Origin of the sequence: Clostridium sp. AF02-29 (assembly GCF_934835585.1) — a bacterium.
In the GTDB taxonomy this organism is placed as follows: Bacteria; Bacillota; Clostridia; order Lachnospirales; family Lachnospiraceae; genus Otoolea; species Otoolea fessa.
The window spans coordinates 1-57671 of sequence record NZ_CAKVZK010000012.1; the positions used below are offsets into that span (position 1 = coordinate 1).

58 protein-coding genes and 1 riboswitch (1 of these 59 running past the window's edge) are annotated in these 57671 nt (G+C 50.4%); of the genes, 12 read left to right on the top strand and 46 right to left on the bottom strand.

The window, feature by feature from the left end; all coding sequences use genetic code 11:
• Positions 1–330: 330 nt before the first annotated feature.
• The 5 genes from PUQ60_RS04590 to PUQ60_RS04610 all read right to left on the bottom strand — a co-directional run bounded on the left by PUQ60_RS04590 (position 331) and on the right by PUQ60_RS04610 (position 5108).
• Positions 331–573 (bottom strand): hypothetical protein, encoded by a 243-nt coding sequence (locus PUQ60_RS04590; protein ID WP_273400786.1) that lies wholly within the window; start codon positions 571–573, stop codon positions 331–333.
• Between the two features lie 114 nt (positions 574–687).
• Positions 688–2190, bottom strand: coding sequence for a 23S rRNA (uracil(1939)-C(5))-methyltransferase RlmD (gene rlmD / locus PUQ60_RS04595; RefSeq protein WP_273380724.1), 1503 nt, complete (start codon positions 2188–2190; stop codon positions 688–690).
• A gap of 30 nt (positions 2191–2220) precedes the next feature.
• Complete coding sequence (locus PUQ60_RS04600) at positions 2221–2811, bottom strand: TIGR01440 family protein (protein ID WP_022358840.1); 591 nt, start codon at positions 2809–2811, stop codon at positions 2221–2223.
• A 91-nt stretch (positions 2812–2902) separates the two neighbouring features.
• Entirely contained in the window at positions 2903–4006 is a 1104-nt protein-coding gene (aroC, locus tag PUQ60_RS04605) for a chorismate synthase (RefSeq protein WP_273380722.1), read from the bottom strand.
• 25 nt (positions 4007–4031) lie between these two features.
• The gene (locus PUQ60_RS04610) at positions 4032–5108 is read right to left on the bottom strand and encodes a lactonase family protein (RefSeq protein ID WP_022358842.1); all 1077 of its coding nucleotides are present in this window, start codon (positions 5106–5108) and stop codon (positions 4032–4034) included.
• A 397-nt stretch (positions 5109–5505) separates the two neighbouring features.
• Here PUQ60_RS04610 and PUQ60_RS04615 point away from each other — a divergent pair, with 397 nt between their 5' ends.
• From PUQ60_RS04615 to PUQ60_RS04630, 4 genes are read left to right on the top strand one after another with little or no spacing between them, the layout of a single operon-like run.
• Positions 5506–6039: a helix-turn-helix domain-containing protein gene (locus tag PUQ60_RS04615; RefSeq protein WP_273380719.1), complete on the top strand. Its 534-nt coding sequence runs from the start codon at positions 5506–5508 to the stop codon at positions 6037–6039.
• A gap of 36 nt (positions 6040–6075) precedes the next feature.
• Positions 6076–7152, top strand: a complete 1077-nt coding sequence (gene potA, locus PUQ60_RS04620; RefSeq protein WP_107001835.1) for a spermidine/putrescine ABC transporter ATP-binding protein — start codon at positions 6076–6078, stop codon at positions 7150–7152.
• Positions 7153–7170: 18 nt separating this feature from the next.
• On the top strand, positions 7171–7992 hold the full coding sequence (locus PUQ60_RS04625; RefSeq protein ID WP_022358845.1) for an ABC transporter permease: 822 nt from the start codon (positions 7171–7173) through the stop codon (positions 7990–7992).
• A complete protein-coding gene (locus PUQ60_RS04630; protein WP_273380716.1) occupies positions 7992–9920 on the top strand; it encodes an extracellular solute-binding protein in 1929 nt (642 codons plus the stop codon). Before PUQ60_RS04625 ends, PUQ60_RS04630 begins: the two co-directional genes overlap by 1 nt.
• 84 nt (positions 9921–10004) lie before the next feature.
• Here the strand turns inward: PUQ60_RS04630 and PUQ60_RS04635 are convergent, their stop codons facing one another.
• Positions 10005–10145 (bottom strand): hypothetical protein, encoded by a 141-nt coding sequence (locus PUQ60_RS04635; protein WP_273380714.1) that lies wholly within the window; start codon positions 10143–10145, stop codon positions 10005–10007.
• Between the two features lie 111 nt (positions 10146–10256).
• On the opposite strand from PUQ60_RS04635, the gene PUQ60_RS04640 reads away from it, so the two are divergent.
• Positions 10257–10688: a NifB/NifX family molybdenum-iron cluster-binding protein gene (locus tag PUQ60_RS04640; RefSeq protein WP_118469322.1), complete on the top strand. Its 432-nt coding sequence runs from the start codon at positions 10257–10259 to the stop codon at positions 10686–10688.
• A gap of 51 nt (positions 10689–10739) precedes the next feature.
• Here PUQ60_RS04640 and trmL read toward each other — a convergent pair whose 3' ends face one another.
• From trmL to PUQ60_RS04715, 15 genes are all read right to left on the bottom strand, one after another.
• The gene (trmL, locus tag PUQ60_RS04645; RefSeq protein WP_022358848.1) at positions 10740–11234 is read right to left on the bottom strand and encodes a tRNA (uridine(34)/cytosine(34)/5-carboxymethylaminomethyluridine(34)-2'-O)-methyltransferase TrmL; all 495 of its coding nucleotides are present in this window, start codon (positions 11232–11234) and stop codon (positions 10740–10742) included.
• A 134-nt stretch (positions 11235–11368) separates the two neighbouring features.
• Complete coding sequence (locus PUQ60_RS04650) at positions 11369–12544, bottom strand: aminotransferase class I/II-fold pyridoxal phosphate-dependent enzyme (protein ID WP_273380711.1); 1176 nt, start codon at positions 12542–12544, stop codon at positions 11369–11371.
• Positions 12541–13023, bottom strand: coding sequence for an Lrp/AsnC family transcriptional regulator (locus tag PUQ60_RS04655; RefSeq protein ID WP_022358850.1), 483 nt, complete (start codon positions 13021–13023; stop codon positions 12541–12543). Before PUQ60_RS04655 ends, PUQ60_RS04650 begins: the two co-directional genes overlap by 4 nt.
• Before the next feature lie 14 nt (positions 13024–13037).
• A complete protein-coding gene (locus PUQ60_RS04660; protein ID WP_273380709.1) occupies positions 13038–13655 on the bottom strand; it encodes an AIR synthase-related protein in 618 nt (205 codons plus the stop codon).
• 115 nt (positions 13656–13770) lie between these two features.
• Positions 13771–15303, bottom strand: coding sequence for a VanW family protein (locus PUQ60_RS04665; RefSeq protein WP_273380707.1), 1533 nt, complete (start codon positions 15301–15303; stop codon positions 13771–13773).
• A gap of 127 nt (positions 15304–15430) precedes the next feature.
• Positions 15431–16156 (bottom strand): 3'-5' exonuclease, encoded by a 726-nt coding sequence (locus PUQ60_RS04670; RefSeq protein ID WP_273380705.1) that lies wholly within the window; start codon positions 16154–16156, stop codon positions 15431–15433.
• Between the two features lie 260 nt (positions 16157–16416).
• Entirely contained in the window at positions 16417–18222 is a 1806-nt protein-coding gene (locus PUQ60_RS04675) for a B12-binding domain-containing radical SAM protein (RefSeq protein ID WP_273379458.1), read from the bottom strand.
• Positions 18223–18226: 4 nt separating this feature from the next.
• Positions 18227–19279 carry an L-threonylcarbamoyladenylate synthase gene (locus tag PUQ60_RS04680; protein ID WP_273379516.1) on the bottom strand — a complete coding sequence of 351 codons (1053 nt, stop codon included), beginning with the start codon at positions 19277–19279 and terminating at the stop codon, positions 18227–18229.
• 204 nt (positions 19280–19483) lie between these two features.
• A complete protein-coding gene (locus PUQ60_RS04685; RefSeq protein ID WP_337505672.1) occupies positions 19484–20221 on the bottom strand; it encodes an N-acetylmuramoyl-L-alanine amidase in 738 nt (245 codons plus the stop codon).
• An 87-nt stretch (positions 20222–20308) separates the two neighbouring features.
• Positions 20309–21181, bottom strand: coding sequence for a YitT family protein (locus tag PUQ60_RS04690; protein WP_107001826.1), 873 nt, complete (start codon positions 21179–21181; stop codon positions 20309–20311).
• A 110-nt stretch (positions 21182–21291) separates the two neighbouring features.
• On the bottom strand, positions 21292–22746 hold the full coding sequence (locus PUQ60_RS04695) for a sigma 54-interacting transcriptional regulator (RefSeq protein ID WP_118293786.1): 1455 nt from the start codon (positions 22744–22746) through the stop codon (positions 21292–21294).
• 149 nt (positions 22747–22895) lie between these two features.
• Complete coding sequence (locus PUQ60_RS04700) at positions 22896–24263, bottom strand: sodium/glutamate symporter (RefSeq protein WP_273379466.1); 1368 nt, start codon at positions 24261–24263, stop codon at positions 22896–22898.
• 153 nt (positions 24264–24416) lie between these two features.
• Positions 24417–25586, bottom strand: a complete 1170-nt coding sequence (locus tag PUQ60_RS04705) for an alanine dehydrogenase (protein WP_273379468.1) — start codon at positions 25584–25586, stop codon at positions 24417–24419.
• Positions 25587–25893: 307 nt separating this feature from the next.
• Positions 25894–26619 (bottom strand): hypothetical protein, encoded by a 726-nt coding sequence (locus PUQ60_RS04710; RefSeq protein ID WP_273379469.1) that lies wholly within the window; start codon positions 26617–26619, stop codon positions 25894–25896.
• On the bottom strand, positions 26612–26761 hold the full coding sequence (locus tag PUQ60_RS04715) for a hypothetical protein (protein WP_273379470.1): 150 nt from the start codon (positions 26759–26761) through the stop codon (positions 26612–26614). Before PUQ60_RS04715 ends, PUQ60_RS04710 begins: the two co-directional genes overlap by 8 nt.
• 350 nt (positions 26762–27111) lie before the next feature.
• Here PUQ60_RS04715 and PUQ60_RS04720 point away from each other — a divergent pair, with 350 nt between their 5' ends.
• Positions 27112–27996 carry a gamma-glutamyl-gamma-aminobutyrate hydrolase family protein gene (locus PUQ60_RS04720; protein WP_273379472.1) on the top strand — a complete coding sequence of 295 codons (885 nt, stop codon included), beginning with the start codon at positions 27112–27114 and terminating at the stop codon, positions 27994–27996.
• A gap of 211 nt (positions 27997–28207) precedes the next feature.
• Here PUQ60_RS04720 and PUQ60_RS04725 read toward each other — a convergent pair whose 3' ends face one another.
• The 4 genes from PUQ60_RS04725 to PUQ60_RS04740 form a co-directional block, all read right to left on the bottom strand.
• Positions 28208–29893: a glycosyl hydrolase family 18 protein gene (locus tag PUQ60_RS04725; RefSeq protein WP_118469336.1), complete on the bottom strand. Its 1686-nt coding sequence runs from the start codon at positions 29891–29893 to the stop codon at positions 28208–28210.
• A 261-nt stretch (positions 29894–30154) separates the two neighbouring features.
• A complete protein-coding gene (locus PUQ60_RS04730; protein ID WP_022358865.1) occupies positions 30155–30409 on the bottom strand; it encodes a hypothetical protein in 255 nt (84 codons plus the stop codon).
• Positions 30410–30500: 91 nt separating this feature from the next.
• Complete coding sequence (locus PUQ60_RS04735; protein WP_273417098.1) at positions 30501–31025, bottom strand: hypothetical protein; 525 nt, start codon at positions 31023–31025, stop codon at positions 30501–30503.
• A gap of 165 nt (positions 31026–31190) precedes the next feature.
• Complete coding sequence (locus tag PUQ60_RS04740; RefSeq protein WP_273379520.1) at positions 31191–32612, bottom strand: serine/threonine-protein kinase; 1422 nt, start codon at positions 32610–32612, stop codon at positions 31191–31193.
• Between the two features lie 324 nt (positions 32613–32936).
• Between PUQ60_RS04740 and PUQ60_RS04745 the strand changes: the two genes are divergently transcribed.
• Positions 32937–33686 (top strand): adaptor protein MecA, encoded by a 750-nt coding sequence (locus tag PUQ60_RS04745; protein WP_273379477.1) that lies wholly within the window; start codon positions 32937–32939, stop codon positions 33684–33686.
• 139 nt (positions 33687–33825) lie between these two features.
• Positions 33826–33996: a 4Fe-4S binding protein gene (locus tag PUQ60_RS04750; protein ID WP_022358869.1), complete on the top strand. Its 171-nt coding sequence runs from the start codon at positions 33826–33828 to the stop codon at positions 33994–33996.
• Between the two features lie 83 nt (positions 33997–34079).
• On the opposite strand, the gene PUQ60_RS04755 is transcribed toward PUQ60_RS04750, so the two are convergent.
• The 5 genes from PUQ60_RS04755 to PUQ60_RS04775 all read right to left on the bottom strand — a co-directional run bounded on the left by PUQ60_RS04755 (position 34080) and on the right by PUQ60_RS04775 (position 39609).
• A complete protein-coding gene (locus PUQ60_RS04755) occupies positions 34080–34802 on the bottom strand; it encodes a helix-turn-helix domain-containing protein (RefSeq protein ID WP_107001810.1) in 723 nt (240 codons plus the stop codon).
• A 245-nt stretch (positions 34803–35047) separates the two neighbouring features.
• Entirely contained in the window at positions 35048–35530 is a 483-nt protein-coding gene (locus tag PUQ60_RS04760; RefSeq protein WP_273379482.1) for a GNAT family N-acetyltransferase, read from the bottom strand.
• A 233-nt stretch (positions 35531–35763) separates the two neighbouring features.
• Positions 35764–37095, bottom strand: a complete 1332-nt coding sequence (gene dnaB / locus PUQ60_RS04765; protein WP_022358873.1) for a replicative DNA helicase — start codon at positions 37093–37095, stop codon at positions 35764–35766.
• 16 nt (positions 37096–37111) lie between these two features.
• Positions 37112–37558 carry a 50S ribosomal protein L9 gene (gene rplI / locus PUQ60_RS04770; protein WP_022358874.1) on the bottom strand — a complete coding sequence of 149 codons (447 nt, stop codon included), beginning with the start codon at positions 37556–37558 and terminating at the stop codon, positions 37112–37114.
• A gap of 2 nt (positions 37559–37560) precedes the next feature.
• The gene (locus tag PUQ60_RS04775; RefSeq protein ID WP_022358875.1) at positions 37561–39609 is read right to left on the bottom strand and encodes a DHH family phosphoesterase; all 2049 of its coding nucleotides are present in this window, start codon (positions 39607–39609) and stop codon (positions 37561–37563) included.
• 177 nt (positions 39610–39786) lie between these two features.
• A riboswitch (TPP riboswitch) is annotated at positions 39787–39894 on the top strand.
• Positions 39895–40126: 232 nt separating this feature from the next.
• On the opposite strand from PUQ60_RS04775, the gene thiC reads away from it, so the two are divergent.
• From thiC to thiD, 4 genes are read left to right on the top strand one after another with little or no spacing between them, the layout of a single operon-like run.
• Positions 40127–41434: a phosphomethylpyrimidine synthase ThiC gene (gene thiC / locus PUQ60_RS04780; RefSeq protein WP_273379487.1), complete on the top strand. Its 1308-nt coding sequence runs from the start codon at positions 40127–40129 to the stop codon at positions 41432–41434.
• Between the two features lie 30 nt (positions 41435–41464).
• The gene (gene thiW, locus PUQ60_RS04785; protein ID WP_273379489.1) at positions 41465–42013 is read left to right on the top strand and encodes an energy coupling factor transporter S component ThiW; all 549 of its coding nucleotides are present in this window, start codon (positions 41465–41467) and stop codon (positions 42011–42013) included.
• Positions 42014–42028: 15 nt separating this feature from the next.
• The gene (gene thiM, locus PUQ60_RS04790) at positions 42029–42925 is read left to right on the top strand and encodes a hydroxyethylthiazole kinase (RefSeq protein WP_273379491.1); all 897 of its coding nucleotides are present in this window, start codon (positions 42029–42031) and stop codon (positions 42923–42925) included.
• On the top strand, positions 42906–44348 hold the full coding sequence (gene thiD, locus PUQ60_RS04795) for a bifunctional hydroxymethylpyrimidine kinase/phosphomethylpyrimidine kinase (protein ID WP_273379492.1): 1443 nt from the start codon (positions 42906–42908) through the stop codon (positions 44346–44348). The genes thiM and thiD overlap by 20 nt, the downstream gene beginning before the upstream one ends.
• 82 nt (positions 44349–44430) lie before the next feature.
• Here thiD and PUQ60_RS04800 read toward each other — a convergent pair whose 3' ends face one another.
• From PUQ60_RS04800 to PUQ60_RS11455, 16 genes are all read right to left on the bottom strand, one after another.
• Positions 44431–45045 (bottom strand): cytidylate kinase-like family protein, encoded by a 615-nt coding sequence (locus tag PUQ60_RS04800; RefSeq protein WP_022358881.1) that lies wholly within the window; start codon positions 45043–45045, stop codon positions 44431–44433.
• 320 nt (positions 45046–45365) lie between these two features.
• Positions 45366–45941, bottom strand: coding sequence for a biotin transporter BioY (locus PUQ60_RS04805; RefSeq protein WP_273379494.1), 576 nt, complete (start codon positions 45939–45941; stop codon positions 45366–45368).
• Positions 45942–45959: 18 nt separating this feature from the next.
• Positions 45960–46913, bottom strand: a complete 954-nt coding sequence (gene bioB / locus PUQ60_RS04810) for a biotin synthase BioB (protein WP_273379497.1) — start codon at positions 46911–46913, stop codon at positions 45960–45962.
• Between the two features lie 349 nt (positions 46914–47262).
• Positions 47263–48462, bottom strand: coding sequence for a [FeFe] hydrogenase H-cluster maturation GTPase HydF (gene hydF / locus PUQ60_RS04815; protein ID WP_273379499.1), 1200 nt, complete (start codon positions 48460–48462; stop codon positions 47263–47265).
• Positions 48463–48481: 19 nt separating this feature from the next.
• Positions 48482–49909, bottom strand: coding sequence for a [FeFe] hydrogenase H-cluster radical SAM maturase HydG (gene hydG, locus PUQ60_RS04820; protein WP_022358886.1), 1428 nt, complete (start codon positions 49907–49909; stop codon positions 48482–48484).
• Positions 49910–50074: 165 nt separating this feature from the next.
• Positions 50075–51130, bottom strand: coding sequence for a [FeFe] hydrogenase H-cluster radical SAM maturase HydE (gene hydE, locus PUQ60_RS04825; protein WP_243101499.1), 1056 nt, complete (start codon positions 51128–51130; stop codon positions 50075–50077).
• Between the two features lie 90 nt (positions 51131–51220).
• Positions 51221–51487: a TM1266 family iron-only hydrogenase system putative regulator gene (locus PUQ60_RS04830; protein ID WP_022358889.1), complete on the bottom strand. Its 267-nt coding sequence runs from the start codon at positions 51485–51487 to the stop codon at positions 51221–51223.
• Positions 51488–51993: 506 nt separating this feature from the next.
• Positions 51994–52758, bottom strand: coding sequence for an amino acid ABC transporter ATP-binding protein (locus tag PUQ60_RS04835; protein ID WP_022358890.1), 765 nt, complete (start codon positions 52756–52758; stop codon positions 51994–51996).
• 20 nt (positions 52759–52778) lie between these two features.
• Positions 52779–53429, bottom strand: coding sequence for an amino acid ABC transporter permease (locus PUQ60_RS04840; protein ID WP_333489850.1), 651 nt, complete (start codon positions 53427–53429; stop codon positions 52779–52781).
• Positions 53430–53628: 199 nt separating this feature from the next.
• Positions 53629–54486: an amino acid ABC transporter substrate-binding protein gene (locus tag PUQ60_RS04845; protein ID WP_118538604.1), complete on the bottom strand. Its 858-nt coding sequence runs from the start codon at positions 54484–54486 to the stop codon at positions 53629–53631.
• Positions 54487–54776: 290 nt separating this feature from the next.
• Positions 54777–55043 (bottom strand): 30S ribosomal protein S18, encoded by a 267-nt coding sequence (gene rpsR / locus PUQ60_RS04850; RefSeq protein ID WP_022358893.1) that lies wholly within the window; start codon positions 55041–55043, stop codon positions 54777–54779.
• A 77-nt stretch (positions 55044–55120) separates the two neighbouring features.
• Complete coding sequence (locus tag PUQ60_RS04855) at positions 55121–55582, bottom strand: single-stranded DNA-binding protein (protein ID WP_022358894.1); 462 nt, start codon at positions 55580–55582, stop codon at positions 55121–55123.
• A 25-nt stretch (positions 55583–55607) separates the two neighbouring features.
• Entirely contained in the window at positions 55608–55895 is a 288-nt protein-coding gene (gene rpsF, locus PUQ60_RS04860; RefSeq protein ID WP_107001800.1) for a 30S ribosomal protein S6, read from the bottom strand.
• Positions 55896–56135: 240 nt separating this feature from the next.
• Positions 56136–56330, bottom strand: coding sequence for a DUF951 domain-containing protein (locus tag PUQ60_RS04865; protein WP_022358896.1), 195 nt, complete (start codon positions 56328–56330; stop codon positions 56136–56138).
• A 23-nt stretch (positions 56331–56353) separates the two neighbouring features.
• Positions 56354–57076 carry an NAD-dependent protein deacylase gene (locus PUQ60_RS04870; RefSeq protein ID WP_273379508.1) on the bottom strand — a complete coding sequence of 241 codons (723 nt, stop codon included), beginning with the start codon at positions 57074–57076 and terminating at the stop codon, positions 56354–56356.
• Positions 57077–57178: 102 nt separating this feature from the next.
• On the bottom strand, positions 57179–57671 hold the 3' portion of the coding sequence (locus PUQ60_RS11455; protein WP_337955588.1) for a GNAT family N-acetyltransferase. The gene runs 1562 nt beyond the window's last position; 493 of the gene's 2055 nt are visible here — the last part of the coding sequence; the start codon falls outside the window, past its right edge; its stop codon occupies positions 57179–57181.

Consider the following 57671-nt stretch of genomic DNA (forward strand, 5'->3'; position numbering starts at 1 on the left):
CCGCTTCTTTTTCTTCCTTATTCTGTTTTTCTTCCTCCAACTCCCGGAGGACTTCTTCGCCGTACTTATCAATCATCCGTACCAGAAAATCAATGCACCGCTCAAATTCAATATTCTGTTGCATAAGCTCCTCCCGTTATTGTTTGATCTGAGCTTATTTTACAGAACCTGCCTGAAAACCACATTGAATAGAAATTGATTGTAAATTGACACAATCACTTTAAAAATATCCGCATTTTCTTAAATCAAATATATGTTCGTGTTATGATAGATATACTCAATCTTAACTAGCTATGACGGAAAAACCAGCCTTCCAAAACTTAGAAAAGATCACTTGCTATAGAATTGTAATTTGCTTCTTCTTTGACCCCTTATAAACACAAAAGCTGAACAAACAGGATTTTTCGTCCTACTTGGCAGATTATAGTTCTCTCCTACTTCGATTCCACATTTCCTTTTGATTTGAGAAATATATAAATTTGAAACCTTCAAGCCAAATTCTTTCAGCATATAATCTTTGATTTCCTGATAGGTCGCTTTCGGCTCTGCACTGGTTGCATCCAGCTCATCCAAGTCTAAATCGATCTCTATCGTGTCATCTGGTTTTTGCGCGAGCAACGAGGCAAGCCGAGATGCTTGCATCTCGATTTGCCGACTGCCGCGTTCATCGAGACAAGTACTCTTGTCTCAATGTTGGGACAAAAGAGCTACCGTCTCCACATGCCCGCTCATCCCGAACATATCACAGCATCTCACGCGCTCCACCGCGTATCCTCTTTCATCCAGATACTTCACATCGCGCGCCAATGTGGCGGAATCGCAACTGACATAGACTACCCGCTTTGGCTGCATCCGGACGATCGTGTCGAGGCAGACGCTGTCACAGCCTTTGCGCGGCGGATCGACGACGATGACATCAGCATAGACCTGATTTTTCTCATACTCCCTTGGAAGTACCTCTTCAGCTTTTCCGACGAAAAACTCGACATTTTCCATGCCATTTAATGCCGCGTTCCGGCGGGCATCCTCGATCGCCGGAGGGACGATCTCTACACCGTACACTTTCTTCGCTTTCTGCGCCAGAAACAGGGAAATGGTTCCGATTCCGCAGTACAGATCCCATACAGTCTCCCCACCGGTCAGCCCCGCGTATTCCAGCGCCGTTCCATAGAGTTTTTCCGTCTGCACCGGATTGACCTGATAGAAAGAAAGCGGCGAAATCTGGTACGATACATTTCCGATTTTATCTGTGATATAGCCAGGTCCGTATAAATTTACAAGCTCCGCACCAAGAATCACGTTTGTTTTTTCCTGATTGATGTTGTAGGAAATACTGGTCATGCCAGGGACTTCTTTTAAGCGTTCCACAAAAATATCCGCGTGCGGCAGCTTCTTTCCATTGATGACGAGACAGACCATCAGCTCGCCGTTTGAAAATCCCTTCCGAATCAATGCATGGCGAATCAGACCCTTGTGCGTCTCCTCGTCATATGGCGCAATCTGGTATTCTTCCATGATTTTCTTGATAATATCCAGAATTACCGCATTTTCTTCGACACCCAGCAGGCAATCCTCCGCTTCCACAATATGGTGGGTGCGTCCCGCGTAAAATCCAGCAATGATTCTTCCATCCTTATCGCGCCCAAACGGAAACTGTGCCTTGTTGCGGTAGCGCCACGGGTACTCCATCCCCAGGATCGGCTCCATGGTGATAGTTTTATCCACACCTTCCCCGGCACTTTTCCCCGACACGTTCTCTGCTTTCACCCCCGCATCGGTTGTCTCCATCCTTTCGGATGTATTTCTTTCAGATACATTCTCAGGCACACTCACTTCATCTGCCTGCTCCGGCAGCCGCAGATTCTCCATCCCGCCGATCCGGCGCAGGTTATTGTAGACCTTGCGCTCCTTAAAATGAAGCTGCGCCTCATAACTCATCATCTGAAGCTGGCAGCCGCCGCACTGTCTTGCGACCGGGCATTCCGGCATCACGCGGTCTTTGGATGCTTCCAGCACCTCCATCAGACGGGCAAAGCCGTAATTTTTCTTCATTTTCATCGCCCGCGCCCGGATCCGATCCCCGATCACGGCATCTTTTACAAACCAGATATAGCCGTCCTGCTTTCCGATCCCGGCTCCATCTTCGCTCATATCTTCGATTGTCAGTTCAAATTCATCATTTTTCCTGATTTCCACGTTTTTTTTTACTCCTCATTTTCTTTATTTCGCATCCAGATAATGCGCCCGCTCTCCGCCAATATATTTCAGCCTCGTTCTCGCACACGTCACATGGGCGCCGCCGATCGCACGGATCGAGGTACGCACCGGAACTGCAACCGGGCGCAGGTGCATACCGATGAAAGTGTCTCCAATATCGATGCCCGCGTGTGCCTGAATCCGCTCTACGGCTGTCGGATGTTCAAATCCCGCATAGGCTGCCGTTGCAAAGGAACCGCCTGCTTTTAGCTGCGGCACGACGTTTACCATCTCCAGACCATATTTTTCCGCCGCTTCTTCTTCCACAATCAGCGCCCGGTTCAGATGTTCACAGCACTGTGCCGCCAGATAAAGCCCCTGCGACTTGGTAACTGCATACAGCTCCTCAAACACCGCTTTTCCGATCTCGGCACTGGAATAGGAACCGATCTTATGCGATGCAATCTCGCTGGACGAGCATCCGACCACCAAAATCTGTCCCGGCTTCATATTTGCCGCACTGAGAAGTTCCTCTGCGGCAATCCGTACCTCCTGGCGTAGCTCCTCTAACTGTCCTGCCGTCTCTATTTCTTTTGAAATTCCTGTTGCACTCATCCTGCTGCCTCCTGATTTAATGCCAGAAAAAGCCGCGGACCAAACAGGCTGAGCCCGCCGCAGCTTTTCCAAAATTTTTATTTGTATTCCCTTACTTCCGGTAAAACTCCTGAATCCGATCCAGCCTCGCCGTCATGCCGCCCAGCAGCATATCCGCCGCCGCAAATGCCGCCATCGTCTCAACCACGACAACCGCTCTCGGCACAATGATCGGATCATGGCGTCCCTTGATGCTGATGCCGATCTCCTCGCCGCTCTTATTGACAGTTCTCTGCTCTGCGGCAATCGACGGGGTCGGTTTAAATGCCGCACGGAACACAACTTCGCTTCCATCCGTCATACCGCCTAAAATGCCGCCTGCATGGTTCGTCGCCTTGCCGACGCTTCCATCCGGCTCCATGACAAATGCGTCGTTGTTCTCGCTTCCTGCCATCTGCGCCGCATGGAAACCCTCTCCGATCTCGAAGCCTTTAACGGCACCGATCGAGCAGATTACCTTTGCCAGGTTCGCATTAAATTTATCAAAAACCGGTTCACCAAGCCCTGCCGGAAGACCGGCAATCACGCATTCCACGATACCGCCAGCAGAATCTTTCTCCGCCATCTTCCTTTCCAGATACTGCTCTGCCTCTGCGGCTGCGGCAGCATCCGGCATATACAGCTTATTCTTTTCACATTCTGCCAGATCAAACCGATCCGGCGCCACTTCCACCGGTCCGATCGCTTTCGTGTATGCTTTTACCCGAATGTTCAAGGATTCCAGCAGCTTTGCCGCGATAGCGCCTGCTGCCACGCGTCCGATCGTCTCGCGTCCCGAAGAACGTCCGCCGCCCCGGTAATCCCGGAAACCGTATTTTTCATCGAAGGTATAATCTGCATGTCCGGGACGGTAATAACTGGCGATCTCACTGTAATCCTTCGAATGCTGATCCTGGTTCCGCACCAGCATCGAGATCGGCGTGCCCGTCGTCCGCCCTTCAAAAACGCCTGACAGGATCTCCACCGTATCGCTCTCGCTGCGCTTCGTCGTAAAACGGCTCTGCCCCGGTTTGCGGCGGTCCAGATAACGCTGAACGTCTTCCTCACAAAGCGCAAGCCCCGCCGGACAGCCATCTACGACCACGCCCACGCCTGCACCGTGGGATTCGCCCCACGTTGTCATTGTCAGTATTTTTCCGTATGTTGATCCTGCCATTCTCGCTATTAACTCCTTCTGCCATTTAGTCTGCTTTCTTTCCTCTCGTAGGTACCTTTGTAATCACACAGCAGTTCGGCTCATTCACCGAAATACTGCGTCCGCTCATCACCAGCAGTTTCTCCTTATATTCCACCTGGAAGAAAGAAATGCTGTTACTGCCGTGGTTGATCGACGCCAGATGGTTTCCATCCGGGAAAATCGCAATATCCTTCGGGTAATCTCCACTGATCGGCAGACAGCAGAGCAGCTTCAAAAGCCCCGTCTGTGCATCGCGCTCGTAGACACTGACTGAATTATCGCCCGCATTGCTGCAGAACAGATGTGTCTCGTCCTCGGACATCCGGATCGTGCACGCTGCAGTCAGCTGGCTGGTGCGCTCCGGTGCGGTCGATGGAATCGTCTGGATCTTCTCGATCTTCGGTACACGATCGCCCGTTTCATACGTGTATACATCAATCACATTTTTGATTTCATACATCAAATACAAGAATTTTCCATCCTTGCTGAACATGAAATGTCTCGGACCAGATTCCAAATCACAGCGGATCGCGTCCACCAATGAAAGGGTTCCCTTCTCGCCATCAAACCTGTAAATCTTGACCTGGTCAATTCCCAGATCGGCTACCAGCAGGAATCTGCCATCCGGCGTGCGCTCCGCACAGCTCACATGCGGGCGGAACGTGCGCTCTGCCACGCTTCCAAGTCCCTTGTGGTAAACGCCGTCGGTCACTTCCCCGATAGAACCGTCCGGTTTCAGGCGGACCACCGTCTCCTTGCCGTCATGATAGCCGGATACAAAGATAAACTTGTCCTCCGCATCGGTCGCGATATGGCAGCCGCGCATCGCCTTGATATTTGCGCTGTTCACACGGCTGAGTGCGCCATTTTCCAGAATCCGGAACGCCACAACGCCCTCGTCCGCGATGGAATAGAGCATCCGCCCGTCATGTGAAACAGTTAAATAGGAAGAGTTGTCCACTTCCACCTCGCACCGGTAGATAAATTTTCCCTTTTTTTCATCCACATCATACACGGTAATTCCCTTTGCCTGACCGTTGTATGAGTAAGAACCCACATATGCCATATATTTATCCTGCATGAAATGTTCCTCCTTTGATCCCCCAGAACCGTTATAACGGTTTCTATCAAATTATCTGCCCCTATTTTATCATCATACCGCCATTTTTGCACCCTTTTTTCACACAATTTGAGAACCCCCGGATTTTCCCGTTTTTTTCCTTGACACCTTCCCCACATTCTGTATAATAGATACTCGGAAGCAAGTTTATTATTTCTAAACAAAAAGATTAATTTTACATTCATTTTAGAATTTCTAAACTTTCATCTTACTTTTGCATGTTTCTAAAAAACGCCGGACGGATGGTTTTCCCACCCGGTTTTTATAAAAAAGAATGTGCCCTAGCGCATCCTCGCGGAGCGTTTTTTGTTTCATAGGACGCAATTTCCTATGAAACCAGGAAAGGAGGTTCCCTCTGTTGAGTATAGGAGGAAAATTAAAGGAACTGCGAATTTTAAAGGGTCTGACGCAGGAAGAGCTGGCTGACCGCGCAGAGCTTTCGAAGGGATTTATCTCCCAGGTAGAGCGCGATCTGACCTCCCCGTCCATCGCTACTTTGATGGATATTCTCCAGTGTCTCGGCACAACCATAGGGGAGTTTTTCAACGAGGCTCCGGAAGAACAGATTGTATTTGAAAAAAACGACTATTTTATCAAGGAAGATCCGGAACTGAAAAATGAGATTCAGTGGATCATCCCGAACGCCCAGAAGAACACGATGGAACCGATCCGCCTGACACTCAGTGCCGGCGGCTCCACCTATCCGGACAGCCCGCATGAGGGTGAGGAATTTGGCTATGTTCTTTCCGGCAGCATCCTGATTCATCTGGGGAACCGGACGTACAAAGCCAAAAAGGGCGAATCTTTTTACTATACGAGCGACAAGACGCATTACCTTGAAAGCCGCTCCGGCGCGACGATCCTCTGGGTCAGCTCGCCGCCAAGTTTCTAATACTACACATTATTTTACTATTTACGGAGGAAACCCATGAGCCAGCCATTAATCGATTTACAGCATATCTCGAAACGCTTTGACGACACCCTGGTCCTGGATGACTTGAGCCTTTCAGTAAAGGAAAATTCCTTTGTAACGCTCTTAGGTCCCAGCGGCTGCGGCAAGACGACCACGCTCCGCATCATCGGCGGATTTGAATCCCCAAATACAGGAAAAGTAATTTTCGGCGGCGAAGACATCACCAAACTTCCGCCAAACAAGCGCCAGCTAAACACCGTATTCCAGAAATACGCACTGTTTCCGCATATGAGCATCGCAGATAATATCGCATTTGGACTAAAAATTAAGAATAAATCAAAAGCATATATTGATGACAAAATTAAGTACGCTTTAAAGCTTGTAAACCTAAACGGCTTTGAGCACCGCAGCATTGACTCTTTGAGCGGCGGTCAGCAGCAGCGTATCGCCATTGCACGTGCGATTGTCAACGAGCCAAAGGTCCTGCTTCTCGATGAGCCGCTCGGTGCCCTAGATTTAAAACTGCGCCAGGACATGCAGTACGAGCTGATCCGTCTGAAAAATGAGTTAGGCATCACTTTTATCTATGTTACCCACGATCAGGAAGAGGCGTTGACGATGTCCGATACCATCGTTGTCATGAACCAGGGTTATATCCAGCAGATGGGTTCCCCGGAACAGATCTACAACGAGCCGGAAAACGCATTCGTTGCCGACTTCATCGGCGAGAGCAACATCGTGGACGGTCTGATGATCCACGACGAGCTGGTTGAAATCTTCGGTGCGAAATTTGCCTGCGTCGATAAAGGATTCGGAACAAACCAACCGGTAGACGTTGTCATCCGCCCGGAGGACATCGACCTCGTAAAACCGGAGGAAGGCACGCTGCAGGGCATTGTCACCCACCTGATTTTCAAGGGCGTCCACTATGAGATGGAAGTCACCACACCGGACGGCTATGAATGGCTGGTTCACAGCACGGATATGTTCCCGGTCGGCGAGAAGGTCGGCATCCATGTAGACCCGTTTGACATCCAGATCATGAACAAGCCGGCGTCAGAGGACGAGGAAGCTGTGGGCGTCAATGAATAGAAAGGAGTCGGACTTAGCATGAAATCAAACGTGAAACGGCTCTTCGCCGGTCCTTATATTCTCTGGATGATCGGTTTTACCATCATCCCGCTCCTGCTGATCGTATACTACGGTCTGACAACCAAAAGCGGGGCATTTACACTGGCAAATGTCTGTTCCATCACGACACCGGAGCATATGAAGGCGCTGCTCTTATCCCTGGGTCTGTCTCTGGCTGCGACCGCCATCTGCCTGCTTTTGTCCTATCCGCTGGCTTTGGTGCTGCGCCGCCGCGGCATTGGGGCAGGCAGCTTCATGGTATTCGTCTTCATCCTTCCGATGTGGATGAATTTCCTGCTCCGCACCCTCGCGTGGCAGACGCTCCTGGAGAAAAATGGCGTTATCAACGGCATTCTTTCCTTTCTCCATCTGCCAAATATTGCCATCATCAATACCCCGTGGGCGATCATTCTGGGTATGGTATACAACTTCCTGCCTTTCATGATCCTCCCGATTTATAATGTGCTGGCAAAGATCGACGACAATACCATCAACGCCGCCAAAGACCTGGGTGCAAACAATTTCCAGACACTCATTCACATCTGGATTCCGCTCAGCATCCCGGGCATCATCAGCGGCATTACCATGGTATTTGTCCCGGCGCTGACAACCTTCGTTATTTCCAGTCTCTTAGGCGGCAGCAAGATCCTGCTCATCGGAAATGTCATCGAGCAGGAGTTCACCAAGGGAAGCAACTGGCACTTAGGTTCCGGTCTCTCGCTGGTTCTGATGATTTTCATTTTACTGAGTATGGCGCTCATCGCCAAATACGATAAAGAAGGGGAGGGCAATGCGTTCTGATGAAACATAACCGCTTAAAACAGTTTTTCCAGGACTTTTACCTGGCGCTCATCCTGCTCTTTTTATACATCCCGATCGTGACCATGATCGTTTTGTCCTTTAACAACACAAAATCGAGAACCGTCTGGGGCGGTTTTACCACCCACTGGTATACGCAGATGTTCCAGGATTCCGCCATCATGAATGCCTTAAACAATACGCTGCTCATCGCGTTTGCGTCGGCTCTGATCGCGACCGTCATCGGCACGATCGCCGCCATCGGCATCAACAGCATGAAACGGATTCCGCGCACCATCGTCATGGGAATCAACAACATCCCGATGCTGAACTCCGATATCGTAACCGGTATCTCCCTGATGCTGGCATTTATCGCGTTCGGCATCTCTCTCGGATTTAAAACCGTGCTGATCGCGCATATCACATTTAACATTCCATATGTGATATTAAGTGTCATGCCGAAACTCAAGCAGACGAACCGGTACACCTACGAAGCAGCTCTGGATCTCGGCGCCAGCCCGCTGTATGCTTTCTTCAAGGTCGTATTTCCGGACATCGTCCCGGGTATCCTCTCCGGCTTTTTGATGGCATTTACGATGTCCCTCGATGATTTTATCATTACGCACTTTACAAGAGGTGCCGGTATGGATACCTTATCCACCCTGATCTACAGCCAGGTGCGCCGAGGCATCCAGCCGACGATGTACGCCCTGTCCACGCTGATTTTCGTGGCAGTCCTGGTGCTCCTGGTGATCACCAACTTTGCCCCGGAGAAAAAATCCACCGGCAATGCGACTGTGATTGACACAGAGACCATCAAGCGCCGCAAACGCAACAACCAGATCAAGAACGGCGTTCTGGGACTTGCCTGCACGCTGATTCTGCTTGTCGTTGGTGTCAGCACCTACAGCCGCTACACCACGACTCATTCAAACGAACTGTACGTCTACAATGCAGGCGAATATATTGATCCGGACCTGATTGAGGAATTTGAACAGGAAACCGGAATCAAGGTTACCTACGACGTATTTGAGACACTGGAAGAAATGTATCCGGTCATAGAAGCCGGCGGCGTCAACTACGATGCAGTCTGCCCATCCGACTACATGATTCAGAAAATGAAGGAAAATGACCTGCTTGCCGAACTCAACTTTGACAACATTCCAAATGTCAAAAACATTGACCCGCAGTACATGGAAATGTCCAAGCAGTTCGACCCGGAAAACAAATATTCCGTGCCGTACACCTGGGGAACCGTCGGTATTCTCTATAATACGAAGCTCATCGAAGAAAAAGGACTTCCGGTTCCGACCAAATGGTCCGATCTCTGGAATCCGGCTTATAAAGGCGAGATCCTGATGCAGGACAGCGTCCGCGACGCCTTCATGGTAGCGCTCAAAAAAGACGGCTTCTCTGCCAACTCGACCGATGAAACCGAACTCCAGCAGGCAAAGCAGGATCTGATTGACCAGAAACCGCTCATACAGGCTTACGTCATCGATCAGGTGCGCGATAAGATGATCGGCGGCGAGGCAGCCATCGGCGTCATCTACTCCGGCGAGATCATGTACATTCAGGATGAGGTGGCCGCGCAGAACCTCCCATTCTCCCTGGAATACGTGATCCCGGAAGAGGGAACCAACGTCTGGCTCGATTCCTGGGTGGTTCCGAAAAATGCGAAAAATAAGGAAAACGCAGAAAAATGGATCAATTTCCTCTGCCGCCCGGATGTCGCAGTCAAAAACTTTGAGTACATTACCTACGCGACGCCAAACAAGGCAGCCAAGGAAATGCTGGACGAAGAAATCCAGAACAACAAAGCCGTCTTCCCAGATGCGAAGCAGCTGAAAAACTGCGAGGTTTACCGGTATCTTGGGGATGAGGCGGACGAGCTTTATAATAGTTTGTGGAAAGAAGTTAAGTCTGATTAAGCGGTGTGCCGTTTTTCAAATCATATTTGCAAAAAAGAGTCAACAGAAGTGTATTCTGCTGGCTCTCTTTTTCTATCAAAGATATTATACTTCCAATGCCGATTTTAAGTCTTCCATACTGGAATATCTCGGTGCATTTGGATCTTTTACAATCGTTCTTCCTTCTTCGATTGCTATCAGTAACGCATCCTTCTTTTCATTCTTCTCAATATTTACTCCATCCATACAAGCCACCTCCATATATGTCTATTATATATTTTTTCATAAATAGCATATACATTTATATTGATTTTTCAATTCTAAGCGCTATACTATCTCTAAAAAAGGAGGTCACTCATGAAAATTGCAGTCCCTTATGAAAACGGAGAAATCTGCTCCCACCTGGCTCAGGTGAAAGAATTTTTAATTTTTGATGTAGTTGACGATGAGATTATTTCCACCAAAACCGTGAAACAGACCTATGCAAACGATCCCGGCGCGCTGGTCGAGTTTCTGAAAAAAGAAAATACTGCCGTCCTCCTCTGCGACGCCCTTCCGATCCCGATGATGATCGCCCTGCGCGAAACCAGCATCCAGGTTCTCGGCGGCGCCAAAGGCGCTCCTAAAGACCGCGTCGAAGACTTCTTAAACGGAATGCTTCACTTTGACCGGAGCGGAAATAACGGACCATCCTGCGGCGTCCACCTGCCGGACAACAATAAAAATGGCACTGACTCCGACGCCGAATGCGACGGAAATATCAGTGCCTGTGGGACTTGGTGCCATTAATTCCTGTTTCATCTGAGACGTTGATGACGCACGTGTGGGACAGAATCCACCTTATTTCCATTGGAGGTGATGCAGATGCCCCTCCGTATTCATCTTCTCAAACCCATTCTGCCGCAGCGCCTCATACAGAATGATCGCCACCGAGTTTGACAAATTCAGAGAGCGCGTCTCACCCCACATCGGGATGCGGACGCAGCGCTCCGGGTCTTCGATCAGGAGTTCTTCCGGGATGCCGCGGCTTTCCGGTCCGAACATGATATAGCAGTCCGGATCGTAGTGAACGTCCGTATACACCTGCGTCGTCTTCGTGGTCGCCATATACGGGCGCGCGCCCGGATTCTTCTCCAGAAAATCTTTAAAATCGCTGTAAACTGTCACGTCCAGATGCGGCCAGTAATCAAGACCCGCTCTTTTTACCATTTTATCATTCAATTTAAAACCGAGAGGCTCGATCAGATGAAGCCGCGTGTTCGTTGCCACGCAGCTTCGTCCTATATTTCCTGTATTCATCGGCATCTCCGGTTCATAGAGTACAATATTTAACATCTTTCTTCTCCATTTCCGGTCTTCCTATTTCATTGCAGCAGCGCTGCATCTCTATCTCTTCATCACCGCCGGCAAAACTTCCTGCAAGTTTGCCCTATTCCAAAGCGATTTCTATCCTTATGCCAAAGCAATTTCTACGCTTCTGTCTTTCCATCCAGCCGTGCCACAAACCGCTTAATGCGCTCGATCGCCTTCTGCAGATCCTCCAGCGAATACGCATAGGAAACACGCAGATAGCCCTCGCCGCAGTCTCCAAACGCGGTGCCCGGCACAAGCGCCAGCTTCTCTTCCTGTAACAGGCGGTTTGCGAATTCATCCGAGGTCATGCCAAACCGTTTGATGCACGGGAACATATAAAATGCTCCATACGGCTCGAAACAGTCCATGCCAAGCACCCGGAACTCTCTCAAAAGATAGCGGCGGCGCTCATCGTAGGCTTTCTTCATGCGGGCAATGTCCTCATCGCCATTCCGCAGGGCGTCAACCGCTGCATACTGGCTGGTGGTCGGCGCACACATAATCGCAAACTGATGGATTTTCAGCATCTGTTTTAAGATAAGCGCTGGAGCCGCCGCATAGCCGAGACGCCACCCGGTCATCGCATATGCCTTGGAAAATCCGTTGATCAGCACCGTGCGGTCACGCATCCCGGAAATCTCCGCGATGGAAACGTGCTTGCCGCTGTAGGTCAGCTCGGAATAAATTTCATCACTCAGCACAAACAGATCCTTCTCCTCAATCACCTTCGCGATCGCCTCCAGATCGGTGCGGTTCATGATCGCGCCCGTTGGATTGTTCGGGAATGGAAGAATCAGCACCTTTGTTTTCGGTGTGATTTTCTCCAGCAGCTTCTCCGGCGTCAGACGGAACTCATCCTTCTCCTCCAGCTCGATAATGACCGGCGTACCGCCCGCCAGCACCGTACACGGCACATAGGAAACGTAACTCGGCTGCGGAATCAGAACCTCATCGCCCGGATTGAGCATCGCGCGCAGGGCGATATCAATCGCCTCGCTGCCGCCGACCGTTACCATCACTTCTGTATTCGGATCATACTCAAGGCGCTGACGACGTTTCAGATAATGGCAGATCTCCTGACGCAGTTCCTTTAAACCAGAGTTCGACGTATAGAAGGTACGTCCTTTTTCCAGCGAATAAATGCCCTCCTCGCGGATATGCCACGGTGTATCAAAATCCGGTTCGCCCACGCCCAGGGAGATCGCGCCCTTCATCTCGCTGACAACGTCAAAAAACTTCCGGATTCCGGACGGCGGAATATTTACAATCGTATCTGATAATGGGTTTCTCACGGAACAATCAACATCCTTTCATCCTGAGGACCGTCGCAGAGAACGGTACCATGGTCTTTGTATTTTTTAAGAATAAAATGGGTCGCGGTACTCAGCACAGAATCGATCGTGGAAAGCTTTTCTGCCACGAACTGTGCAACTGCACGCATGGTTTTCGCCTCGATCATAACAGTAAAATCATAGCCGCCGGACATCAGGTATACCGAAGTCACCTCGCTGTACTGATAGATTCTCTCGGCAATCTTGTCAAAGCCCATCTCGCGCTGCGGCGTTACCTTTACCTCGATCAGTGCAATGACCTTCTCCTCATCTGTATTATCCCAGTTAATCAGGGTATGGTAACCGCAGATGATATGTTCATTTTCCATTTCGGCGATCTCCGCCGCGACCGCAGCTTCATTTTCCCCGAGTAAATCCGCCAGCTCTTTGACGCTGATGCGGCTGTTTTTTTCAATGACCGCTAAAATTCTCTCTCTCACTTTACTACCTCCTGTTAATGGGATTTTTGTAAGTCTTTCATTTTATCCATCTCATCCGGTTTTGGCCGGTCAAGAAAGCTATGTACTTCGCCGCTGTAAATCTCGCGTCCGATCGCGGTGCGCGTCCGACCGATGAGCGCCGCCGGAATGCCCTCTCTCTCCAGATTCTGGAGCAGTTTCGGACCGCTAGACGCCGTCAGCAAAATGCAGCCCTGGGACTGTAAACGGTATGGATTGAGGTCAAATACCTCGCAGACCTCCACCGTCTCCTGGCGGATCGGAAGTTTCCTAAGATCCATCTCAAATCCGAGTCCGAATCCATCAAAAAAATGCCACAGCGCTGCCATGACGCCGCCCCCGCCCGCTGGATACCACGCAGATGCGCCGAGACGGGTCAGCACTTTCCGCTCTTTATGTGCAGCAAATGCCTCCAGAAGCGGAGACGGATTCCATTTCTCATAGAGATTCTGGCATTCTCTCACATACCGTGCAGAAAATCGGTTCAAAAGCGCCGCCTCGCCGCTTTTTGCCGCCATCGAGGTACCAAGAAGCGCGGTGTAACCGACCGCCAGAAGATCCTGCTCGGCTTTCATCTCCCCGTATGCCTCGAAAATTTCATCTTTTATGTTCATTCTGATTCCTTTCCCAGCTTCACATTCAAGTACAGTAATTTTCTGCGTTTACCACGCCATGTTACCACAAATCTCTGCTCCCATACCATCACTATATATGATCCGATATAAGCTATCACTCCATCGGCGGCGCTGCTTCCTGCGCCGGACCGGCTGGTCCCTGCGGCTGTGCCTGGGTCGGCTCCTGTGCTGCCGGTGCTTCCGTCGGTGCCGGAACCGGATTTTCCGGCTGTGGTGTCTCAGGCTGCGGTGCCTCAGGCTGCGGTGCCTCAGGCTGCGGTCCAGCCGGAACCGCCGGTGCCGCAGCTGCAACGGCCGGACCTACACGGTAGATTGCCTTCGATGCCATATAGGTATCCGTCTGCAGCAAGGTTTTCTCCGTCTCCACGCCATCCACGTAGACGTATTTCCAGAGCCGTGACTGCAGCCCATAGTGCGCCGACTGTTCCTTCACCCTCGCACCCGGCTTCAAAGATGCGTCCACCTTTGTGATCGGCTCGCCCGGATCCTTCTTCGACAGTGTCTCCGAAACGTATTTGATCGTCCGGTTTGCCGGCCGTGTCTCTTTTCCATATATCGTAAATGAAATAGTCCCGCCGTTCACTGCCCCTTCCATATAGATCGGGGTATCGTATGGATTTTTAAATTTCAGATCCTTATAAGTACCCGCGATCGCCGAATCCTGCGATGCCGGAACGTAAGTAACAATCATCGAATGATTCTGGCGCTGGGTGATATCCATCTCCGCCAGAAGCGCTGCATTGTAGAGCGTCGTGCAGATCTGGCAGGCGCCACCGCCGACCGTATCGACTACCTGACCGTTCGCATAGGAACCTGCCGATGCATAGCCATTTTCCACCGTAAATGGGGTCAGCCATGTATAAGCCGAAAATTCTTCTCCCGGCATCAGAACCGTGCCGTTGATCTTCGCCGCACCGTTCCGCAGATTCTTGGAACGCGACACATTTCCCGGGTTGAATCCGGTACTGAATGTTCCAAGTGCATCCTGAATCGTAGATAATGCCTCTGTCGTGCGGGTCGGCTCTGCATTTTTGACTGTTGCATCCACCGAAACCGGTTCCGAAAGACCGCCCGCGAGCGCCTCATTCAGTGCTTTTGTCGTCGCATCTATGTCCACTTCCTGTCCCGCCGAAGACTGGCTGACCTGAAAGACTCCATTTTCATGCGTGATCACGGCGTCCTGCGGCGCTGTCGTAAATTCCGCGCACCGGGTCTGCACAAACTCGGCAACCTTCGCTTCATCGACCGCTGTCTCAATCTGCAGATCCACACCGGACTGCTCTAATTCCTTCTGATTCAGATACCGGCGCAGAAGATTTCCGCCGGAAAGTTTCTCCACTTCCTCATCAATCTCGTTCTGGTTGACCCAGGAAAATCCCAGCTCCGCCGCCGTCGTCTGAACCTCATGACCTTCTACCCGGATCGAAATGGTCTGATTTTCCATCTCCCCGATCGATTTCTCAATCGTCTGATCCGCCTCTTCCCGTGTCATCCCGGAAAGATCAAACCCACCGACCTGAAAGCCCGTGGGAATCGTCCCCGCTAACGCGGTGCCCGTACCGACTATAAGCAGTCCAATCACTGCCGCGCCGCATACGCCTGCCATCCAATTTCTTTTTTTCATCATCTACCGAACCTTTACATCATAAGACCTGCCAAAATGGTTCCCGCTACCATCGCTACTACTACGATTATAATAACAACCGCTGATACGATCTGGCGTGTTTTCTGATTTGAAAATTTAAACATATCTCTCACCTCTTCTGCATTCTGCCATGCTGCGCGATAATCTGATCCGTAAGTCTCGAAATCTCATTTTTCGAAAGCGAATCAATCTGCGCAGATAAATTTATTCTATGATATTTTAGTAATTCCCGCAAGACTTCTTTTTGCTTTTTTGACGCGGACTGTTCGCGTTTTACCTTGTAAATCAAAGGCTGCGGTGCAAACACCTCCGGCACTTCCAGAAAATACCTGTTTTTAAGCTCCTGATACAGATGGTGCGCCGCCAGCGCATCCGAAAGCGCCCGATGGCTCTCGCCCGGATCCACCGAAAAATACCGGCACGCGGCTGCCAGATTCTTCTTTTCCTCCTCCGGCATAAAATGGCGGCAGATTTTCAAGGTATCAAGCCCCGCGTGCTCAAATGTATACTTCCGGTTGACCGCCGCACGCTTGAGAAAGCTGAAATCAAAGATAACATGATGCCCCAGAAGCGGCAGCTCCCCGCAGAATTCCAGAAGTTCCGGCAAAACTGTATCCAGCACCGGCGCATCCTTCAAATCATCGTCACAGATTCCCGTCAGCTCCCGGATGCGCGCATCCAGTTCCCGCTCCGGGTTGACAAACGTCGAATACGTCTGCACCACGGTTCCATCTTCCACCCGCGCCGCTCCAATCTCGATGATCCGCTCGGTTTTGGGATTTAACCCTGTTGTCTCCAGGTCAATCGCTATATAAGAATTGTCTGTTTTTTCCATTTTATTTATCCATCGTAACTGTTCAGTACCTTCACAGTCACGCGCAAAAATCCATTAAAAATTGCCTACGGCAATGGGATTTTTGCCTGCTGGCCCATGTTTTCGTACGGTCAGCGCAGTAAATGCACAGACCTACTGAACAGTTTACTATCCATCTAATTTAAAATATGGTTGTCCTATATTTCTTCTCGTTCGCAGATGTTCAGACTGCCGCCATCCGCAATTTCTTTTTCCTGTCTTTCTCGGGAAAATCCCATTTCTCACTGTATTTCATCCTGGGAAATGGAAAATGCCGCCGCATTGCCAAACAGAGCATCCCGGTTTTTGTAATCAAACAGCACAAAGCTTCCGTCTTCCATCCGCTCTAAATGCGCCATTTTCGCCATCTGCCTGGAATCGTATGCCTCGTAGCCCTTCAAATAACGGCGTTCCTTCGCCTCGCGCATGAAAAACTGCTTCGTCTCGTTCTTCCACTCCGACGGATCCGGGGCAAAAGATGGACGGCTCTTGACGTTTTCACGGAGGTAGAGGTCATAAATGAGAAGATCCTGATAGGAAATTTCTTTGTTTCCCCATTTCTGAATAAACAGATACAAAATCTCATACCGTGCCAGCCGGTTATGGCTCACTCCATTCAGTCCCTCTTCCTCATAAAATGCCGCCAGACGGTCATACAAATCAAATGCATCGCCCCATTCCTGCACCAGGTATTTCATCGTGCGGCGGAACTGTCCGCTGTTGTAATAGACCTCGACCATCTCTTCCACACCCTTGAGACGGATCACCTCTTCATAGGAAAGCCAGTTGGTTCTAAGCACCTCATACGGCGGCTTGCTCTGGCTGAGCAGACCGTATTTCTGCTTCATTTCTTCCATATAGGAACCTTTCAGCACCTTCAGAAAGCCAAGCTGAAGCTGTTCCGGCTCCATTTTGTATACATCGTTGAAGGAACGATGAAAGCTCTCGATATCCTCATACGGAAGCCCCGCAATCAGGTCGAGATGCTGATGGATGTTGCCAAAGGTGTTGACCTGCGCCACACGGCGCGCCACCTTGTCCAGATCCATCGTCCTCCGAATCTCCTTCACAACCATCAGGTTCGTCGTCTGCACACCGATTTCCAACTGAATCAGCCCCGGACGCATCTGTTTCATCAGCGCCAGCTCGTCATCATCCAGAAGATCCGATGAAATTTCAAAATGGAAGTTGGTAATTCCATTATCGTGTTCCAGCAAATACTGCCAGATCGCCATCGAATGGCTCTTTTTGCAGTTAAACGTCCGGTCTACGAACTTTACCTGCGGCACCTTCCGATCAAGGAAAAACTGCAGCTCCCTGGTTACCAGCGAAAGGCTGCGGAACCGCACTTTTTTGTCAATCGAAGACAGACAGTAACTACAGGAAAATGGACATCCACGGCTGCTCTCATAGTAGATAATGCGGTGTTCCAGCCCGCTTAAATCTCCGTAGGAAAATGGAATGTCGTCCAGATTCATGAGCGGCGCCGGTCGATGGACCTCGATGGTGCCATCCGAACGGCGTAAGACAATGCCTGGGAGCTCTGAAAAACAAACCTCCGTCCCGCACTCGCACGCCTCCACCAACCGCGTAAAGGTCTCCTCGCCTTCGCCCTGCATGATCAGCTCGACCTCCGGCAGCTCATCCATCAGGTGAACCGCGTCATACGAAGCCTCCGGACCTCCCATCCAGATGCGGACCTGCGGAAGAACCTTTTTCAAATCGTGGATCAGTTCCTTCACGTAAACGATATTCCAGATATAACAGGAAAATCCCACCACATCCGGTTTTCTCCGGTAAATATCCTGCAGAATCTGATCCATCTGGTGGTTGATGGTGTACTCGCCGAGATCGATCTGGATTTCCGACACGGTTTTCGTTCGATTCTCGCCTTCTGCTGCCTCCGAAACCATTTCCATTCCAACAGCCGCACCCTGCTCATCCTTCTGTCCCAGCCCCAGCCGCTCCATCGCATACCGTCTCAGGCTGTAAATTCCCAGATTTGAATGTATATATTTGGCATTAATCGCCGCCAATAAGTACCGCATCGTCTCACACCTTCAAAATATGATAGCCAGCCGCCTTATTGAGCCGGTTCATAATCGCCCGTCCTAAATTGTCTTCCGAAAATCCTTCCGAAAAGATATATTCCGCGCCGCGATCGTCGAAATCGCGCAGAACTGCATACAGGTTGTGTGCAACAGTCTCCTGACGCGCCCGCGCACCGATGCTTTCCAGCATCCCCGCCGGGTAACGGTCTTTCGTCTCGTCCGTGCAGATAATTCCAACCTTGCGCCCTTCTGCCAGCTTTTCGCCTGCCAAGCGGTTGATCGTCTCCACAACTGCCTCCGTCTCGCCCTCGACCAGTGTCAGATCGGCTTTCGGTGCATAATGGCGGTATTTCATTCCCGGTGCTTTCGGGCGCACATCCGCGCTGACCGGTCCTAAAATCGCCGGATCAATGCCGACTTTCCCGACCGTTTCACGCAGCATCTCCACGGTGATCGCACCCGGTCTTAAAACCATCGGCATTTCCTCCGTAACATCCACGATCGTCGATTCCAGACCAATTCCAACCGGACCGCCGTCGATGATCGCATCGATCTTTCCGTCCATATCCTGAAGCACGTGATCCGCGCGCGTCGGGCTTGGGCGTCCCGATGTATTCGCACTCGGAGCCGCGATCGGCACGCCGGACAGACGGATTAACTCTGCCGCGATCGGATCAGACGGCATCCGGATTGCCACCGTGTCAAGCCCGCCGGTCGTTCCATACGGCACGATCGCGCTCTTAGGAAATACCATCGTCATCGGTCCCGGCCAGTATGCCTTTGCAAGCTTTTTGCCATTTTCCGGCATATTCGATACCAGCGGCGCGATCTCCTCCAGACAGGACACATGCGCAATCAGCGGGTTGTCAGACGGGCGTCCCTTCGCCGCATAAATCTTCTTCGCTGCTGCCTCATCCAGCGCATTCGCCCCCAATCCGTACACCGTTTCCGTCGGAAATGCCACCAGACCGCCCGCGCGGATGATCGCTGCCGCCTTCTCAAGCACCTCCCGGTCATGCGGCGTAAAGTCCTTTGGATTTTCTATCTTCCACATCTGGGTGTGAAGTTCTTTTTTGGTTTCGTTTTGCATATTGATTCTTCTTTCTACTATCTCACAATGAATAAATCTATCTTCCGTACTAAGCTCGAAAATACCTCGCTAAGTACTCCTAGTATGCGCGGCATGACTCGTACTAAGCTCGAAAATACCTCGCTAAGTACTCCTAGTATACACAAGATTCCTCGCCAGTTCAAGGTTTCAGCGCCCATTCAGATACTCCATAATCCCCATATGCAGCGTATACGCCACGCGGTCCTGGTATTCTTCTGTTTTCAGCAGTGCCGCCTCTTTCCAGTTAGACAAAAATCCGCACTCGACGATGACAATCGGACATTTGACGTGGAGCAGGAGATAATAGCTGTCATTCGGTTTGGCTTTTCTGCGGTTCTGGTCTCCCAGCGCATAGTCGAAGCGCTTCTGCAGTATTTCCGCCAGCCGTTTCCCCTTCTCTGACTTCCGGTAATAAAATACCTGCGCGCCAGATACGTCCTCCTGGTGGTAGCTGTTCTGGTGGATGCTGACGACCAGATCCGCGCCGGATTCCTCGACGCGGGCGCAGCGGTTTTTCATGTCGGACATTTTCCGGCTTCCGGTTGACGTATCATAAAGTCCCCGGTCATCCTCCCGGCTCATCACGACCTCTACATCGGACTGTTCCAGATACCATTTCAGGCGCTTCGCGATTGCCAGATTGATGTCTTTTTCCAGGCTTCCGTCCACACTCACCTTTCCCGGATCAAAATCCCCATGCCCGGCGTCCAGGAACACCACCGGCTTTTTCTTTCCAAGCACAGCGTCCGCCCCCGCTGATGCCAGCCCCGCATACCGTGCCGCCAGAAAGACGCCGCAAAATAAAAGAAGGCAGACTGCCAATTCCACTGACAGCCGCCTTCGCATTTGTTTTAGAAACGGGTGTGTTTCAAACCATTCGTTCAAGTGCACCGCTCCTGATGCATTCTTATGATATCTATATTCGCCTTGTTCGCGGCATATCCCGCTATTTTCTAATTCTAATCCCGGCTCCTACTGCTGTGCCTCCGCTACATCCTTAAACCCAAGTCCAAAAATGCCCGAGGTTTCCTTCACAATCACAAACGCATTCTCATCCGTCTCCGCAATAATGCGTTTTAAACGATTGAACTCCGTTTTGCGGACGGTACATAAAACCACCGTCGTGTCCTCGCCGCTGTAGCCGCCCTTGCCCGGAAGCAGCGTTACCGTACGGTCAATTTCCTTAATGACACGTTCTGCGATTTTCTGCGGGTATTTCGTCACGATCGACGCCTCGCTTCCGGCATCATTTCCGTAGATGATCATGTCGATGACCTTCGTCTGCGCGTACAGGGAAATCAGTCCGAACAGTGCCGCATCGACGTTTCCAAAAACGAAGATCGAGGTGGAGAGGATGATTCCATCGATCATCATCAGGGCGCGCCCGATCGAGACATGCGGATATTTCTTCTGGAGCAGGTAGCCGACCACATCGCTGCCGCCCGTCGTCGAACCGGACAGAAAGATGAACGCCATGCCGACGCCGACCAGAATGCCACCGTAGAGACTTCCCATAAGCTGGTCGCCCATATAAACCGGAAAGACCGGGGCGATCACGTAGTCAAGCACAACCGAACAGATTCCGCACGCAAACGCCGTCCGCAGCGCAAAGGCACGGCTCAAATGAAACCACGCCAGTATTAAAAGCGGCACATTGACCATCAGTGTCAGCCGTCCGACCGGCAGGTTCGTCACATGGTTTAACATCAGTGCCACGCCGACCGCACCGCCAGGCGCAATATTCGCCGTCTCAATAAAGCTGTGCGTGCCGATACTGTAGATAAATGCGCCCAGAATCAGATATAAAAAATCTTTTACAGAATATTTTCCAATGTATTTCTCCATTTCTGCATTTCCTCCTGTTATTCTGTCTGAGCGTTCCATCCTTTCCGGGCTGATTCTGCTGGTTCTGCTTCCCGCATCGTCCTCAATTTTCCGTATCTATCCTCCATCGCTCAGATTTCTTTTTCCTGTTTTTCCTTCGCCTTTTCGCCCCGCAGCTGGCTCGCCTTTCTCTGCAGCGTCTGCCTCGGCACATCCAGAATCCGCGCTGCCTCAGATATATTTCCGTGCGCCGCCTCCAATGCCTGCCAAATCAGTTTTTCCTCATAGGCAGCCACCGCCTCACGAAGCGACGAGCAGAGTTTTGGAACTTCTTCCAGGCTTTCCGGCGTCTTTTTCCTGTCCGCCTGCTTTTCCAGCAGAAGCTTTCCCTTGATGTCTTTATACTGGAGCAGGGCGCTCGTCTCGTCCACCATGCTCATGCCGTAAACGATCACGTGTTCCAGCTCCCGGACATTGCCCGGCCAGTCATATTCTTCCAGTTTTTTTAGCAGATCCTTTGACACATACTGAACCTGCTTGTGGAACGTGCCATTGTGTTTGTTTACATAAAACTTGACAAAATGTCCAATATCTGCCTTCCGTTCCCGCAGCGGCGGAATCCGGATCGACATCATGCTCAGACGATAATAAATATCGCGCCGAAGCTGTCCTTTCTCGATCGCCTCAAGCGGTTCCACATTGGTCGCCGCAATGATCTTCACATTCGTGCGTTTCGTCTCACTGCCGCCCAGGCTGCGGAAACTGCCGTCCTGCAGAACCCGCAGAAGCTTTGACTGCAAAAACAGAGGCATCGAATTGATCTCGTCGAGAAACAGTGTTCCGCCGTCCGCCAGCTCAAAGAGTCCCTTATTTTCCATTGCCCCGGTAAACGCGCCCTTGGACGTTCCAAATAAGATACTTTCGAGCAAGGTATCCGGCAACGCCGCACAGTTCTGCGCGATAAACGGTTTATCCCTCCGTTCACTGGCATTGTGGATCGACTGTGCAAACACCTCTTTTCCGGTTCCCGTTTCCCCATAGATCATAACCGGCAGATCGCACGCCGCCACCACCGGTATATAGTCTCTGGCATTTTTCATTTTTTCATCCACTGCGATGATATCTTCCATCGTAAAAGATGCGCCGCTGTGTTTTTTCAGCTTTCCAGCGCCGCCGACCGGGATCTGTTCCGAAGTCAGTTCCACACTCTCCGGCTCTTCCTCGCCGTCTGTCATCTCTTCCATCGACAGATCGATCGCGCCCACCACGGCGCGCCCGCTCTTGATCGGAATCGAAAGAGAGCTGATATGGATGCCCTCCTGCCCCTTGGTCTGCAGCAGCTGGTTTTCCACGTAAACCGGCAGTCCGACCTCCATCGCCCGGATCATGCTGCTGTTCTTAGCGTTCAGGTTTTCAAATACATCGAAAAAATTTTGTCCCACCAACGCCTGGTAAGCTTCTCTCTCTTTCCGGTTTGAAAATTTACTATTTAACTTTGCTGAAAACAGAATCTCGCCATCCAGGTTGATGATCGTGATTCCGTCAATATATCCTTTTCCATGAAATAACTGTCTTAAAAACTCCATGCATTTCTCCCCTGTCTGAAACACCGCTGACCGGAATCACGCGCTAAGTCTCACGGACGTTCGACTTGAATCTGCGTTCATCCGGCCTGACAACGGTGTTATGTTTACACCTGTTCCAAGTGTATCAGAGGAAACAGGCAAAGACAAGTTTATCCGATCTCCTCCACACCTGGGCGATCCAGCGGAAGTTTCAGCCACCACCATTTAAATACGATATTTGCGATGATGCATGCTGCCATGATTACCAAATAGATGCCGATAAACTTCCAATGGCTGCCATTTAAGAGCATCATCGGTCCCATCGACCACGCAAACATCTCTGCCGGAGTTGTAAACGGCGCTGCAAATGCAGTATCGTTCAGCGTCTTGGAGCGGTTTTCCGGATCAACGATTCGAAGAAGGATGAAGCCGATCGCAAAAACGCCCGTTGAATAGCCAAATACGAAGATCGAGCGCTCAAACCAGCTGCCGCGGTTCATCGCCGGACCAAAGAACATCAGAGTTGCCACTACGATTACAATACCGCAGAGCAGAAGAAGTGCCAGCGGAGCTGCATATTTAACGATAACTGCCAGTTTGATGGAAGCGATTCCGAAAAACACCAGATAATCCGTCGCAGTACCGGAGATACGTCCCACTACATTTTCATCAATATAATTACCGACGCCGACTTTTCGGAAAACGAGGAACATCACGATCGCGGTCAAAAATGCCATCAGGTAATTCGGCAGATCCAGACCGATCGCTGCATAGATTCCCTTGCTGAGTCCCACACCGATACCGGATGCGATCAGCATCACTGCCAGATGCCATGCCAGCGGATCCAGGACGTTGGATGAAATAGTTTCCTCGCCCATCGACTTGCGCTCATTTTTGGGCACCAGACCACAGCGCAGATCATCGGAGATCTGATTGAAGCCTTTCATATATTTGGTCCAGCCCTTTTTCGTTCCCAGCTTGATGAAGAACAGACCGCCAAAGATACCCGATAAAATACCAACAGTTGCACAGGTCATCGCGATATCCATTGCATCCAGATCACCCAGTCTCTCAAACGCGGTACCAACAGCCGCTGCCGTTCCGTGTCCGCCGGAGAAACCAGCTGCCAGCAGCAGACCGAAGCCATAGTTAATGTTCGGGAATAATTTCGAAATTACTAAAATACTAAACAACGGTGCCAGTGAGAACTGAATCGCCTGTGCCAGCACTTTATAGGAAAAATAAGAACCAATCCGGTCAATTTCCGCTTTAAAATCTTTCTTGTTGAAAGAAAATCCATTAATTCCGACACCTGCGAAAATCAGGATAATCAGAACACTTGCATAAGAACCAATATTTTCAGAAAACGGCAGGATTCCCAGTCCCTGCGCCCCGAGTGCCAGCGCGATAAATCCGGCAATCATACTTGGCGGAATGAAAAATTTCTGTACCAACGGCACTTTTGCACGTAAAAGCTGACCAACCGCGATAAAAAACGATGCGATCGCAAAGTCCACTAAAATGTCTGTAACACTCACAGATACCCCTCCTATTCTTCTGTATCAAATGCGCCTCCAGCTATTTCCCATCCGGAAGCACTTCTATTCTCCCCTCAAATGGCAGAGCGCTTTTCATCCGTATCCCCATACGTTTCACGAAAAGCGTTCTGCCGATATCCTTTATCTGAAAAATCACTTCTCTAATTTGATAAAGTTATCCGAATGGCTCTTGGTTGTCGACGGAGCCAGATCCAGTTTCTGATCTGCGATCTCTAAGATGTCTTCCGGACGAACCCACGGTCTGCCCTGGATGGCACTTGTCTCCTCATGGGTTAAGTATCCCTTGTAGGTGGTTAAGCTGCGGCGCAGGAAACCATCCTTTGCACACGCCTGCGCCACGCCATTGTTGATGATGCTTCTGAAGTGCGGCAGTACGGATGCTGCATATGCGATCGAGGTAGACTGGGAAATTGCGCCCGGAATGTTGCTTACGCAATAATGTACGACGCCCTCTTCGATATAGCGCGGATTTTCATGGGTGGTCTCATGGAATGTCTCGATTGCACCATAATCGTTGCTGATATCTACGATAACGGAACCTTTCTCCATCGAGCGGACCATCTCGCGGTCGATCATGTATTCTTTGGCATCCTTCGGCCATCTAACACAATTATATACGACATCGATCTCCGGTAAAATCTTTTTCAGATTATAACGGTTGGAAATCTGGGTGTTGACTTCCTCATTGAACTGTTTTCCGATATCGCGCAGGGTTCCGATATTAATATCCATAACCGTTACCCACGCGCCCAGCGCATGAAGAACAGAGATTGCTGCGCGTCCTACCACGCCGCCTCCAATGACCAGCGCCTTAACGCCCGGAGCACCGCCGAGACCGTTGACGAATTTGCCCTTGCCGCCGTTGATGGAGAGCAGGGATTCCAGACCAAAAAGTGCACCCGCCTTACCAGCTGCCTCGCAGTTCGGTGAACCGTAACGGTGGGAATCTTCTGCGGTAAATGCAATACACTTGCTGTCGAGAAGTGCCTGTACCTCCTCCGGATGTGCTGCCGGATGGATGCAGGTAAATACGATCTGGTTTTCACGGAGCAGCTTGTACTCGCACGGTTCAAACTCTTTTACCTTCGCGACGAAATCGCAGGTTGCATAAATTTCTTCCTTTGTATCAACCAGCTTCGCGCCCTCTTTCACATATGCCTCATCCGGGAATCCAGAACCTTCGCCCGCGCCCTTCTGAACGTAAACCTCATTGCCGTCACCTACCAGCATGCTTACCTCTGCCGGGGTTGCGATGACACGGTACTCGCCTACTTTGATGTCTTTCAATACGCCAACTTTCATAATGTGTTCCCTCCATGTAATATATTTTTCTTTTTGCTTGGTACTTTTGCTTGATACTCATATATACAGCAAGTTCCGTGCCAACTTTTACGTTTTTCGATTTTATTTAATATTTTTCTTTTTTATTTTCCAAAAAATTCGAGGTTTTCCTTGTAAATACAAGGTTTTTGTCGAATTAAAATTTTTATTTATTTTTTTGATAACCTTCCAGGAATGACTCGTTCTTGTCTCATTTTTTTTAGAATGCAAAAAACGACTCATTTATGAGCTTTTATGTGCTCATAAATGAGTCATTCAAATTTTATTTTTAAGTCATATGCCGATTTTTGAGTCTTTCAATTCTAGGGTGCTCATTTTTGTTTCTGCGCTTTCGCTGATAAACTTCGATTTCTTTATCCGTCAATTCTAATTTAGCCCAGAAGGAGAATCCTTTTGTCTTATCGGTAATCTGTACACGGCGTGCTGCAATCTGCTCCCGCAGGTTATCGATATGAAGCTCATCTGTCTGCTCCAGGCGGTCATAATCAGCTCCATCCTCAAATAACATTGGAATTACGCCGTGGTTTACCAGGTTTCCCTTATGGATACGGGCAATACTCTTGGCAATGACTGCCTTAACGCCCAGGTACATCGGGTTGATTGCCGCGTGCTCACGGGAGGAACCCTGTCCATAGTTTTCACCGCCGATGATAACGCTCTGTCCCATTTCTTTTGCGCGAGCTGCAAATTCCGGATCATATCGATGATAGCAATACTGGGACATCAGCGGAATATTGGAACGCATACTGCTGAACTCAGCACTTGCCGGTGTAATATCATCGGTGGATACATTATCACGGGCTTTTAAGCTGATAGGAGCAACCAGTGTCTCCTGCGGCGGCTCCGGAACCGGAAGAAACTTGATGTTCGGTCCGCGGACAATCTCCACCTTCGCAGCTTCCTCCGGAGACAGCGGCGGAAGAATCATCGAATCATCAATATCGTACTGATCCGGCTCGTGAATTGAATCCAGGATCTTCACATTTTCACCCATAATATCTTCTGCCGTTGCCCGGTCTGGACACATACACGCCGAATTTCTTTGCTGCGGACTGCAAATAAATGTGGTCGTCCGGCGTCTTATTATCTACATATAATAAATTGTGATCGAGGTAGCTGACGCTGCACTCCGCCATCTCTATCAGCCCCGCAGCCTTGACCCGGCTGCCCGTCTGTTTTTTTCCGTCCTTATTGTAACGCCTGCCTGCAGGGAAAATCCAATTAAGAAAGGGAATGAAGGTATAACTTTCTGTTATCAGGGCTTTTCCCCGTACTCCTCCCTACTCAATTCTTCGCTTCCATTTACCCTTCTTATTTTCGCTCATTTTTCGTATGTCTACAAAATTATATTATATCTTTTAGGTAGAATTAAAAATTATTTTATTTTGTTTTGTAATTTTTTGTATTTTTTTGTAATTTTTTGACTGTTTTATGTTAGAATCCAGCCATGTTTGGGAGGACAATTTGTATTAAGGAGGAAATTAGAATGAGAAAAATTAAAATGATGACCAGTGCAGTGCTTCTTTCTTTATCCCTGGCTTTTTCTTTAACAGCTTGTGGAACAAAGTCTGAACCGGCAGCCGATACAACAGCGGCTGAAGCCGAAGTAACCGAGACAGAAAGCGAAGCAGAAACTGCCGAAGAAGCGGCGAATGACGAAGAAGAGAAAGTCAAAGTCGGCGTTTCATGGAATGCAGACGAAATCGACAAAGATGCACAGTTATATATAGATGCCGTTACCAAAGCTGGCGGCGAAGCAATTTATCTTCCTCAGATCAAAACCGAGGATGACGCGAAAAATGCTCTGGCAGAAATCGATGCTCTGGTTGTGACCGGCGGCGAAGATATTGATCCGAGCTACTACGACGAAGAGCCAAACGAAAAATTAGAGACTGTAAACGAAGTCAGAGATACTTCTGATTCTCTTTTAATCAAGGCAGCTCTCGATGAGGATATCCCGATGCTCTGCACCTGCCGTGGCATGCAGTTCTTAAACGTATTAAGCGGTGGTACCTTATATCAGGATCTTCCGACTCAGAATCCGTCCGATATCGATCATCGCGATCCGAACGGTAAGGTATTCGCAAAACATGAGATTACCGTAGACAAAGATAACATCGTTGCTGCCGCATTTGGCGGAGAAGGCACCTACACTGTAAACTCCTGGCATCATCAGGCAGTCGATCAGTTAGGTGACAACCTGAAAGTCGTTGCTACTGCTCCAGATGGAGTCGTCGAAGCAATCGTCAGAGAAGATAAAGACTACGTGATGGGCTTACAGTTCCATCCGGAAGCTATGATCGCTGAAGGTGATGACAGTTTCCTTGCTTTCTACACCAACCTGATCGATCAGGCAAAAGAGGCAGAATAATCACATTTCTCCCAGACAAAACAATATTTTTGATGTTTTAATAACCTCCAGGCGGATGAATCAATCTTTCCGCCCGGAGGTTTTTTGTCCAAGACGCTCTTTTTTAATAAAAAAGAATGTGCCTTGGCACATTCTCAAAAAGCGGAAGCCCCACGCTCCCGCATGAGACTTCCACCCTACTTTGAATCATTGAATCTTAATTAAGTTGTCTCTACTCCCAGCCAATCACATCCCAGACGTCGCTGGTTTCCAGCCCCAGCCGCCATCCGGCTACGCCTGCCAGGTCGTATTTCTTGATTAAATCCATCTTGAGTCCCAGAGACCTTGTCTCCTCCATCCAGAGCTGCTGTTCGCCGTTCTGGCTATCCAGCCTGCCGTAATACTGACCAACCGAATCATCCCAGGTCAGATCCATGCCGCTCTCCGACACCCATTTTGTCGCCTCGGAGATTCCCATCGCACGGGAGGACGCATTGTCGCCGCTTCCCGTCCAGAGCCTTGTGTAGAACGGGACTGCGTTGATTACCTTTTCCTTCGGAACCAGGGAAAGCATATCTTTGATGCCGTTTTCGACATATCCGATCGAAGAAACAGAACCGGCTTCACCGCCTGCATAGTGCTCATCATAACCCATAATAATCACATAATCTGCGACGTTGCCCTGCTCTTTCTGGTTGTAGAAACGGTTATATACCGCCGGAACATAGTTATCGACCGACAGCACCAGCCCTTTCTTTCGGCAGGAAACCGACAGCTCGCGGATAAACTCGATGTAATGGACGCCCGCCGCCGTCTTCAAACTCTCAAAATCCAGATTGATACCGTCAAATCCATAACGGTCCGCCTCTGTCATCATATTTTCAATCAGTTTTTCGCGCACAGACGTCCTGGAAAGAAGCACCTCCGCCTGCACGTTCTTACTGCATTCGCGGCTGAAATTGTCGAGTACCGCCCAGACCTGAAGACCTTTTTCATGCGCCCGATCCACATAGGACTTATCTGCCAGAGATTCATACGCGCCGCTGTTGCTGCTAAGCGTAAACCACGTCGGCGCGATGACATTGACACCTTTCGTCTTTGCAATCAGAGAATCCATCGCCTGGTTTGCCGCCGCGATCGTTACCTGATGCCAGACCATCACAATCTTCTGATCCAGTGAAATATTCTGGTAGACCGGAGCAGTAAAATCACTCTTTAACGTCTCCTCATGCAGATTTTTCATCTTCCACTTGTGCATATATCCAATATGACCGTCCGGTGTCATAACTCTCGCCCAGTTGTCATACTGTTCCAGCACCGTCACTGTCCCGCCGCGCTTTATCTCAGTCACAATCGGGCTTTTCAAGCCGCCTCTTAAGCGGATCTTGGCGCTCCACGCCGCATCTGCCACCGTAACCGGATCCCAGTTATTTTCCACGAAAACCCGCTTCTGTGCCTCACCATCATACGCCTGCAGACGCACATCGGTGTATTTCTGAATCAGAGCCAGTGAAAGATAAACTGCATCGCCATCCCGGTAAAGGATCTTTTTTCCGTCCTCATCCACTGTCGTCTCGTCGCTTTTCACGATCTCCTCCGGCAGGGCGTACACCAGTATTTCCTCATTGGCATCCCAGTAAAAACGTTCATTTAAGTTCGCATCTACCCACGCAGCCGGCAGATATGTCTGCCCATCCACGTAGACCCCGCTCTCCTCCTGACGTTCATAGTTCAGATACAGCGCCACCCGGTCGCTGCCGCCCGCCGCGTACAGAGCATCCAGATCCGCCCTCTCCCGGCTTGGCATATATTTGACCGCTGCAATCACGCCAACGGCTGCCACGATTAAAAACAGCACAAACCCGAAAATCCGTCCCAGACAGCCCGAACGTGCTTTCCTTGATCTTCCTCTTTCCATGTTTTCCTCCGGTGTATGTTAAGGTAATACCATAAGCACTAAGCTTGAAAATACCTCGTTAAGTGCCCTTATTATATCACACCAGCTCCATGGAATGTTGACTTTTTTCTTAACTCCTCTTTCATTTTCCCTGTAATAGGTTACTGTTTACGCATAAGTACCCAGTAACTGTAATAGCACCATCTAAACAGTTCTCACCATTTTCTCCGAAAGAAAAATCCGGCGGACTGTCCAGATACGGACAAAACGGCACCTCTCTTATCACCGGTTGTAAACCCGGTCAAAATGTATCTCTGTCAGCACTCCTGTCTCCGCTCCGACGTAATCAGCCATATAAAACGAGCCGTCCTCCCGGAACTCACACAGCTTCCTGTATTCTTCTGGCCTGCACTCCCTCCCATCAATTAAAATCTGGATTCCTTTGCTTTTATATCGCTGTAATCCCTCGACAAATATTCTCTGCTGTTCCCTACGCCTCCTCTCTGCCTCTTCTTTTTTACTTTTTCTCACTACCATTCCACACCTTCTCCATTCCGCGAAAACAGCCCCTTCTAACTTTTGACCTTTCGGAGATAATCGGTAATTTATAACCCCAGGTCTGCCTCGCTTATCGTAGGAATTTTCCAAAAAAAGTCATGGACTCTCCCGTAACCATCAATGCGTTCTTCTGCAGTGGGATTCGCCGGATCCGGATATCCAGATATTGCTCTACCATTTTTACAGCTTCCTCTTCTCCAAATGAGACGAAATACTCACACCATTTTTTCCATTTTTGCTTTTCTGCTGCCAATGCCGCAAAATCTGCCAGCTGCCATCCGCTGACCGAACCGACCAGAAAACAGCGGCTGCATCGAAAAAAGGCATCCTGATTCTTCTGTGTCAAGGCTCCGAAGTCGATCACCATCGCCTCCATCCCCCTTTCCGAACAATCGTACCATTCTGCACGTTCAACCTTTTGATAGAAAAAAATTCCCCTAATTTCAAACGGCTGTCCTGCCCCGTCTATAACCGGTTTTTCCCTTCTTTTTCCCGTCCGGAATATCTTTTCAAGCTGTGCAAATGAGCCGCTCTCATTTTGTTCCAGAACCGCCGTTCGCCGGCACAGAACCCCGGACAGATATGCTGCCGTCATAAGCGAAAAGTGTGTCACCCCAACCGATGGTCCGCTCCCGGCTATCCCGATACATTCCAAGCGTTCTGTCCCGGCCTGCTTTGTGTCTGCCACTGGTTTTTGCCTGAATTTTCGCCCCACTTTTGAGCCTTCGCCCCGTTTTCCGATTCTAATCTGTATTTCCTCCTATTTCCACTGCCACGGGAATCCACCCATAAAGCGCTCCCACCTTCGCCGGATGTTCCGCCAGAGTCCCCCTTCTTTTGCTGCCTGTCTGGTCCCCCGTCCTTTTTTGAGAGCTGCCTCCCGGAAAATCCTTTCAAAAAATTCTGTCTCCTCCGCTGCCTCATTTTCCTGCCCCCGCCTTCCGCCTGCATCGAACGGCGGAGTTAAAAATGGAAGCCGCAGATACCTAAGATGCCGGACCTCCTCCGGAAGATAATCCCGCCCGAATTTTCTGTGATTTAATAAAATCTGGAGTCCCTCTTCTGCTCCCAGAAACCGGATCGCCCGCAGAGAATCTTCTTTCTCCCACGGCTGCAATCCACAGACGAAAAGAATCAAATCATACTCCCCCTCCAGAACCGTCTGGAGCCCGGTTCCGCAGTCATCTAAAATCACTTCAAACACCGGCTGTTCCAGCTGCACCACATCGCTGTATCTGGGTTTCAACACCAGACCGTCCATGTAATAAATCCCATGTTCATCCGGCACCATCCCATACCAGGATGCCAGCCTGCGGACTGCCCCCGTGTCATTCTGCTCCCTGTAAAGGCAGGAAACTCCTTTCTGCCGCAGATATCGGACCGCGCCAAGTGCGGTATGTGTAACCCCGATTCCGCTCCGGCTGCCTGCTGCGGCAATCCTGAGAAGTGGTATATGACGTTCTGCAAATATGCGCGCCTCCAGTTTTTCCAATGCCTCTAACACTTCCCGGACACTCTGGCAGCGCTCTTTTTTCTCTGTTCTGAGACATCGCCCCATAAGAATGTACAGATCTCCCCGACAGCTTCCCTGTCCTGCTTTTATCTCCCCCTCTGGGGCATGCCCTGTCCCCATATAGTACAGGAGGGCGCCAATGGCATAGATGTCGGTCCTCTCATCCAGAGTCCCTCCCTCGTACTGTTCGGGGGCTGCAAAGCCTTTTGTTCCATAGCAAACAGATCGTTCCTGGCTCAAAGACGCCAGTGCCGCCTGATCAAAATCAATCAATTTTAATTGTTCCCGGCAGATTAGAAGATTCCCGGGGTGGAGATCTAAATATAAGATTGGATTTGGTTTGAATGAATGCAGATAATTCATGATCCGGCAAAGCTCAATTCCCAGACGGATAAGCTCTCCCGTTTGCAGACTGCCCGTTCTCTCAATTCGGGCATACAACGACTCACCGCACAGATATTCCTCGATGAGATAATAATAATTTTCGTCAATTTCCAGATCGTAGATGATCGGGATTCCCGGATGGCGCAGCCGCTTCAAAAGCGCTGCTTCCTGAATGAAACCGCTCTCTGTCCGCCTGACACGCTTAATCGCTCTCTCTTCATCAAGCCCCAGATGCCTGGATAAAAAAACAGTTCCGCTCCGACCGCGTCCGATCACACGTTCCAGCTGGTATTTTCCAAATAGAACGGCTGTTTCCGTACCGCGCCTCCTTTCGGTCTATACCACCTCTCAAGATTCATTGTATACGATCCCCTCAGTTCCCGCAACCGTTTTTAGAAAGATTTTATGCTTTTTTTTCATATTCAAATTGCCAAGTGATTATATTATATAGTATGATGAATACCAAGGTTCCAAAGTCCAAAACATGAGTAAGCAGCCTTTTTCCGCAGAAAAATGAGCGGATTACGAATGTCTTGCAAAATTGCGGAAGTGCGAAGCACGGAGCATTCGGTATCTTAACCACCCAAAAGACAAGGAAGTGAAAAATCCATGAAAATAGAACGCATCAACGAAAACCAGATCCGCTGCACCCTGACAAGCAGCGATCTGAGCGCCCGCAACTTAAATCTGGGCGAACTCGCCTATGGCACGGAAAAGGCGAAAAAACTGTTCCATGAAATGATCCAGAAGGCATCGAATGAAGTCGGCTTCGAGGCGGACGATATTCCTCTGATGGTGGAAGCAATTCCGCTCTCCAGTGAGAGCATCATGCTGATCATTACCAAGATCGAGGATCCGGAAGAGCTGGACACCCGCTTTTCACGCTTTTCCCCGGGAAACGAGGACGAGCCTCTGACAGCGCTTGCCAATGAGCTTTTAGAGGGCGCGGACGGGCTTTTAAGCCTGTTTACTGACAATGGCAAAAATACCGCCGCAAGCCCGCTGACCGGTTCGGACGCGCCTTCCACTGAAAAGGCAGAGCCAGGTCCCAAACTGCCGGCAGCGCGTATTTTTACTTTCGGCTCCCTCGACGAGGTCTGCCGGGCAGCGCGCATCGCAGCTCCAGTCTGCGAAACACCGAACACGCTTTATAAACACCCGTCCGACGGTCGTTACTACCTTGTTGTCCGCCAGACAGCCGACAGCACCGACGCATTCAACCGCCTGTGCAATCTCCTGTCCGAGTACAGCGAACCATTAAAGACTGCCGCTGCCCCGAATGCATTTGAGGCATACTATGAGGAGCATTATGAAACGATCATCCGGGAGCACGCACTCTCAACGCTCTCGACCTTGTAGGAATACTGACTTCCAGAAAAATCGGTTTTTTCCATTGCTTCTATTTTAGAACATGAAAACCATCAATTTCTCCTTGAATATTTCGCATTTTTAGTATAGAATATAGCCAAACGCATAAATATAAAAGGAGGATTTTATCATGGCATTTGTAATTACTGATTCTTGTGTAAGTTGTGGTTCCTGTGCTGGCGAATGTCCAGTTGGAGCAATCTCTCAGGGAGATGGCAAATACGAAATCGACGCTAACAGCTGCATCGACTGCGGTACATGTGCAGGCGTATGTCCGACCGGCGCTATCGAGCAGGGCTAATTAAACACAAACAAAAACGAAATATCTACATAAAAAAGCCTGTCGTTTCCGACAGGTTTTTTTATGCCCTTTTGCAGAACTTATCACATCTTATTCCCATTCCGTCCAAATTTCTTTTTCTTTACACGGGACCGGAAAAATGGAAACCGCCCTGGCGCAGCAGCCGCTGCTTCCGCTCGCCCCTGGTTTTCCCGCTGATACGCGCGGATGACCTCGTCGAGGCGCTTGAAGCGCTCTTCCTCCCGCTCATCAGAGACCCTCATCAGGTATTCCAGCTCCTTCATCAATTTATCATGCACCAGATAGCTGACATCCTGGCTCAGTTTTTCGCTGTTTTCCTCGATCGCGCGCCCGATGACCTGGTTCATGATCTCCTGAAACTGGCGCATCTTCTCCCCCGCCAGAGGCTGGGAAACCTCTGCCTGCGGCAGTTCTGTTTCCTTGTTTTCTACCTCTGTATTTTTTTTCATTTCCATATTTTCCTGCCTGCTCATGTTACGCTCTCCTGTTCCCGTTTCCCGGAAAACCGCCTGTGCCTGCGCTTCCAGAAGCGCTTCCGGTTCTGTTTTCTGATTTTCTTCCACTTTTCCGAGGATTCCCCGTATGGCTTTCAACTGGTACCCCTGTTCCTTCAACTGCTTGATCTGACGGAACAGCTGGATATGAAACTCCGTATAGTACCGATGCCCCAGTTCATTTCTCGGAATCGGAAGCCCCAGCTCGTCCTCCCAGTACCGGAGCACGTGAGCCTCCACCTGCACCTGTCTGGAAGCATCCGAAATCAGGTAATGCTTGTTCTTATTCATTCTGCTTGTCCTCCCCGGTACCTTACTACTACTATATGCGGGGTTCAAAATAAATATGAATAGCATTTACATAAAAAAGAATGTGCCTTGGCGCATCCTCGCGGAGCGTTTTTTGTTTCATAGGACGTAATTTCCTATGAAATTAAAAATTGCCTACGCCAATGGGATTTTTGCCTGCTGACCCATGTTTTCGTGCGGTCAGCGTAGTAAATGAGCAGACCTACTGAACAGTTACCTATTTCCATCTACAGCTTCTTCTCAAAGCACCAGTAATCATGCCCCTGCAGCACATACTCACCGACCTTCTCAAAGGCCAGCTTCTCGTACGACCGCAGCGCTTTCACATTGTCCTTCGCCACCAGCATATGGGCACTCTTGCAGCCGCGTCTTCTAAGTTCCTCCATCGCGCCTGCCAGAAGCTCGCGTGCGATGCCTCGGTTCTGGTACTTCTCCGCCACACCCAGTCTGGAAATTTCTGCCGACGGCTGCAGCTCCTCCGACCAGCAAGCAATCGATTCCACCTCCGGATCATCATCGATCGAAACCAGCCCTGCGATCTCCCCCGACACATCATCCCGGATACAAAAAAGCGAATCCCTAGAAAAATCCGACTGTAGCTCCGGCTCCCCTGGATAGATGTCCGTCCACGCGCAGAACTCGGTTCCAGCTAAGGCACGGTAAAAATGGCGGACGGTGTCCAGATCCGATTCTTTTATCAATTCAAGCATTTCTCATATTCCTTTTTACATAATAATATTTATCCAAAAAAAAGGGACTGGATGAAAATTGCAGAGTCGGCGTTCCAATTATGAATTGTACGAATCTTGAACACACGCGTCCGAACAGGGCGAATGCAGTCCGCCATGGGCGAACACGTGTAGTGAAAGCAAGCGCACAATCATCACCGGAGACGCAGACGGTGCAATTTCCATCCAGTCCCATCCCTTACACGATTCTATCGTTATTTCGCCAAATTCGCAAACTTCGTCAGCTCCGGTCTCCACATCAGCTGCACCGTTCCAATCGGACCATTACGCTGTTTGGCAATGATTACCTCCGCGATATTCGGCGTATCCGTATCCTTGTTGTAATAATCATCACGGTACAAAAACATAACCACATCGGCATCCTGCTCAATCGCACCAGACTCACGCAGATCCGAAAGCATCGGGCGGTGGTCCGGACGTGTCTCGCAGGCACGGGAAAGCTGCGACAGGGAGATAACCGGCGCATTCAGCTCTCGCGCCAGCGCCTTTAGTGAACGGGAAATCTCCGAGATCTCCTGCTGGCGGTTCTCTCCGCTCTTTCCGCTGCCGCTCATCAGCTGTAAATAGTCGATGATGACAAGGCTTAAACCGTACTCCAGCTTCACCTTGCGGCATTTCGAGCGCAGCTCCGAGATCGAGATACCCGGCGTATCATCGATAATCAGCTTGGAACTTCCGATCGTGCCGATGCCTTCCACGACGGCATCCCAGTCGGAATCCGTCAGCGTACCGGTACGCAGCTTCTGGGAATCGACATTCGACTCCATCGACAGCATACGGTTGACCAGCTGTTCCTTCGACATTTCCAGGCTGAATACCATGCACGGAAGCCCTTTTTTGACCGCCACATGCTCGACGACATTCAGAACAAACGCCGTCTTACCCATCGAAGGACGCGCCGCAATCAAAATAAAATCGGACGGCTGGAATCCCGACGTCCGGTAATCCAGATCGATAAATCCGGTCGGAATACCCGTGACGGTGCTGTTGCTCTTCGACGCCGCCTCAATCTTTTCCAGAACATTCAATGCCACCTGCCGGATCGGCACAAACTCTCCGCCTCCGCGGCTCTGGAGCAGGTCAAACACCGATTTCTCCGTGTGCGCCAGAATATCCTCCAGCTTGTCCCTTCCGCCGTAGCAGAGATTTTCAATCTCCTCATTCACTTTTATCAAACGGCGCAGGACTGCCTTTTCCCGCACGATATTGGCATACGATTTGACATTGACCGAGGTCGGCACAGATGTCATGATATCCCGGACAAAGTCCAGGCTGCTGACCTCCGGCGGAACATCTTTTTCGCGCAGCCGATTTTGAAGCGTCACCAGATCGACCGGCTTTCCTTCGTTGAAAAGCTCGACCATCGACTCAAACATAACGCCATACTGGTGCTGGTAAAAATCGGCGCCTGTGATAATCTCAGACGCCGCGATAATTGCTTCCCGATCCATAAGCATGGATCCGATGACTGACTGTTCCGCCTCTACACTGTGCGGGAGAACCCGCTTTATCAGGGCTTCATCCATGATTCAGTCCTCCATATTAAGCTTCTACAACCTTTACTGCCAGTTTTCCGGTTACTTCTTTGTGAAGCTTGATCGGAACTTCGTGTGTGCCAAAGGTCTTAATCGGCTCCGGCAGAACCAGTTTCTTCTTGTCAATATCCAGATTTAACTGATCTTTGATCGCCTTTGCAATCTCCTTGGAAGAAACAGATCCGAATGCTTTTCCGCCCTCGCCTGCCTTGATGGACAGGGTGATGGACTTATCCTCCAGATGTTTTGCCAGATCCTTCGCTGCTGCCAGGTGCTCTGCCGCGATCTTCGCCTCATTTGCCTTCTGCAGCTTCAGATCATTTAAGTTCTTCGGTGTTGCCTCGATTCCCAGTTTCTTTGTCAGAATAAAGTTGCGTCCATAGCCGTCGCTTACCTTTACAATCTGACCTTTTTTGCCAAGTGCCTTTACATCCTCTAATAATACAACTTCCATCGTTATATTTCTCCTTTCTCCATCATATCCGTAATGAGATCTTTTAATTTCTCTCTGGCTTCATCGATCGTCGCACCCTTAAGCTGTGCGCCCGCAATCGTGCGGTGTCCGCCGCCGCCCAAGCGCTCCATGATAATCTGCACGTTGATCTCATCGATCGAACGCGCGCTGAAATAGATCGTGTCGCCCATCTGCGTCAGGATAAATGACGCCTTGATGCCTACAATATCCAGCAGCTCATTTGCCGCCTGTGCGCCAACCACGGTAGGACTTTCAAGTCCTTCGGACGGACACACGGAAATCGCAAATGCGCCGTGATAAATCTCTGCTTTCTGGATCGCCTCAGCTCTCGCCCGGTAGTCCTCCAGCCGGTCGCGGAACAGCTTTCTCACACGCACGACATCCGCGCCGTTTCTACGCAGGAACGCCGCCGCCTCGAAGGTGCGGACACCTGCCTGGTTCATGAAATTGTTTGTGTCAATCACGATACCGGCGTACATCGCATCCGCCTCCGCCGGCTTGATCTTGATGCCGTCGTCGCCGATGTACTGCAATACCTCGGCTACCATCTCACACGCCGAAGACGCATACGGCTCGACATAAGATAACACCGCATTGTCGATGATCTCGCTGCTCTGGCGGTGATGGTCGAGCACCACGATCGTTTTGATCTGCTTGAGCAATTCCGGTGCCTCCGTGATACTCGGGCGGTTGACATCAACCACAACTAACATCGTGTTGGAATCCGCCCACTCCGCCGCTTCCTCGCCGGTTAAGAACAGATCCTCCGGGTAATCAGAACTGTTTTCAAACCGCGCCATCATCGGTTTCACGGAAGAATTGACCCCATTGATGACGATCCGCGCCTTTTTATTAAAAGAGGTCGCAATCCGCCAGATACCAATCGCCGCGCCAAAGGAATCCGTATCGCCGATCTTGTGTCCCATGATCAGCATCTTATCCTTCGTATCCATCAGTTCGCGCATCGCATGCGCTTTAACACGCGCCTTGACACGGGTCGTTTTTTCCAGCTGCTGCGATTTGCCGCCGTAGTAGCGGATCTTCGTGCCATCCTTGACGACCGCCTGATCGCCGCCGCGTCCCAGCGCCATATCAATCGCCGTTCTCGCATACTCATAGTTGCGGATGTAGCTGTCGCCGTTCATACCCATACCGATACTCAGCGTGACAGCCATATCATTTCCGATATTAACCGTCTTGACATCCTCCAGGATCGAAAAGCGGCTCTCCTGAATCTCTTTCGTGTACTGCTGCTTGATCACAAACAGATACTTGTCATTTTCCAGCTTCTTGACGATACCTTCCATCGCCATAAAATACTTCGTAATTTTCCGGTCAATCAGGGCAACCAGCAGGGAACGGCGTACCTCCTCGACACTCTCCAGCGCCTCGTCGTAGTTGTCGAGATAGATAAGTCCCGCCACCAGACGCTGGTTGTTGATCTGCTGCTTGCAGCGCAGAATCTCCGTCTCATCGCAGAGATACAGCACTAAAAGCATCTCGCCGCTGTCCTCGTCCACCGCGCCAAGCTTCATACCTTCCGTCTCGCTCAGCGCCACCTGCTGGATATCGATCCGGTAAAATCTGCCGTCAAATGAAGAATGAACGCTCGTTTTTTCATCCATCTCATCTAAAACTTCCCGTGTCAGTTCCGGAAAGACCGCCGCGATATTCTTACGGCAGTTTTTATCTTCCCCGACGATCTCCGAAAAGGAGTGGTTCAACCAGAGGAAATGTCCCTCTGTGTCCGCGATGGCATACGGCACCGCCATCTCATAGAGGAGCTGTTTCTGCACCCACGCATACTCCGCCGAAAACTCCACCAGTCCGCCCATCAGACGTTTTCTCCGGTACATGAACAGCCAGAGTGCCACCAGCACATATATAACCGTAAATCCGGACATCACAAGACCGGCAGCCGGGCTCACAATCCCAACTGCCAGGTTCGCCGCCAACAGGAATACCGACAGTATGATCGGCCACTGCAGATACGTCCGCAGCTGACCTCGTATTTTCATATTTTCCTTCATCTCATTCTCCCGTGCATACAATGTTGCTGTCCATGTGCCGGTTTTCAAAATACCTGCCATGAGCAGTAACGATAAAGCAACCAAAATGACTTGATGCCCCTTATTATAGCATAGTGAGGGGGATTCGTCCAGACAATCCCCCCATTGACAAACCAGAGCCGCCGTGCTACACTTGCCACAAATGAATGAGGGAGCTCGTGAGCGGGCTGAGAGGAAGTCATCCAACTTCGACCTTTATAACCTGATTTGGGTAATGCCAACGTAGGGAATATACGCGATGACATGAAAAACAATCGATATATCTATCCGAATGTTTCAGCAAATATACCTTGTCTGACCTGTACCTGCGCGGTACAGGTTTTTTATTTTACCTGCGCTCGTATATCTTTTACGAAATGGATCATACATATGGCTTTACTGTATCCCCTTTCTTTCAGGAAAAGGAACTCTCTTCTTCAAATTCCCATTTTAGATTTTTAGATTCCGCTCACTTCCCTCCGAAAAAGGAGGACTACGCATGAACTACACCACACAGATGGATGCCGCCCGCAAGGGAATCCTGACGAAGGAGCTTCTGGCGGTTGCCCAAAAAGAGCAGATGGAACCAGAAAAGCTGGTCAAACTGGTTGCTGCCGGACAGGTCGTGATCCCGGCAAATAAATGTCACACCTGCCTGGATCCGAACGGAATCGGCTCCGCACTCCGCACAAAAATCAACGTCAACCTCGGAACCTCCCGCGATTTAAACGACCTTGACATGGAGCTTCAAAAGGTCAATGACGCGGTTGCCATGGGCGCAGAATCCATCATGGATTTAAGCTCCTTCGGCGATACCCAGAAGTTCCGCCGCAAGCTGACAGCCGAGTGCCCGGCCATCATCGGAACCGTGCCGATCTATGACGCTGTGGTTTATTACCACAAGCCACTGCGTGAAATCACATCGGAAGAATGGCTGCAGATCGCGGAAATGCATGCAAAAGACGGCGTTGATTTTCTGACTATCCATGTAGGAATCAATAAAAACACCGCCGAGCGCTTCAAAAAAATGAAACGCCTGACCAACATCGTCTCCCGCGGCGGTTCCATTATCTTTGCATGGATGGAAATGACCGGACAGGAGAACCCATTCTATGAGCATTTTGACCGCCTGCTCGATATCTGTCAGGAATACGACGTGACCTTGAGTCTCGGCGACGCCTGCCGCCCGGGCTGTCTGGAGGACGCAACCGACGTATCACAGCTGGAAGAGCTTCTGACACTCGGTGAGCTGACCCGCCGCGCCTGGGAGAAAAATGTCCAGGTCATGATCGAAGGTCCGGGACATATGCCGCTCGACCAGATCGCTGCCAATATGAAAATTCAGCAGTCCGTCTGCAAGGGTGCCCCGTTCTACGTGCTCGGTCCGCTGGTGACGGACGTCGCGCCGGGCTACGACCATATCACGGCTGCCATCGGAGGCGCAATCGCAGCATCCGCCGGTGCTTCCTTCCTCTGCTACGTGACCCCGGCAGAGCACCTTCGCCTGCCGAACCGTGACGACGTCAAAGAAGGTATCATCGCCTCCCGTATCGCCGCCCACGCCGCCGACATCGCAAAAGGTATTCCAGGGGCAAAAGAATGGGATCGCAAAATGGCGCAGGCACGCGCCCGGCTCGACTGGGAAGAGCAGTTTTCCCTCGCCATCGACCCGGAGAAAGCCCGCCGCTACCGCGCAGAATCAAAACCGGAAAAAGAAGATACCTGCTCCATGTGCGGCAATTTCTGCGCCGTCAAAAACATGAACCGGATCCTTTCGGGGGAGATTGTTTCAATTTTCGATGAGTAATCTTTACATAACTAATTAGGAGGTTTTTCCATGAATCACTCAACTGTATCTGCATCCACTGCATCGGCGCAGACTTTTTCCATCAAAAAAACAGCTCTGGCTGGCATGCTGGTTGCCTTAACTGTCGCTTTATCCGGCTTTTCCATTCCGATCGGTGCATCCAAATGTTTTCCGATCCAGCACCTTGTCAACGTCCTCGCCGGCGTCTTTTTAGGACCGGTTTATGGCGTTTCGATGGCATTTTGTGTCTCTCTCATCCGAAATATTCTGGGAACCGGCAGCCTGCTTGCTTTTCCTGGAAGTATGGTCGGCGCTTTTCTGGGCGCTTATTTATTCCAGAAAACCGGACGTTTCCTGCTCGCTTACCTCGGTGAAGTAGTCGGAACCGGCATCATCGGCGGTACGCTCTGCTACCCGGTTGCTGTCCTTCTGATGGGAAAGGATGTTGCCTTATTCTTCTACGTTCTCCCATTCCTGATGAGTACCGCCTGCGGAACCGCCATTGCATTTCTGCTGATTGAATTTATGCGCCGCATCGGGCTGTTTTCCTACTTAAAACGCCTGCTAAACGCACAGTAAAAGGAGGCGCTCACGATGCCAGACCAGGCTGCCTGTTTATCCAGGGCACTCGCTTATTATCCAGAGCGGGTACGAAAAACCGCGCCGCTCATCCACTGTATCACCAATTATGTGACTGCAGGCGATGTTGCCAACCTGCTCCTCGCCGCGGGCGCCTCCCCAGTCATGACCGATCATCCGGCAGAGACAGCCTCAACTGCCTCTGCCAGCGACGGGCTGGTGCTCAATCTGGGAACCTTAAAAATCGGCTCCGTCACTGCCATGATCCGCGCAGGTCAGGCAGCCAACCAGAAGGGGATTCCGATTATATTCGATCCGGTCGGCATCGGTGTGTCCGCCCACCGCAGACACGCCGCCCGCCGGATTCTGTCGCACATCTCCGTCTCCATCGTGCGGGGAAATTCATCTGAAATCCGGACGCTGGCGAATTTGTTTGGATATCCGGTGGAGAAGGAACAGCACGGGGTAGACACAGTTTCTATGCAAATGCCAGACGCACACGCAAGTTCCAACTCTATTTCAGAACGCCTCCGCACAGACACCCGTATCGCCCGTTTTCTCTCTAAACGTCTGCGGGCTGTTATCGTCTGTACGGGTCCCTGCGATCTGGTTGTCTGCGGTTCTAAAACCGCCCGCATCCACAACGGCTGCCCGGAGCTGGCGCAGATTACCGGAAGCGGATGCATGATGGATGGGCTGCTGGCGGCATTTGCAGCGGCTTCTAAATCTTATTTCTATCCTGCCGTCTGTGCCGTCACTGAAATCGGGTTATGCGGTGAGAACGCCGCAGCACAGATGCGTGCAAACGGCACCGGTCTTGGAAGTTTCCACACCTATTTCATGGATGCTGTCAGCCTGATGACCGGCGAACAGCTGCAAGGAGGTCAAAAAATTGAAATTCCAACGAAATAACTGCCTTTTATATGCGATCACAATGCCACACCGCCCCGGCATGCGTCCGCTGGAGGAACAGGTGCGCGAGGCGCTGGACGCCGGAATCACGATGCTGCAGCTCCGTGAAAAATATCTGTCCGAGGAAGATTTTCTACGGGAGGCGCTTTCCATCCGCAAACTCACCGAGCGCTATCACGTTCCTCTGATTATCAATGACAGCCTCTACGTCGCCATAAACAGCGGCGCCGACGGCATCCATATCGGTCAAAGTGACCTGCCCGCCCGCGAGGTGCGCGCCAAGCTGGGACCGGACAAGATTCTCGGCGTAACCGCCAAAACCGTTGCCCAGGCCCTGGAAGCAGAAAAAGCCGGAGCCGATTATCTCGGTTCCGGCGCTGTATTTCCAAGTCCAACCAAAACAGAGGCCATCCCGATGTCCCGTGAGACTCTGACCGCCATCTGCCAGTCCGTCTCCATTCCGGTTGTCGCCATCGGAGGAATCAACGCTTCCAATCTTTCCACCCTGGCTGGAACCGGCATCGCAGGAGCTGCGATTATATCCGGGATTTTCGGACAGCCCGATATCGGGGCTGCGGTCCGGGAGCTGCGAGAGTGCATTCATAAAAACCACCGCGTTATCCCCGCAGTACTCACCATCGCCGGTTCGGACAGCGGAGGCGGCGCAGGAATACAGGCAGATTTAAAGACCATCACCGCTCTGGGGCTCTATGGAACCAGTGTCATCACTGCGATCACCGCTCAGAATACGCTCGGCGTGCAGGCTGTCTCGCCTGCCTCCCCGGAAATATTAGCGGCACAGCTGGATTCGGTTCTTTCAGATTTAACTCCGCAAGCGATCAAGATCGGAATGCTGGGAAACAAAACTGCCGTTCAGGTTGTCGCAGAAAAACTAAGCGCCTATCCCGATATCCCGGTGGTACTCGATCCAGTGCTTATCTCCACCAGCGGACGCCCTCTGGCAGCTCCGGACGCCATCGCCGCCTCCCAGGAGCTTTTGTTTCCGCGCGCCACACTTTTGACACCGAATCTGCCGGAGGCTGAATTTTTACTTCAAATGCAGACGCATACATTGGACAATGACGCAGGCATAGAAGCTGCCGCCACCCGGCTGTCCCGTCAATTTCACACCGCGGTTCTTTTAAAAGGCGGACACCGGGAAAATCTGCCAAATACCGTCTGTGATGTTCTTTGTCAGCCAGATCAGACTCCACTCTGGTTTTCCAGTCCCCGGATCGAGAATCAAAACAACCATGGAACTGGCTGCACACTCTCATCCGCAATCGCCTGCGGTCTCGCCGCCGGACGTTCTCTGGAGCAGAGTATTCGTGATGCACGTTCCTATTTAAGTGGGGCATTAGCATTCGGATTAAATCTTGGAAATGGAAATGGACCGTTGTTTCATGGATGGAATCTTAGATAGGACATAAAAATAACCGCCCCAGGTCACCTAGCAAAACTTGAGCGGTTATTTTTGCTTAAAATTGTAATTGTTTCGTTATCCCTTACTTCACCGCCTGGCAAATCAACTCCACGCACTTCTCAATTCCCAAATCTCCGCTGTTCAGCATCAGATCATAGTTTTCTCTGTCGCCCCAGCGCTGATTCGTATAGTTTTCATAGTAGATCCGGCGGCGTTTGTCGGTCTGGTGCATAAATTCATCGATATGCTCTTCCAAATCCCCATATTCGTCAATCGCGCGGCGGAGCCGGATATCACGATCCGCATAAACAAAGACACGCAGTACATCCGGACGGCTTCTCAGAATATAATCAGCACATCTTCCGATAAATACGCAGCTTCCGCGCTTTGCCGCCTCCTCGATCGCCTTCTTCTGCGCCACATAGATCTGCTCTGTCAATGGCAGTTCACTGAGCTTCGGCTCCTTCGGATAGGAAAGTCCATACAAAGTTCCCATCGCGAAATTGTAAAGCAGGCTGTTTGTCAGGCGCTGCTCACGATCTGCAATAATTTCCGCTGGAAAACCGATCTCCTTCGCAGCAGCATCGATCAATTCCTTATCATAAAATTCCATTCCCAGTTTTTTAGCGGCAACCAGACCAATCTGACGACCTCCGCTTCCATATTCACGACTGATAGTGATAATCTTTTTCTCCATACAACTGCCTCCTCCCTGTTCCTCCGGAATCTCCCTCTTTTTTCTGTCTTTAGTATAACACACACTCTGAAATTGTTCAAGTTTAGTCACACCCGCTTCTTATTTTTCTGTATTTTATTCCATATATGCGATTATTTCTGTTTTCTTTTGCCTTTATTTTTTCTTTCCTTCTTAGTTTCTATAAAATGTGAACCAACTTCTTCGTTTCATTCAGCAAAAAAAGATGGATGAAAGCGTTTTATGTATTCCACTTTCACCCATCTGTCCTTCATTTTAAATATTATTTTATCTAAACAGTCATTTTTACAGCCAGACGCTTTTTACTCTCCTAACCGGTAAATTTCGCGGCGCAGCTTCGGTCCGATCAAAGCTGTGAAAATGATTTTGACTGCATCGCCCGGCAGATACGGGATAACGCCCACACCCAGTCCGGCTACAAAGGTCATGTTAAGCTGACCTGCCAGCCATACCGTTCCGAAAATATAGCAAATCGCCAGTCCCAGTACCATGCCAACGATATGCAGGGCTACTTTGCCCGGAAAATGATCCACAAAAAATCCAACAATCAGCGCCATCAGGATAAATCCGACGAGATAGCCGCCGGTCGGTCCTGCCAGCTTACCGACTCCTGCCGTAAATCCGGAAAATACCGGAACGCCCACCATGCCAAGCAGCATATAAATCAGGTAACTCACCGTGCAGGCTTTCATTCCCAGCACATATGCTGCCAGATAAATGGCAAGATTTGTAAAGGAAATCGGAACCGGGCTGAATGGAAGCGGAATCGAGAACGGTCCCAGAATACAGGTTACCGCCGTCATCACGCCAATCAGCGCCATCCGTTTGGTTGTAAAGTAAGGTTTGTGCTCCGCTTCTGCGGAAAGTGTTTTACTCATGATATGGATACCCCTTTTTTATAATGTGAATCCCATCGCCGCCAGCATCTCCTGGTCCTCGCTGATGCGGTTTCCGGAGGTTGTCAGCATATCTCCGGTGATGGCTGCGTTTGTGCCGGAACGGAATGCCTGTTCGCCGGAATGTTCCATTGAATTTCGTCCTGCTGCCAGACGGACCATCGCGGTCGGATTGATATAACGGAAAATGGCAATCGTCCGCAAAATCTCATCCTCCGAAAGCGCTGCCTGATGTTCCAGCGGCGTGCCCGGAATCGGACGCAGGATATTGATCGGAATTGACTTGATCCCGAGCTCGCTCAGCGTGATCGCCATGTCGATCCGGTCTTCCCAGGTTTCTCCCATGCCGATGATGCCGCCGGAACAGACGGAAAGCCCTGCCGCCTGCGCGCGCCGGATGACCTCCAGCTTGTCCTCAAATGTATGTGTTGTACAGATATTCGGGAAATTTCTCCGGGAAGTCTCAATATTGGCATGATACCGTCCCACGCCCGCCTCTTTCAGACGGTTGAAATCTTCCTGTGACAGAAGTCCGTGGGAGGCGCAGAGCTCTACCTTGCATTCCTTCTTCATAGCGCGGTATGCCCGAAGCGCCTTCTCCATCTCCGCTCCCGTCAGCGCACGTCCCGCCGTCACGATGGAGTAACGATGTACTTTCTTCGCCTCATGACGCTTGCAGTCCTCCAGAATCTCCTCTGGCTCCAGAAATGGATATTCTTCCACCTTCGTATGATGACAGGCTGACTGCGCGCAAAACTTGCAGTCCTCGCCGCAGCGTCCGCTTCGTCCATTAATGATAGAACACAGATCCACATGGTTTCCGCAGAGCTCCTTCCGGATTTTATCAGCTCCCGCACAAAGCTCATCCAGATCCTCACTCAATAAAAAGCTTAAATCCTCGCCCCGTTTCAGACGGCGTCCCTTTATAATCTCTTCTGCCAGTTGTAAACTCATATCTTCTACTCCTTATCAAAATCAAAGCACTTTTTTCTTTGGTTATCCTTCGATCAAACTTAAAAATATCTCATTTTTCTCATTTAGCTAACTTTCGCTATTATAAACCGTTGATTTTCAAATGTCAACACACTAGATTAATATAGTTTACATTCTGGTGTCTGCGAAATCTAGAAACTGCTTCGCGCGAGTACGCATCCTCGCGGAGCGTTTTTTTCATAGGACGCAATTTCCTATGAAAAAAGCTGCTGTCCGACAGGCATTCCCATCGTCCAGCAGCTTTATCCGCCTTTATTTCTAAGTTTCTAATTATTTACGCTCTTTCTGTTCATTTCTCCGCCCAAATTTCCTACCTGACCGGCTCCAGTGCCCCCATGCTCCGTTTCAAAATTCCCTTCATATAGGCAATCAAAATCCCATAATTGGTCATCGGGATCTCCTGATCGGCAGCGCTGCGAAGACGGCTCTTCATCTCCCGCGCATTCAGCATACAGCCGCCGCAATGAACGATCAGCTTATAACCGGACACATCCTCTGGAAATTCCGTCCCCGATGTAAAATGAAACTCCGGCGCTTTTCCCGTGTACTGGCGGATCCAGTCCGGCAGCTTCTCCGTGCCGATGTCACCGCACTGGCGATGATGCGTACAGCCCTCAGAAATAAGAATCGGATCTCCGTCCTGTATCATTTCCAGCGCTTTGGCGCCCTCCGCTGCCTGTTTCAGATCCCCCTTATACCGCGCAAACAAAATGGAAAAGGAAGTCAGACGCACCTGCGGCGGCGTCAGCCGGTCTACCAGCGGAAATACCTGGCTGTCCGTGATTACCAATGCCGGAGCTTCTTTCAATTTTGCAAACGTCTCCGAAAGTTCACTTTCCCGGCAGACAAACGGCATCGCACCGATGTCCAGCAGATCCCGGATGACCTGCTGCTGCGGCAGAATCAGCCGCCCCTTCGGCGCCGCCTTGTCAATCGGAACAACCAGAATTACCGTATCAAACGGTTTTACTAGATCAGCAGCCAGCCGTTTTTCATCCGTCTCCTGTGACGTAAGACGTGCCATTTGCTCTTTTAACTGCTGGATTCCTTCTCTCGTCCGGGCACTCACATAGGCGGTATGTTCCACAGCCGGTTCCTGTTCCGATTTTCCCGTCAGCAAATCCATCTTATTGTAAACCACCAGATACGGGATTTCCTTCTTCTCAAACAGCCGGATCATCTCTTCTTCCCAGCTGCTGATTCCTTCCACCGCATCCACCACCAGGACTGCCAGATCCGCCTTATTTAAGACTTGACGAGTCTTGCCAACTCTCTTTAAGCCCAGCTCGCCCTCATCGTCGATTCCAGGCGTGTCGATGATAACCACCGGACCGAGCGGCAGAAGCTCCATCGATTTATAGACCGGATCGGTCGTCGTCCCCCGGATGTCCGACACGATCGCCAGCTCCTGCCCGGTCACCGCATTGACCAGACTCGATTTTCCCGCATTTCTCCGTCCAAAAAACGCGATATGTACCCGCTCGCCGGACGGCGTCTCATTCATTCCCATTTTGATCCTCCTGATTTAGTTAAAACCTGAAATCCCGCTGCCCCTTTTCAATTTCAACCAGATTTTTTCTCACGATCTCCTGCACTTTTTCTTTCGGAATCGAACCGATCTCCGCCTGAATCAGCTTCTCTCCAATCTCTTTCGTCCCCGGCGCCGCATAATCCTCCAGATACTCCTTGAGCGTCATCAGCGCATTCGGATGACAACAGTTCTGAATCTGCCCGCTCTTGCACAGGCTCATAAAGCGGTCGCCCGTCCGTCCTTCCCGGTAGCACGCCGTACAGAAGCTTGGGATATAGCCTAATTCCATCAGCCAGCGGACCACCTGGTCGAGTGTCCGGTTGTCGCTCACATCGAACTGCGCCGAATTTTCCTCCTCCGGCTCTTCCTCTGCATATCCGCCGACACTGGTGCGGGAACCGCCGCTGATCTGCGATACGCCCAGCCGCAGCACCCGCTCCCGACAGGCTTTGCTCTCTCTCGTTGAGATAATCATGCCCGTGTACGGAACTGCCACCCGAATGCAGGCTACGATCTTCTCAAAAATATCGTCGCTGATGCCGTTGTCAAAGGTCGATGGGTCGATATCGTCCGCCCGACGGATGCGCGGCACACTGATGGTGTGCGGACCAACACCAAAAACTGCCTCCAGATGTTCCGCGTGCATCAAAAGTCCTGCAAATTCATACCGGTACAACTCCAGACCAAATAAAACGCCGATTCCTACATCGTCGATACCGCCCTCCATCGCGCGGTCCATCGCCTCCGTGTGATAACAGTAATTGTGCTTTGGTCCCGTCGGATGCAGGCGCTCATAGCTCTCCTTATGGTACGTCTCCTGGAACAGGATGTACGTTCCGATTCCCGCCTCTTTCAGCTTCCGGTAATTCTCCACCGTCGTCGCAGCAATATTGACATTGACCCGGCGGATCGCCCCGTTTTTATGCTTGATACTGTAAATTGTCTTGATACTGTCCAGCACATATTCAATCGGATTGTTGACCGGATCCTCGCCCGTCTCCAGCGCCAGACGTTTATGTCCCATATCCTGAAGCGCAATTACCTCCCGGCGGATTTCCTCCTGCGTCAGCTTCTTTCTGGCAATGTGCTTGTTTTTCATGTGGTATGGACAGTACACGCAGCCATTCACGCAGTAATTCGACAGATACAGCGGCGCAAACATGACGATCCGGTTTCCGTAGAAATCCTGCTTGATCTGGCGCGCCAGCTCAAAGATCTCCTCCACCTTTTCCGGGATCTCGCAGTCAAGAAGCACTGCCGCCTCGCGGTGGCTCAGCCCTTTTCGAAGCCGCGCCTTCGCCAGAATCTGGTCAATCAGTTCCACGTTGTTTTTGTTCTTCTCGGCATAGGAAAGAGTCTCTAAAATTTCCTCATGATTGATAAATTCCTCTGCCTTTTGGGATGATGGGTTGTAATTGTAACTCATAGTTTCTTCTCCTTTTCTTACAGGTCAGGATGATAGCTGTCATGTTTTCCTCCGGAATTTTCAATTTCAAAAATGCCAGCATGGTCAGCCGTCCATCGCGTCCTTCCCCGTCAGTTTATTTATCTGTAAGCATCTTTCGATGCCAACAAACCAAATCGCAGGCTTTTACCCCTTATAATCTCCCCGGTCGATGACTACCTCGTACCCGATGCTTTCCATGCGCCTCTTCATGCAGTTGATGCACTCCGCCGCCTCGTCTCCCGTGCAGATTTTATTGTCATAGAGCATATATTTGGCGCGCACCCCGACCGGAGACAGGTTCGGCATCACGACGTTTCCGCCTGCCAGAATCCCCAGTTCGCGTCCCATCGGATGAATCGTTCCGAGCGCTGTCGTCGCCGGAAGCAGCACTTTCGGCTTCAGCAGGCGAAGCAGCCCTAAAAGAAACAGTGTCTCTTCCAACGTTCCTGCCGCCTCCCCGCCAAACGGAGTGTCGTGCTGCGGAATAAACGGACCGATTCCCACCATTTCCGGATCCAGTTCTTCGATAAAACGCATATCTCTCGCCAGACAGCGCGCCGTCTGGTGCGGCGAACCGACCATAAAACCGCATCCGGTCTGATAACCAAGCGCCTTTAAATCACGCAGGCACTGCATCCGGTGTTCAAATGACATCTCTGCCGGATGCAGGCTCGCGTAATGGCACGCGTCCGCCGTCTCATGGCGCAGCAGATACCGGTCCGCCCCTGCCTCTTTCCAGCGTTTCAACGTATCATACTTCTTTTCTCCGAGCGACAAAGTAATCGCACAATCTGGAAATCCTGCCCGGATCGCCTGCACCATCTCCATCACCCAGTCGTCCGTCATCGCCGGATCCTCACCGCCCTGCAAAACAAAGGTGCGGAATCCCAGCTGATAACCATTCTCACAGCAGGAAAGAATCTCCTCCCGACTCAGGCGGTACCGGCTTGCATTTCGGTTGCTCCTTCGGATGCCGCAATAAAGACAGTCGTTTTTGCAATAATTGCTGCACTCAATGAGTCCCCGCACATACACCGCTTTTCCGTACTCTCTTTCCCGGATGCAACGCGCTTTTTCAAAGAGGTAGTCCGCCAGCTCCGGTGAACGTCCCTCGATCAGACTGACCCACTCATCCTCCGTCAGGGACTCCCCCGCTTCCAGACGGTCAATCAATCTCTTTAATTCTGTAATCGTTTCTATCTGTTCAGCGCCTGGACGGACCGCCTCCCGCCACCAGTCAGACGGTCGAAGCCCCGCGCGTGTAAAATCTGCCATTCCGTCACCTCGTTTTCATTCCTGTGCTTCCGGTGCCTTCGAATACAGCGCCTTCGAAGAAATCCCCCGCAGCATCCCCAGCTTCCCGGACAGCGCACTGATCACATCACCCGGCGCGTCAATCACGACGCTGATAATATTCACGTTCCGTTTGTGGTAAGGAATCCCCATCCGCCCTACGATATACTGCCCGTACTGATGCAGCACCTTATTCAACTCTTCCGTATCTCCCGTCTGATCGACCACAATACCGATCACGGCAACTCTTGATTCTGTCTCCATGTTTTTCCCTCATATCTTCCTGTTTATCTGTCCAAATTTTTCTCTACAACAAATACCATTTCAAATATCTCTGCTAAAAACCATGCTGCAATCCTGTCCTGCAAAATCTTCCATCCACAGGCACCACTTTTTCCAGCCCCACCTTTCTATAGCGCAAATGGATCAAAAAGAGCCCGCGCAGACGCGGACTCCATCCATCTCAAAAAGGGTATACGAATCTCCATGAACCGCTCCCCTTTCCTTCAAGACCCGTCTCAAACGTCAGCATCGCTTTTCACCACTTCCAGCATCACCGGAACACTCGATTATTTCTGTTCCATTCCTTTTTGAAAGGTATCTACTGCCTCGCAAATCGGAATACTTGATAAAAGCGTATCACATTTACTGTAAAATTGCAAATAACACTTATATGCTTCCCCATAAAATGCTTCCCCATAAAAAACGGGCGTCGCCGATTTTCCACTCCAAAACCAGCAACACCCATCTTCCATTTTCCTAATTATTTCTTACAGAATCTTCCCATACCGTCCCAAAAAGCTCTTCGTTCTCTCATTATCCGAAGCAAACACCTTCTCCGGCGCGCCCTCCTCGACGATGAGTCCGTCTGCCATGAAGATCACGCGGTGGGAAATATCTTTCGCAAACGCCATCTCATGGGTAACAATCACCATCGCGATGTGCAGATCCGCTAACGACTTAATAACCTTCAATACTTCTCCCGTCAGCTCCGGATCCAGTGCGGAGGTCGGCTCGTCGAAAAACAGAATCTTCGGATTCAGTGCCAATGCACGGGCGATCGCCACACGCTGGCACTGACCGCCGGAGAGCTGGTACGGATAATAGTCCTCCTTATCCTCCAGACCCATTTTTTTCAGAAGCTCGCGCGCCTCTTTATAAACCGTCTCCTTGTCGCGCTTCTGCACATGGATCGGCGCGTCTGTGATATTTTTCAGCACAGAATAGTGCGGAAACAGGTTAAAATTCTGGAATACCAGACCGTACTGGCTGCGGATCTCCTTCATGTCCTTCTTGTCCGCATAGCTGACCTTGCCATCCGCGCCCGTCCAGGCTGCTCTCTTTCCTAAATATACGATCTCGCCGTGGTCCATCGTCTCCAGCATCGTCGCGCAGCGCAGAAGCGTCGATTTACCCGAGCCGGACGGTCCGATGATGGACACGATCTCGCCCTCGCTCACACTCAGTGAAATATCCTTTAAAACCGACAGATCGCCGAATGATTTTTCCACATGATTTAATTCTAACAGGTTCATTTTCCACATTCCTCCCGCTTCTATCGGTAATAATCCAGCTTTTTCTCAATCCATTCCATTGCAACCGCCACAACCAGATTGAAAATATAGTAAAAGACGGCTGCTGCCACAAACGGCATCATATTCGTCTGGGATGCCGCCAACGCCTTGGCGATTGAGAACATCTCCGCCACGCTCAACGTAAACGCCAGAGACGTATCTTTTACCAGCGTGATGACCTCATTCGTCACCGACGGAAGAATCCGCTTGATTACCTGCGGCAGGATGATCTTGAAGAAGGTCTGTGCCTTTCCATAACCCAGAATCTCCGCTGCCTCATACTGTCCGACCGGCATCGACTGGATGCCGCTGCGGTAAATCTCGGCAAAATATGCCGCATAGTTAATGACAAAACCGATGAAGGTAGCCCACAGACGGTAACTGCTGCCGACTTTGATGCGGAACAGATAATACGGTCCAAAATACACCACCATCAGCTGCAGCATCAGCGGCGTGCCTCGCATAATCGAAATATATACTTTTACAATCGTCTGGATCAGCTTGTTCTTCGACATACGCCCGAACGCGATCACGAGTCCTAACGGAAGTGAAAATAGCAGTGTGATCACAAAAATCTGTGTGCTGACTGCCATACCACCCGCAAGCTGTGTAATCATCTGCTGGAGTGTCATCTTACTCATAATTATCCCATACCTGCTTTCTAAAATGTAGATTCGTTACTGTTCACGCATACGTGCCCGGTAACGGAATGTGCTGTGACTTCACAGTTAAACACATAAACCGCGAATGGGGACTGCCATGAAATCATTCACAGCCGTCCCTATTCCTATTATTTAATAATGTTTCGTTTTTACAATCAACGATTAATTACTATTTGCCGATGGTAGTTACGTCCTTGCTAAACCATTTCTCAGAAACTTCCTGTAAGGTTCCATCCTCTGCCATCTCTTCCAGAGTGCTCTGAACTTTATCTCTTAACTCGGTGTTGCCCTTCTTGAAGCCTACGCCGTATTCTTCCTCAGAAAGGGAATCGTCCAGAATCTTGAAATCAGCGTTTCTCTGCTGAATCTGATAGCCAGCTACGATTACGTCCATCGCAATGGCATCAACGGCGCCCTGCTCCAGATCCATGAATGCGGTGTTGTAATCAGCGGTTGTCAGAAGCTCCTTGAAAGTAGCGGTCAGTTCCGGTGCCTCTTTTAAAGCTGCCTCTGCGGAAGAATCTGCCTGAACCTCTACGATCTTGCCTGCCAGATCCGCCTGGCTGTTGATATCCGAATCATTGGCTACGACAAATACCTGCTGGTTTGCCATGTACGGCTCAGTCCAGGTATAATCATCCTCACGACCCGTCATCGTAAATCCATTCCAGATGCAGTCGATATTGCCGGACTCAAGCTCCATATCTTTAGAATCCCAGGCAATCGGCTGTGCCTTATATTCCAGACCCAGACGTTTTGCAACTTCCTGTGCCAGCTCCAGGTCAAATCCGGTATACTCGCCGTCATCGCCTACAAATCCCATCGGTGGGAAATCCTGATCAAAACCAACAATCAGAGTGCCGCCGTCGGTTGTCTTCGCCTCTTCTGCGGTGGTTTCCTCTGCCTGGCTCTCAGCCGCTTCTGTGTCTGCTGCGGTTGTCTCTGCTGCGCTGTTGCTGCTGCCACATGCGGTCATGGAAAGTGCCATTACTGCAGCCAGCGCTGCGCTCACAAATCTCTTTTTCATAATTGGTGTCCTCCTCATTTTCAGACAGTGGAAGCCGTTCTCCCTTTGCCGGTTTCCGTCTCGCTTTTTAATATGCTACCATATTAGCATACTAAAGCGTTTTTGTAAAGCACTTATTTTCGAAATCTGTCTTTTTGTGTAATAGGAAATTCCATGGAATTTCCTATTATACAAAAAGGGATCCCACATGATCTCTCACATGGAATCCCAATCATTTTTATCCTCAATAATTGAGTGAAATTTGAGTAAAAATCTTCTTTTACCCTTAAAAAAACCTTATTTTACAAGGATTACTCGCAAACATACGGCATCAGGGACAGATGTCTTGCTCTCTTGATAGCTACAGTCAGAGCTCTCTGATGTTTAGCACAGTTGCCAGTGATACGTCTCGGAAGGATTTTTCCTCTCTCGGATACGTATCTCTTTAATTTATTTGTATCTTTGTAATCGATTTCGCCGTTCTTCTCGCCGCAGAATACACAAACTTTTTTTCTTCTACGCATACCGCCTCTTCTGATCTTGGAAGCGTCTGTTTTATCGCCTTTATTGAATGCCATTGGTCTTTCCTCCTTCACACACATCAGCCTGATGGCGCTCTCGCGCACTCCGTCCGCCGGGGGACCGATTCCCGAACCTAGTTGAACGGAAGGCCTTCGTCTTCTACTCCATCAGGAATATTCATGAATCCATCGCCGATTGCGCTGGACGGAGCCGGGCGCTCTGCCGGACGGTAACCGCCGTCGCTGTTGCCAGATGCCGCATTCTTGCTCTCTGCAAATTCCTGATCCTCTACAATCACTTCTGTCGTATATACTTTCTGGCCGTCACGATTGGTATAGCTGCCAGTCTGAATTCTTCCGGTTACTACGAGCTTGGTTCCCTGATGAAAATACTTCTCAGCGAATTCGCCTGCTCTGTCAAATGCAACACACGGAATGAAATCCGCTGTCTGTGCGCTGTCGTCTCCGTTTCCGCCTCTGCGGCCTCTGCGGTCTACTGCCAGCGTGTATCTGGCGATTGCCATAGCTCTCTCGCCCTGAGAGTATCTCACTTCCGGATCTCTCGTTAATCTGCCCATCAGAATTACTTTATTCATACGATCACTCTTTCTTTATCTACTCTTACGCATCCTGTCTTACGCATAAGTATCTGATAACCGGCTCCATGATGCGGATGTGGTTCTCCACCTCATTCGGGCATACGGAATCAGACTCGAAATGTACGAAGTAGTAGAATCCTTCTTTCATTTTCTGAATCTCGTAAGCAAGTCTCTTCTTGCCCCATTCATCAATGTCAGTTACTGTACCGCCGAAACGTGTGATGTAACCTGTTACTTTCTCCATCGCTGCGGCTCTCTCTTCGTCCTCGAGTTTTGCGCTAAGAACAACTGCTAATTCATATTTGTTCATGCTCTTTCTTACCTCCTTGTGGTCACTGACCCCCTGACTCCAGCAGGGAGTAAGGATTTTTGTGTTATATATTACCGAATATCTATGATACCAAAAAAGGAACGGCTTGGCAAGCACTTTTTCGAGATTTTCTATGTAAATTTTCTCGTTTTTTCCGGGCTTTCTGCCCCTTCTTACGGCATTCTTTTACTGACTGCCAGATCATGAAGCTGCCTGCATCTGTACGCCCACCCGCCGCTCTTATTCGGACTTCTCTCCCGCTTTTTTCAGTCCTCTGGTACTCTTTTCTACCAATGGTCGTGCCATCATCACCTGATGCCCGCAGCCGGCACATTTCAAACGGAAATCCGCGCCGACCCGCAGGATCTCCCACTCATGGCTGCCGCACGGGTGCGGCTTTTTGAGTTTTACAATATCTCCAACCTCGTATACCATTTCCTCTCTCCCCTGTTACTACCTTATACTCCGACCGCGTCCCCCAGCACCTTCCCGATGCTGTCGCTGATAACCAGATCCGCCTGACCATCGCGCGAGGTCGCTGATTTATTGATCAGAACCAGTTTATTTCCATGATAATAATCAATCAGCCCCGCTGCCGGATACACCACCAGCGAGGTGCCGCCGATGATCAGCATATCTGCCTTGCGGATATGGGCAATTGACCGCTCAATTACCTCATTGTCCAGTCCTTCCTCATACAGCACGACATCCGGCTTGATCACGCCGCCGCAGCCGCACTTCGGCACGCCCTTCATCTTCAAAATATCATCCAATCCGTAAAACCTGCCGCAGCGCGTACAATGGTTGCGGAGCACCGATCCGTGCAGCTCCAGCACCTCTTTGCTGCCTGCTGCCTGGTGCAGCCCGTCGATATTCTGGGTAATGACCGCTTTCAGCTTTCCTTCCTGCTCCAGCTTCGCCAGTGCCAGATGCGCCCGGTTCGGCTTTGCATTCGGGAACAGCATCTTATTGCGGTAAAACCGGTAAAATTCCTCTGGCTTTCTCATATAAAAGCTGTGGCTTAAAATCGTTTCCGGCGGATAGTCATACTCCTGATGGTACAGCCCGTCCGTGCTTCTAAAATCCGGGATATTGCTCTCGGTCGAAACACCCGCCCCGCCAAAAAATACAATATAATTTGACTCATTAATCCAATTTTTTAATGTGTCTGTCTCTCCCATCTGACGCACTCTCCTCTCCTTTTTCTGAAAACATAAAAGCGGTTGCTATTAGTTTACATAAAATCAGCACATTCTCTATCCTATACAATTACAGCACGCACTCTACACGATCTCATCCAGATACACGCCGTTCACCGTATCCACCTGTGCCAGAATCTCTGCCAGCCCCTTATTTTCAAGCTGTCCGCCCCAGATTTCTTCCGCTTTCCGGCAGCCAAACAGCCAGCTCACCAGCTCTTCCGGCTTCGTCTCCAGCCATATGGAAACATTTTCCGTGCAGCCGCAGGTATCCGGCTCCGGTTTCCGCGCCTTCAGGCTGGAACCTGTCTCCCCGATCGTCCAGACAAACTCACCGTTGTTCATTTCCAGAATCGGATCATTCATACGGATGCCCAGTGTGAGTATACGTTTTTCTTCTCCCTGCTGCTCTGCCTGTTTTAAGCCAAATGCCGCCAGCAGCGCCCCGATATTCGTCAGGCGCGCCATATTCCACGGCTTCTCGCCCGTCTTGACCGTGTATGCGTCCTCCGCATACAAAAGCCGGTGTTCACGGACTTCCCAGCCCCAGTAGGCATCCAGGCCAACCAGCCTGCCG

Excerpts from the sequence above, each read along its gene's own strand:
- PUQ60_RS04690 (WP_107001826.1), bottom strand. The coding sequence starts at position 21,181 with ATGGAGAAATACATTGGAAAATATTCTGTAAAAGATTTTTTATATCTG.
- PUQ60_RS04705 (WP_273379468.1), bottom strand. The coding sequence starts at position 25,586 with ATGAAAGTTGGCGTATTGAAAGACATCAAAGTAGGCGAGTACCGTGTC.
- hydF (WP_273379499.1), bottom strand. The coding sequence starts at position 48,462 with ATGGGAATGAATGAGACGCCGTCCGGCGAGCGGGTACATATCGCGTTT.
- PUQ60_RS04635 (WP_273380714.1), bottom strand. The coding sequence starts at position 10,145 with ATGGATGGAGTAAATATTGAGAAGAATGAAAAGAAGGATGCGTTACTG.
- PUQ60_RS04680 (WP_273379516.1), bottom strand. The coding sequence starts at position 19,279 with ATGTGGAAGATAGAAAATCCAAAGGACTTTACGCCGCATGACCGGGAG.
- PUQ60_RS04695 (WP_118293786.1), bottom strand. The coding sequence starts at position 22,746 with ATGGAGTTTTTAAGACAGTTATTTCATGGAAAAGGATATATTGACGGA.
- rpsF (WP_107001800.1), bottom strand. The coding sequence starts at position 55,895 with ATGAACAAATATGAATTAGCAGTTGTTCTTAGCGCAAAACTCGAGGAC.
- PUQ60_RS04610 (WP_022358842.1), bottom strand. The coding sequence starts at position 5,108 with ATGCAGGATAAATATATGGCATATGTGGGTTCTTACTCATACAACGGT.
- PUQ60_RS04715 (WP_273379470.1), bottom strand. The coding sequence starts at position 26,761 with ATGGCGGAGTGCAGCGTCAGCTACCTCGATCACAATTTATTATATGTA.
- PUQ60_RS04660 (WP_273380709.1), bottom strand. The coding sequence starts at position 13,655 with ATGAACATAAAAGATGAAATTTTCGAGGCATACGGGGAGATGAAAGCC.
- PUQ60_RS04830 (WP_022358889.1), bottom strand. The coding sequence starts at position 51,487 with ATGGAGACAGAATCAAGAGTTGCCGTGATCGGTATTGTGGTCGATCAG.
- PUQ60_RS04870 (WP_273379508.1), bottom strand. The coding sequence starts at position 57,076 with ATGGGAGAGACAGACACATTAAAAAATTGGATTAATGAGTCAAATTAT.
- PUQ60_RS04805 (WP_273379494.1), bottom strand. The coding sequence starts at position 45,941 with ATGAGTAAAACACTTTCCGCAGAAGCGGAGCACAAACCTTACTTTACA.
- PUQ60_RS04670 (WP_273380705.1), bottom strand. The coding sequence starts at position 16,156 with ATGGAAAAAACAGACAATTCTTATATAGCGATTGACCTGGAGACAACA.
- PUQ60_RS04735 (WP_273417098.1), bottom strand. The coding sequence starts at position 31,025 with ATGACGGCAGCATATCTGTCCGGGGTTCTGTGCCGGCGAACGGCGGTT.
- dnaB (WP_022358873.1), bottom strand. The coding sequence starts at position 37,095 with ATGGATGAAGCCCTGATAAAGCGGGTTCTCCCGCACAGTGTAGAGGCG.
- rpsR (WP_022358893.1), bottom strand. The coding sequence starts at position 55,043 with ATGGCATTCAATAAAGGCGATAAAACAGACGCTTCCAAGATCAGAAGA.
- PUQ60_RS04720 (WP_273379472.1), top strand. The coding sequence starts at position 27,112 with ATGAGAAAAATTAAAATGATGACCAGTGCAGTGCTTCTTTCTTTATCC.
- aroC (WP_273380722.1), bottom strand. The coding sequence starts at position 4,006 with ATGGCAGGATCAACATACGGAAAAATACTGACAATGACAACGTGGGGC.
- PUQ60_RS04630 (WP_273380716.1), top strand. The coding sequence starts at position 7,992 with ATGAAACATAACCGCTTAAAACAGTTTTTCCAGGACTTTTACCTGGCG.
- PUQ60_RS04600 (WP_022358840.1), bottom strand. The coding sequence starts at position 2,811 with ATGAGTGCAACAGGAATTTCAAAAGAAATAGAGACGGCAGGACAGTTA.
- PUQ60_RS04835 (WP_022358890.1), bottom strand. The coding sequence starts at position 52,758 with ATGAACCTGTTAGAATTAAATCATGTGGAAAAATCATTCGGCGATCTG.
- PUQ60_RS04865 (WP_022358896.1), bottom strand. The coding sequence starts at position 56,330 with ATGGTATACGAGGTTGGAGATATTGTAAAACTCAAAAAGCCGCACCCG.
- PUQ60_RS04760 (WP_273379482.1), bottom strand. The coding sequence starts at position 35,530 with ATGCTTGAATTGATAAAAGAATCGGATCTGGACACCGTCCGCCATTTT.
- thiM (WP_273379491.1), top strand. The coding sequence starts at position 42,029 with ATGCCAGACCAGGCTGCCTGTTTATCCAGGGCACTCGCTTATTATCCA.
- PUQ60_RS04755 (WP_107001810.1), bottom strand. The coding sequence starts at position 34,802 with ATGAATAAGAACAAGCATTACCTGATTTCGGATGCTTCCAGACAGGTG.
- PUQ60_RS04750 (WP_022358869.1), top strand. The coding sequence starts at position 33,826 with ATGGCATTTGTAATTACTGATTCTTGTGTAAGTTGTGGTTCCTGTGCT.
- PUQ60_RS04710 (WP_273379469.1), bottom strand. The coding sequence starts at position 26,619 with ATGGGTGAAAATGTGAAGATCCTGGATTCAATTCACGAGCCGGATCAG.
- PUQ60_RS04725 (WP_118469336.1), bottom strand. The coding sequence starts at position 29,893 with ATGGAAAGAGGAAGATCAAGGAAAGCACGTTCGGGCTGTCTGGGACGG.
- hydG (WP_022358886.1), bottom strand. The coding sequence starts at position 49,909 with ATGAGTTACAATTACAACCCATCATCCCAAAAGGCAGAGGAATTTATC.
- PUQ60_RS04665 (WP_273380707.1), bottom strand. The coding sequence starts at position 15,303 with ATGATGAAAAAAAGAAATTGGATGGCAGGCGTATGCGGCGCGGCAGTG.
- PUQ60_RS04730 (WP_022358865.1), bottom strand. The coding sequence starts at position 30,409 with ATGGTAGTGAGAAAAAGTAAAAAAGAAGAGGCAGAGAGGAGGCGTAGG.
- PUQ60_RS04840 (WP_333489850.1), bottom strand. The coding sequence starts at position 53,429 with ATGACACTCCAGCAGATGATTACACAGCTTGCGGGTGGTATGGCAGTC.
- potA (WP_107001835.1), top strand. The coding sequence starts at position 6,076 with ATGAGCCAGCCATTAATCGATTTACAGCATATCTCGAAACGCTTTGAC.
- thiC (WP_273379487.1), top strand. The coding sequence starts at position 40,127 with ATGAACTACACCACACAGATGGATGCCGCCCGCAAGGGAATCCTGACG.
- thiW (WP_273379489.1), top strand. The coding sequence starts at position 41,465 with ATGAATCACTCAACTGTATCTGCATCCACTGCATCGGCGCAGACTTTT.
- bioB (WP_273379497.1), bottom strand. The coding sequence starts at position 46,913 with ATGAGTTTACAACTGGCAGAAGAGATTATAAAGGGACGCCGTCTGAAA.
- PUQ60_RS04640 (WP_118469322.1), top strand. The coding sequence starts at position 10,257 with ATGAAAATTGCAGTCCCTTATGAAAACGGAGAAATCTGCTCCCACCTG.
- PUQ60_RS04855 (WP_022358894.1), bottom strand. The coding sequence starts at position 55,582 with ATGAATAAAGTAATTCTGATGGGCAGATTAACGAGAGATCCGGAAGTG.
- trmL (WP_022358848.1), bottom strand. The coding sequence starts at position 11,234 with ATGTTAAATATTGTACTCTATGAACCGGAGATGCCGATGAATACAGGA.
- PUQ60_RS04800 (WP_022358881.1), bottom strand. The coding sequence starts at position 45,045 with ATGGAGAAAAAGATTATCACTATCAGTCGTGAATATGGAAGCGGAGGT.
- rplI (WP_022358874.1), bottom strand. The coding sequence starts at position 37,558 with ATGGAAGTTGTATTATTAGAGGATGTAAAGGCACTTGGCAAAAAAGGT.
- PUQ60_RS04625 (WP_022358845.1), top strand. The coding sequence starts at position 7,171 with ATGAAATCAAACGTGAAACGGCTCTTCGCCGGTCCTTATATTCTCTGG.
- PUQ60_RS04675 (WP_273379458.1), bottom strand. The coding sequence starts at position 18,222 with ATGCGGTACTTATTGGCGGCGATTAATGCCAAATATATACATTCAAAT.
- PUQ60_RS04845 (WP_118538604.1), bottom strand. The coding sequence starts at position 54,486 with ATGAAAAAGAGATTTGTGAGCGCAGCGCTGGCTGCAGTAATGGCACTT.
- PUQ60_RS04775 (WP_022358875.1), bottom strand. The coding sequence starts at position 39,609 with ATGAAGGAAAATATGAAAATACGAGGTCAGCTGCGGACGTATCTGCAG.
- PUQ60_RS04745 (WP_273379477.1), top strand. The coding sequence starts at position 32,937 with ATGAAAATAGAACGCATCAACGAAAACCAGATCCGCTGCACCCTGACA.